Below are 57,671 nucleotides of genomic sequence, written 5' to 3'. Positions count from 1 at the left end.
TCATCCGCGAGGGTGAGGGCGTTGCCGCGCAGGTCCTCGTCAAGCTCGGGGCCGACCTCAACCGGGTGCGCCAGCAGGTCATCCAGCTGATCTCGGGCTACCAGGGCAAGGAGGGCCAGGCCACCGGCGTCGGTGGCGGCGTCCAGCAGGAGGGCACCCCCGCAGGGTCGCTCGTGCTCGACCAGTTCGGCCGCAACCTGACGATGGCTGCCCGGGAGGGCAAGCTCGACCCGGTCATCGGGCGCGAGAAGGAGATCGAGCGGGTCATGCAGGTGCTGTCCCGCCGCACCAAGAACAACCCGGTGCTCATCGGTGAGCCCGGCGTCGGCAAGACCGCCGTCGTCGAGGGCCTCGCCCAGGACATCGTCAAGGGCGAGGTGCCCGAGACCCTCAAGGACAAGCAGCTCTACACCCTCGACCTCGGCGCGCTCGTGGCCGGCAGCCGCTACCGCGGTGACTTCGAGGAGCGGCTGAAGAAGGTCCTCAAGGAGATCCGCACCCGCGGCGACATCATCCTGTTCATCGACGAGATCCACACCTTGGTGGGTGCGGGTGCCGCCGAGGGCGCGATCGACGCCGCCAGCATCCTCAAGCCGATGCTGGCCCGTGGCGAGCTCCAGACCATCGGGGCCACGACGCTCGACGAGTACCGCAAGCACATCGAGAAGGACTCGGCGCTCGAGCGTCGTTTCCAGCCGATCCAGGTCGCCGAGCCCACGCTCAGCCACGCGATCGAGATCCTCAAGGGCCTGCGCGACCGCTACGAGGCGCACCACCGCGTGTCCATCACGGACGCTGCGCTGGTCTCCGCGGCCAACCTCGCCGACCGCTACATCAACGACCGGTTCCTCCCGGACAAGGCGATCGACCTCATCGACGAGGCGGGCGCGCGGTTGCGCATCCGCCGGATGACCGCACCGCCGGACCTGCGCGAGTTCGACGACAAGATCGCCGCCGTGCGCCTGGAGAAGGAGTCGGCCATCGACGGCCAGGACTTCGAGAAGGCCGCCAGCCTGCGCGACGACGAGAAGAAGCTGCTCGCCCAGAAGGCCGAGCGCGAGTCGCAGTGGAAGTCCGGCGACATGGACGTCGTGGCCGAGGTCGACGAGGAGCTCATCGCCGAGGTCCTGGCTGCCAGCACCGGCATCCCGGTCTTCAAGCTCACCGAGGAGGAGTCCTCGCGACTGCTCCACATGGAGGACGAGCTGCACAAGCGCGTGGTCGGCATGGACGACGCCATCAAGGCGATGTCCCAGGCGATCCGGCGCACCCGCGCCGGTCTGAAGGACCCGCGTCGTCCCGGTGGCTCGTTCATCTTCGCCGGTCCGACCGGTGTCGGTAAGACCGAGCTGGCCAAGACGCTCGCCGAGTTCCTCTTCGGCGACGAGGACAGCCTGATCCAGCTCGACATGTCGGAGTTCTCCGAGAAGCACACCGTGTCGCGGCTGTTCGGTTCGCCTCCCGGCTACGTCGGCTACGAAGAGGGTGGGCAGCTCACCGAGAAGGTGCGCCGCAAGCCGTTCTCCGTGGTGCTGTTCGACGAGGTCGAGAAGGCCCACCCGGACATCTTCAACTCGCTGCTGCAGGTGCTCGAGGACGGCCGCCTCACCGACTCCCAGGGTCGGATGGTCGACTTCAAGAACACCGTCATCATCATGACGACCAACCTCGGCACGCGGGACATCTCGAAGGGTTCGCTGGGCTTCTCGGCGGGCGCGGAGACCCGCAGCGACTACGACCGGATGAAGAACAAGGTCACGGACGAGCTCAAGCAGCACTTCCGCCCCGAGTTCCTCAACCGCGTCGACGACATCATCGTCTTCCCCCAGCTCACGCAGGACGAGATCGTGCAGATCGTCGACCTCGAGATCGCCAAGCTGGACAAGCGCCTCAAGGACAAGGACATGGGCATCGAGCTCACGACCGAGGCCAAGAACGCGCTGGCGAAGAAGGGCTACGACCCCGTGCTCGGTGCGCGACCGCTGCGTCGCACCATCCAGCGCGAGATCGAGGACGTGCTGTCCGAGAAGATCCTCTACGGCGAGCTCAAGGCCGGCGAGCTGGTGCTCGTCAACGCCGAGGGCGAGGGCAAGGCGGCGACGTTCACCTTCGTCGGCACCCCGCACCCCAGCGGCATCGAGCTCCCGATCGTCGAGACCGTGGGCGACTCCTCGGAGTGACCACCGGTATGGCGCGCGGGTGACCTCGCGCCATACCCACCGCCAGAGGGCGGCACCCCCACGGGTGCCGCCCTCTCGTGCTGCCGGGTCCGGTCGGGTCAGGTGAGGCGGTCGAGCATCTCGCGCATGTAGCCGATCTGGACGGACTGGGTCACGTGGATCTCGTCGCCCAGCTGGGTGACCACGTCGTCGGTGCCGTCGCGGTGCTGCTGGACCACCATGGCGAGGGCGCCCTCGTGGTGCGCGGTCATGAGCCGCAGCCAGAGCGTGTCCGCCTCCGGGCCGCTCGCGTCGGCGAGCTGCGCGAGCTGGGCAGGGGTGGCCATGCCGGGCATGCCGCGGTGGTGCGAGGAGGCCGCGCCGGCCTCGGGATTGGCCGCCTGCGGGGGAACGGTCTGGTCCCTGTCCTCCAGCCACTTGGCCATCGCGTCGATCTCCGGGCGCTGCTCGTCGGCGATGCGCGCCGCGAGGGACTTCACCTGCATGTCGGCGAGGCGGTCCCTGACGAGGGAGACCATGACGATCGCCTGGGCGTGGTGGACGATCATGTCCTGCATGAAGCGGACGTCCGCCTCGAGGGGCTCGCCCCTGGTCGTGGGGAGGGCTGCCGACCCCGTGAGGGAGGCGTTGGGCTCGCCGGGGGATCCCGGCTGGAGCACCGGGGCGGTGGGGGACGTCGCGGTCGTGGTCGGCGGGGCCGGGTCCGGGGAGCACCCGGACACGAGCAGCGCCAACCCGACGGACAGCCCTGCGACGACACGGATGCCGGGCGTCCGGGCACGGCGAAGAGCCTCGTGGTGCTCGTTCCTCATCGCCTCACCCTAACCGGAATTTTTTACCGGAAGCAGGGCAAAGCACCCTTGAGATGCGCACCCGAACCCGGGCAGGGTGGACGGATCGTCATGATTCCGACGCTGAAGGGGCGCCGGAACGGACGCCTCTACGGCAGGAGCCTGCGAGATGAGAATGCGTCACACGGTGCTGGCCACCGCTGCCGCGCTCGCCCTCACGATCCCAGCGACTGCGGCCTACGCCGCGGACGGGGTCGGCAAGTCCGGCACCCAGCTGGGACCGGACGAGATCGGGCGCAGCGCCAACGTCGAACACCTGATCAACCTCCCGAGCAGCGGCCCCCTCGCGGGCGCGACCGGGACCGACATCGCCTTCCAGGACGACATGGCGTTCGTCGGCAACTACAACGGGTTCGTCATCTACGACGTGAAGAAGCCCGAGAAGCCCCGCATGGTCGCCCAGGTGAGCTGCCCGGGTTCCCAGAACGACGTCACGGTCTCGGGCAACCTGCTCTACCTGTCCACCGACTCCTCACGATCGGACGACTCGTGCACCTCGGTGCCGCAGTCCGCGACGATCAAGGAGTCGTGGGAGGGCATGAAGATCTTCGACATCTCGGACGTGCGCAACCCGAGGTACATCAAGTCGGTCGAGACGGCGTGCGGTTCGCACACGCACTCGCTCATCCCCGGCAAGAAGACCGACTACCTCTACGTCTCGAGCTACTCGCCCAGCGAGACCTTCCCGGACTGCAAGCCGCCGCACGACTCGATCTCGATCATCGCGGTGCCGAAGAAGGCGCCGACGAAGGCCGCGGTCGTGGCCGAGCCCAACCTGTTCCCCGACGGCGGCTACACCAACACCTCCGGTTGCCACGACATCACCGTCAACCCGGCCCGGGGCATCGCGGCCGGTGCCTGCATGGGTGACGGCATCATCATGGACATCACGAACCCGGTGGCGCCCAAGGTCATCGACCGCGTCAGGGACACGACGAACTTCGCCTTCTGGCACTCGGCGACGTTCAACAACGACGCCACCAAGGTCGTCTTCACCGACGAGCTCGGCGGCGGCGGTGCGGCCACCTGCAACGCGGCCATCGGCCCGAACCGTGGCGCGAACGGCATCTACGACCTGGGCAAGGACCGCACGCTGACGTTCCGCTCGTACTACAAGATCCCGCGGCACCAGTTCGACTCCGAGAACTGCGTGGCCCACAACGGCTCGCTCATCCCGGTCAAGGGCCGCGACGTCATGGTGCAGTCCTGGTACATGGGCGGCACGAGCTTCTGGGACTTCACCGACAGCTCGAACCCCAGGGAGATCGGGTACTTCGAGCGGGGCCCGGCCGGCCCGGCCGGTGGTGGGGGCGGCACGTGGTCCTCCTACTACTACAACGGCCACGTCTACTCCTCCGACCTCGGCAAGGGGTTCGACGTCCTGCGCATCACGGACAAGTCCCTGGGCAAGGCGGCCAAGGTCAAGATGGACCAGCTCAACGTCCAGACCCAGCCGATCTACAAGGTCAAGTAGCCCGGCCGCACGACCCCGCCGGCGCGCGCCCGGCGGACCGGGTGGCCCGGACCCCGACGGGTCCGGGCCACCTCACTGTGCGCTCGCACCCGTCATACCGGTGCGCGGCGGTGGGGGACGCGCGGGGGGTGAGTGGTGCACACCGGGTATGGCGCCGCGACGTACCCTGTTGCGCGTGGTTCCTCCCCTCGTGCGTGACTCCCTGCCCGGTCTCTCCCTCTTCCGTCGTCCCGTGCCCCGTCGCTCCCTGCTGCTCGGCCTGCTCGGCGCACCGTTGACGCTCGCGGCGTGCACGAAGGACGAGAAGAAGGCGGCAGCCCCCTCGTCGTCCTCGACCGCCGCAGCTCCACCGGCGCCCGCCAAGCCCGCCGCGACCGGCAAGGGTCTGCCGGCGGACCTGCTCGCCGTGATGACCAAGGTCTACCTCGGCGGAACGGTGCCTGCGTCCGGGGCGGTGGCCACGGCGCTGTCCAAGCGCAAGCCGGGCACCAAGGGCGTGATCGTGATCGGGTCGACCGGGAACTGGAAGGGCGTAGCGGTCGCGTCGGTCGTGCGGGGCAAGGACGTCACCCTGCTCGTGAAGGACAAGACCTGGAAGGTCGTCGGCGGCTGGTGGCCGTCGCTGGGAGTGGCGCGCCCGCCGTTCGCGACGATGCGGGTGCTGGCCATCGGGTCGGACGCCCGGACGCCGCAGCCGGTCGAGAAGTGCCGTGGCGACGCCCTGCACATCATCGGTGTCGATGCCAAGGGCGTCGGCGGCATCGTCGGCATCCCCCGCGACTCGTGGGTGCCGCTCGCCGGCGGGGGCAACGCCAAGATCAACGCGGCCCTGGTGTTCGGCGGGGTCAAGGGCCAGGTCGCCGCGGTGTCCAAGGCCTCCGGGGTGCAGATCGACGGTTACGTCATCGCCGGCTTCAAGGGCTTCAAGGACATGGTCCGGGCGATCGGCGGCATCTACTACGTGGCCGACAAGGCGCTCAAGAGCGTCGACAACATGCAGATCACCAAGAAGGGCGCGAACCTGCTGGACGCCCAGCGGGCCCTCGCCTTTGCCCGCGAGCGCAAGCACCTGCCCAACGGCGACTTCGGACGCTCGGCCCACCAGGGCGAGCTGATCAAGGCCGGTGCGGTGATGGCCCGGAAGATGGGCCCTGCGCGGCTCGCCTCGCTGCTCGGCCGGATCGCACCGCACCTGGCCACCGACCTCTCGCCGGCCGAGGTGCTGAACCTCTCGGCCAGCGTGTTCGTGTCCGACCCGGCCTCGATCCGCAACACCGTCGTCCCGGGTGCGATCGGCACCCGTGAGCGCCAGTCGGTGGTCCTGCTGGGCTCGGCCGCCCAGAGCACGTTCAAGGACATGCGGAACGGTCGCCTTGGCGCCTGAGCCCGGCCCGCGCACGACGGGCGCCGGCCCGACCGGTGGGTTGGTCGTACGCAGGGCCCGGACCAACGACATCCGTGCCATCCGCGACCTCGTGCGCCCGCACGCCGAGTCGCGGGTGCTGGTCTCCAAGGACGCCGTCACCTACTACGAGGCCGTCCAGCAGTTCCGGGTCGCCGAGGTCGGGGACGGGTCCCCGCTGCTGGGCTGCGGTGCCCTGCACGTGATGTGGGAGGACCTGGCCGAGATCCGCACCCTGGCCGTGAGCCCGGCCGCCAAGGGCCGGGGCGTCGGGTCGCAGCTGCTGGAGGCGCTGATGGCCGATGCCCGCGAGCTCGGGGTGCAGCGGCTGTTCTGCCTCACCTTCGAGGTCGACTTCTTCACCCGGCACGGGTTCGAGACGATCGAGGGGCAGGCCGTCGAGCCCGAGGTGTACGCCGAGCTGGTGCGCTCCTACGACGAGGGTGTCGCGGAGTTCCTCGACCTCGAACGGGTCAAGCCCAACACCCTGGGCAACACCCGCATGCTCCTCACCCTCTGACCGCCCGGGGGCCGAGCGGGGTCAGACTGCCGGGGCGGGGTGGGCCAGGTGCCGTCGGGTCATCCTGATGCGGATCGAGGCGGCGAGCACCAGCACGAGCAGGCCGGCGATCACGCCGAAGCCGAGCTGGGGGATCAAGGGCAGCCCGATGCCGATGCCGCCGCCGACGACCCAGGCGATCTGGAGCACCGTCTCCGACCAGGCGAAGACCCGCGTGCGCACGCTCTCGTCGATGTCGCGCTGGACGACGGCGTCGCTGCTCAGCTTGATGAGCTGGGCGGCGAGTCCGGCGACGAGGCCCAGCACGAGCAGCGTGACCAGCGAGTAGAAGACGGCCGCCACGAGGGCGGCGAGCACGTCGGCGATCAGGGCCACGGCGATGATCACGTCCGGGCGCAACCTGCGCAGGGCGTTGCCGATGACGGTGCCGAGGGCGTTGCCGGCGCCGGCCGCCCCCACCACCAGACCCAGCACGAGGGTGCCGCTGTGCCCCGGGATCGGGTGCTCGCGCATGAGGAACGCCATGAACAGCGTGAGGAATCCGGTCAACAGCCGGGCCCCGACGGCGCTGGTGAGGGCCACGAGGACGGTGGTGGGCAGTGCGGCCACCCGCGCACGCAGCCGCCGGAGCACGCCGGTGCGGCCCGCGTCACGACGAGGTATGGCGACCGGCTCGGTGTCCTCGATGTCCAGCTCGCCGGTGCTCGAGTCGACCCGCGCCGGGAGCCTGATGGCGAGCACCGTGCCCACGACGTAGATGAGGAACGCCAGCCGCAGCGACCACTCGGGGCCGACCTTGGCAGCCGCGCCGGCGAGACCGCCGCCGACGGCCATGCCGGCGACCCCGGCCAGGGCGTTGCGGGAGTTGGCGTTGACGAGGCTGAACCCCGCAGGGAGCAGGCGGGGTACCGCGGAGGCGCGGGTGACGCCGTACGCCTTGGACGCGACGAGGCATCCCAGGGCCGCAGGGAAGAGCCACGGCGAGTCGTTGGCGACCGCCCCCGCGAGCACCCAGCAGAGGAAGGCGCGCAGGGCCAGGGTGGTCCCGATCGCCCAGCGCCGGCCGTGCCGGAACCGGTCCAGCAACGGGCCGATGAACGGTGCGAGCAGGGCGAACGGCGCCATCGTCAGCGCGAGGAACTGCGCGACCTGCCCCCGGGCCTCGTCGGTCGGGATCGCGAAGATCGTGCCCGCGAGGCTGACGGTGAGGGCGGCGTCGCCCGCGAGGTTGACGAAGTGCAGCTCGATGATCCGGGCCAGGCCGGTCTCCCCGGCACCGGAGGAGCTCGTGTAGGCCCTGGCCCTGCGGGCTCCCGCCCGACCGCCCCGGCCGGCCAGACGCGCCCCCGCCACGGTCCCTCGTCCGATGGCCCGTCCGGTGGCAGAGGCGCCGTGCCGCAGCGCCTTCGCCGCCCTCCGGTTGCGCGGCCGGTCCCCGGTGCCGGGCGCGGCCCGTCCCTGGTCGGAACCCACCGGAGGCGTGGTCATCTCAGCTCCCGAGCGCGCCGGGCAGCCGGAAGAAGTCTCGGGCGAGGGGCTCGACCAACCCGTCGGCGACGAGCGAGTCGAGGCACCGCTCACGCTGGACGACGTTGTCGGACACGCCCTCGAGGACCGACCTCGGCACCGGTCCGGGGCTCTCCCGCAGGCGCCGCAGCAGGGCTCCCCGCATCTGGCGGTCGGTGCCGGCCCAGGCCTGGCCCCGTCGTGGTGGCCCCTCGTGGGCGGGACGGCCCAGCGACTGCCACCGGCACAGGTCGAGGACCGGGCACTCGCCGCAGCGGGGTGCCCTGGCCGTGCAGACCAGCGCTCCCAGCTCCATCACCGCGACGCTCCAGGTCCGGGCGCGGTCGGAGTCCTCGGGGACCAGGCTCGTGGCCAGGGTGTGCTCGGCCCGCGTCGGTGAGGCCGCGGCATACTCGTCGCCGGTGACCGCGCGGGCGATCACCCGGCGCACGTTGGTGTCGACCACGACGGTGCGCTCGCCGAACGCGAAGGTGGCCACGGCTGCGGCCGTGTAGGCGCCGACCCCGGGCAGGGTGGACAGCTCGGACTCGCTCATCGGCACCTTGCCGCCGTGCCGTTCGGTCATGGCGACCGCTGCAGAGTGCAGGCGCAGCGCGCGACGCGGGTACCCGAGGCGGCCCCACGCGCGGACCGCCTCCCCGGGGGCCTCGGCCGCCAGGTCGGCCGGCTCCGGCCAGCGCTGCATCCACTCGGTCCAGACGGGAAGGACGCGCGCCACCGGGGTCTGCTGCAGCATGACCTCGGAGACGAAGATGCCCCACGCCGACGCGTCGCCGTGCCGCCACGGCAGGTCGCGCTGGGCACCGGCGTACCACTCGAGGACGCGCTCGTGGAGTCGCTCGGGGGCGACGGCCTGCGCGAGCGCCCCGCGGGTAGCCGCCGCGGTCGGCCGCGGGTGGGACCCGGTCACACGTAGCGTTCGAGGATGCTGGACTCGGCGAGGCGCGACAGGCCCTCACGGACGGCGCGGGCGCGGCCCTCGCCGACCCCCTCGACGTCCATGAGCTCCTCGAGGTTGGCGGCCAGCAGCTTCTGCAGGCTCCCGAAGTGGTCGACGAGGCGGTCGACGATCGCCCCGGGCAGGCGCGGGACCTTGCTCAGCAGGCGGTACCCGCACGGGCTCACCGCGGAGTCGAGCGCATCGCCGCCGATCGCGAACCCGACGGCCTTGGCCCCGGCCGACAGGTCGAGCAGCTCGGTCGAGGTGAGCTCCTCGAGCGCCGCCATGGCCTGATCGAGGGTGAGGCCGCCGCGGCTGACGGGGAGGTAGTCGCGGATGACGAGCTCGCGGTCGTTGCCGAGGCCGCCGGTGAGCTCCTCGAGCTGGAGGGTGAGGAGCCGGCCGTCCACACCGAGCTCGACGACGTACCCCGAGATCTCGTCGCGGATCCGTCGCACCATCTCGAGGCGCTGCAGGACGCTGGCGACGTCGCGGACGGTGACGAGGTCCTCGATCTCGAGCGCGGACAGCGTGCCGGTGACCTCGTCGAGGCGGGACTTGTAGCGCTCGAGGGTCTGCAGGGCCTGGTTGGCCCGCGACAGGATCGCGAGGGAGTCCTCGAGCACGTGGCGGCGGCCGTCGACGTACAGCGCGACGATGCGCATCGACTGGCTCACCGAGACCACGGGGTACCCGGTCTGCTTGGCCACGCGCTCGGCGGTGCGGTGCCGGGTGCCGGACTCGCTGGTCTCGATCGAGGGATCGGGCACGAGCTGGGTCGCGGCCCGCAGGATGCGGGACACCTCGCGGTCGACGACGATGGCGCCGTCCATCTTGGCCAGCTCGCGCAGGCGGGTCGCCGAGAACTCGACGTCGAGCGGGAACCCGCCCGTCGCGAGGCTCTCGACGGTGCGGTCGTAGCCGAGGACGATCAGGGCGCCGGTGCGGCCGCGCAGGATGCGCTCGAGGCCGTCACGGAGTTCGGTGCCCGGCGCCACTGCGGCGAGGGTCGCGCGGAGCGCGTCGTCCTCGCGAAGATCCACTTCTCAAGCCCCTTGGTATGCCGCCGGTCAGGTGTGCCGCGAGTCTAACCGTGCGAGGCCTGCAGAGCGGCGTGCACCGCGCTGCGGATGTCGGCGCACTCCACGACGTCCATCCCCGACGGCATGGGCCCGTTGCCCAGGACACCGGCCGGGACGTACGCCGTCCGGAAACCCAACCGGGCCGCCTCGGCCAGTCGGCGCGGGATGCCGGCGACCGCCCGGAGCTCGCCGGCGAGCCCCAGCTCGCCGAACGCGATGGAGTTCTCCTTGAGCGGGCGCTCCATCACCGAGCTCGCCACGGCGAGGGCGATGGCGAGGTCGGAGGCCGGCTCGGTCAGCCGGACCCCGCCCACGGTCGACAGGTAGACGTCGGAGCTGCCGATCGGCGCTCCGGCACGCTTGGCGAGCACGGCGATGATCATGGCCACCCGGGCCGAGTCGAGGCCGCTCGTGGCCCGGCGCGGCGTCGGGATCTCGCTCTTGGCGACGAGCGCCTGGACCTCGGTCATCAGCGGCCGGCGGCCCTCGAGGGTCACGGTGACGCAGGTGCCGGGCACCGTGAGGGTGCCCCGCGAGAGGAACAGCGCGCTGGGGTCGGGGAGCCCGACGATGCCGACGTCGGAGAGCTCGAAGCAGCCGACCTCGTCGGTGGGGCCGTAGCGGTTCTTCACGGCCCGCACGAGCCGCAGCTGGGAGTGGCGGTCGCCCTCGAACTGCACGACCACGTCGACGAGGTGCTCGAGCACCCGCGGTCCGGCGATCGAGCCGTCCTTGGTGACGTGGCCGACGAGCAGCGTGGCGATGCCGCGGGACTTGGCGACCTGGATGACGGACGCGGCGACCTCACGGACCTGGCTGACGTTGCCCGCCGAACCCTCGACCTCGCCGCTGGAGATGGTCTGCACCGAGTCGATGACGACGAGGTCGGGCTTGATGGCCTCGATCTGGCCCAGCACCGTCGCGAGATCGGTCTCCGAGGCGAGGTAGAGCGTCTTGGCCATCGCCTCGATGCGCTCCGCGCGCATGCGGACCTGGGCTGCGGACTCCTCCCCGCTGACGTAGAGGACGGTGCGGCCCTCGCCGGAGCGAGCGGCCCGGGCGGCGACGTCGAGCAGCAGGGTCGACTTGCCGATGCCGGGCTCCCCGGCCACCAGCACCACGGCCCCGGGGACGAGCCCGCCACCGAGCACCCGGTCGAACTCACCGACCCCGGTCGGATGGGCCTCGGCGCGGCGGACGTCGACCTCGCCGATCGGCAGGGCGGGACGCTCGACCCGGGCCGCGGCCGTCGTCCGGACGGTGACGGCACCGACCTCGCCGACGGTGCCCCAGGACTGGCACTCGCCGCAGCGACCGACCCACTTGGGCGCGGTCCAGCCGCACTCCGAGCAGCGGTAGCCGCTCGACTTCGTCGATGCCTTGGTTGCCATGGGCGACAACCTACGTGGCCGCCCCGACAGCGCTCAGAAGCGGCGCCACCAGAGGTTCACGGCGTAGTCGACCCCGGTGCCCTCGTGCTCGGCGAGGATCCCCTCGGCCGCGGTCTCGGGGAACTCGATCCCGACCACCGCCTCGAGGTCGGCCCGGCTGTCGAAGTCCCAGCGGATGGTCAGGCGCTCGCGGGACCAGCCCTGCCGGCCCCAGAAACGCTCGACGGCCAGGGCGTCGTAGCCCGGGTAGGCCCGCGAGAACCAGTGGCCGAACGTCGAGCGGGTGGCGTCGTTGTCCACGACGAACGCCGTCCCTCCCGGTCGCAGCACGCGCTCGAGCTCGGCCAGCCCGGGCTCGCAGCCGGCGCCGAAGAAGTACGCCCAGCGCGCGTGCGCCACGTCCATGCTGTCGTCGGCCAGGGGCAGCGACTGGGCGACGCCCTCCTCGACCCGCACCCGCGGCATACCGGCGGTGCGGTCCCTCGCCACGTCGACCAGGGGAGGGTGGGGCTCGACGCCGACCACGCTCGCGCACCCCAGGCGCACGAAGCGGGGCAGGTGGAAACCGGTCCCGCAGCCCACGTCGACGAGGTCGGTCCCCTCGAACGGGTGCAGCGCCGCCATGGCGGCCTCGATGAGGCCGTCGCGGTCGACGCCGAGGTTCTCGACCTCGTAGACGTCGGGGGAGTCCCAGATGTTCGGGCTGCGGGTCGGCTCGTGCGGCGTCCCGCCCGTGGTCGGCTCGGTCACCGGCGCTTGCGGCCCTCCTGGGCAGCCAGCGTCGCCGGGTGCACGAGCAGGGGAAGCATCTTGCGGGAGTAGGCGTTCCGCGCAGCCTTGACGCTGGCCAAGTGGGCCTCGCAGCGGATCTCGAGCTCGGCGTAGGCCTCCTCGCCCATGAGCTCGACGAGCTCGCCCCTGTTGCTGCGGAACACCGGCTCGCGGCCGACATGGGCCTCGGGGTTGCTCGAGCAGTACCAGTCGAGGTCGTGGCCGCCGGGGCCCCAGCCGCGACGGTCGTACTCGGTGATGCTGACCTCCTGCCACGACGAGCCGTCCGGCATCTCGACCTTGCGGTAGGTGCGGCGGATCGGCAGCTGCCAGCACACGTCCGGCTTGACCGTGTGCGGCTCCTTGCCGTGGAGCACCGCGTGCTGGTGCAGGGCGCAGCCGGCGCCCGCCGGGAAGCCGGGGCGGTTGAGGAAGATGCAGGCGCCGTCGACCACCTTGGTCTTGGTGGCGTCGTCCTCGGGCTCGGTCCAGGCCGAGACCTTGGTCGAGCCGGGGTGCAGCTGCCACTCGTCCTCGCCGAGCTCCTTGACGACCTTCTTGACCCGCTGGAGGTCGTCGTCGTCGGTGAAGTGGGCGCCGAGCGTGCAGCACCCGTCGTCGGGGCGGTCGGCGTAGATGCCCTGGCAGCCGCTGCCGAAGATGCAGGTCCAGCTCGACGTGAGCCAGGTCAGGTCGCAGCGGAACCGCTGACCGGAGTCGGTGGGGTCCGCGAACTCCACCCAGATGCGCGCCGTGTCCAGCGGGGTCTCAACCACGGGGGCAACCCTACGTGGCGTGGTGGCCTCCGGCGGGGACGGTCCGGCGCTGGACCACCCGTCGAGCGCGCCGGGAGCGTGCCGCCGAGACGGCGAGGAGGACCAGCAGCACCGCTGCGAGCACCCATCCCGGTCGTAGCAGCTCGCTGCCGAGGTCGGCCCAGGCGAGTGGTCGGTCGGGCCAGGGCTCCCGGCCGATCCCGCTGCGGCTGGCCCACTCCAGGCCGAGGGGGACCAGGAGACAGGTCGGCGCGGCGAGCAGGAGGATCCCCCACCGGCTGCCCCAGCGCACGGCCAGCACGCACAGGAGGGCGAGTGGCACCGCGGCCGTCGCCAGGGCCAGGCCCGACTGGATCTGTTCGTCGCGGGTGGGCTGCTCACCGAAGAAGGGGGCCGAGTTGATCGCCGCGACGAGCAGGACCCAGGCGATGAAGCACCACCCGAGCAGGACGGCGGCCGCGGTGACGGGCCAGGTGCGGCGGGAGGGGTGGGGAGGGTCGGGCTGGGAGGGGTGGGGGAGATCGGGCTGGGAGGGGGCCGGCGGCATACCGGGCAGTGTGTCCCGGCCACGGACGGCGACGCATGGGTGCGGGTACTCACCACTAGCGTGGGCGCATGCGCCTCGGAGTGGTCGACGTCGGATCCAACACGGTGCACCTCCTCGTCGTCGACGCGCACCGCGGGGCGCAGCCGCTGCCCGCGACGTCGCACAAGATCGAGCTGAGGCTCTCGGAGCACGTCACCGACGACGGCCACATCGACGAGTCCGGTGAGCGCGCGCTGTCGGGCTTCATCGGGGAGTGCCTCACCGTCGCGGAGGACCAGGGCGTCGAGGAGGTCCTGGCGTTCGTCACGAGCGCCGTCCGTGAGGCGCCCAACGGGGAGGACGTGCTGGCCCGGGTGCGCACGGAGCGTGGGGTCGACCTGCAGGTGCTCTCCGGGGAGGAAGAGGCGCGGCTGACCTTCCTCGCGGCGCGACGCTGGTTCGGCTGGTCGAGCGGCACCCTGCTCGTCGTCGACATCGGCGGTGGCTCGCTCGAGCTCGCTGCGGGCATGGACGAGGACCCCGACGTTGCCGTGAGCCTGCCGCTCGGTGCGGGCCGGCTGACCCGCGACCTCCTGCCCGGGGACCCGCCCGACGCCGACGTCATCCGTGAGGCGAGGCGCGCCATCCGTGTCCGCCTCGCGGGCGACATCCGCCCGCTCACCAAGGCCGGGGTGCCGGACCGCGCCGTGGGCACGTCCAAGACCCTGCGCTCGCTCGCCCGGATCACCGGTGCCGCGCCGAGCAGCGAGGGCCCGTATGCCGCCCGCCACCTCGAGCGCGCCGCTCTCGCCGACCTCGTCCGGACCCTGGCGGGGAAGACCGCCGCGCAGCGGGCCGGGCTCCCCGGCGTCTCGGCGGGGAGGGCCCGCCAGCTGCTCGCCGGCGCGCTGGTCGCCGAGGCCGCGATGGACCTGCTCGACCTCGAGCGCCTGGACATCTGTCCGTGGGCGCTGCGCGAGGGCATCATCCTCAACCGGCTCGACAGCATGCGCTGACGCGGGTGACCCGTGGCCGGGGCGTCTCGCGGCTGCGTCGGTAGGCTCGGTGACATGTCCTCGGCGGTCAGGGTTCCCGGTGCCACGGTGGCGCTCTCGACCGCCTCGGTCTACCCCGAGAACTGCGCAGCCGCCTTCGCGCTGGCCGCCCGACTCGGGTACGACGCCGTCGAGGTGATGGTGTGGACCGACCCGGTGACGCAGGAGGCGGGGGCGCTGCGGGCGCTCAGCGAGCTCCACGGCCTCCCGGTGGTGTCCGTGCACGCCCCGACGCTGCTGCTGACGCAGCGGGTGTGGGGTCCGGAGCCGTGGACCAAGGTCGACAAGTCGATCGAGCTCGCCCAGGAGCTCGGTGCCTCGACGGTGGTGCTGCACCCGCCGTTCCGGTGGCAGAAGGAGTACGCCCGCGACTTCGTCGAGGGGGTCGCGTTGCGCGAGCACGAGACAGGCATCCGGCTCGCCGTCGAGAACATGTTCCCGTGGCGGGCCCGGCAGCGGGAGTTCGAGGCGTACCTGCCGCACTGGGACCCGGTCTCCCAGGCGTACGACAACGTCACGCTCGACCTGTCGCACACGGCGACCGCGGGCTCCGACGCGATGGAGATGGCCCGGGTGCTCGGCCCGCGCCTGACCCACGTGCACCTCGCCGACGGGCTGGGCTCGCTCAAGGACGAGCACCTCGTGCCGGGGCGTGGCCTGCAGCCGTGCGCCGAGTTCCTCGAGATGCTCGCCGCCCGTTCCTACTCCGGCTCGGTCGTCGTCGAGGTCGGCACGAGGAAGCTGCTGCCGGAGGAGCGCGAGCTCGACCTCGCCGAGGCGCTCGCGTTCGCGCGGCTCCACCTCGCGACGGCCTCGGTCGCAGGGGCGTCGTGAGCCCTCGCGGCCGGCGTCCGGGCGCCTCCGACACCAAGGCGTCCATCCTCGCCGCCGCGCGGGCGGACTTCGCCGAGCAGGGGTATGACGCCACCTCCGTCCGCGGTGTCGCCCGCCGGGCCGAGGTCGACCCCGCCCTGGTGCACCACTACTTCGGCGGCAAGGCGGCGTTGTTCGCCGCCGTCATGGACATCCCCGCCGACCCGGCCGTCCTCATCGCCGCCATCGTGCACGGCCCGCGCGAGCGGGTCGGGGAGAACCTGGTCCGCACCTTCCTCCGCGTCTGGGACGGCGAGGAGGGCAAGGAGCGCTTCCAGGCCCTGATCAGGTCGGCGCTGACGCACCACGAGGCGACCGTGATGCTGCGGGAGTTCCTGACCCGCGAGGTGTTCGGCCGGGTGCTGCGCGAGCTGGCCCCGCAGGGGGAGCCGCCGCACGAGCTGGAGCTGCGGGCCGGGCTGGCGGCCTCGCAGATGGTCGGGCTCGCCGTGATGCGCTACATCGTGGAGTTCCCCGCCGTCGCCGACGCGTCGCACGACGAGCTCGCTGCCCAGCTCGGCCCCACCATCCAGCGGTACCTCGCCCCACTGGACTGAAGTGTCGGCGCTACGTCACTGATCGCACTGCGCGATCAGTGACGTAGCCCCGGGGCACCTGCCGCCGAACCTGTCGCCGCAGCTGTTGCCGCACCGTCGTGGCACCCGTCCGCGCACCCATCCGGCGCACCCATCCGTCGCACCCACCGGGCGCGCCTGCCGGCGCACCTTCGGGGCGCGCGCCCCCTTGTCGGGCGCCCGAACCGGGAGTACATTTCATCGCATGATGAATAACGCCGTGGAGATCGACGGGCTCCGGGTCGTCCGAGGAGGGCGCACGGTGATCCCGGGGCTGTCGGTGCGTGTCCCCGTCGGTCAGGTGGTGGGCCTGCTCGGCCCGAGCGGGAGCGGGAAGTCCACCCTCATCCGCGCGGTCGTCGGGGTCCAGGTCGTGGCAGCCGGGTCGGTCCGTGTCCTCGGCGAGCCCGCCGGGTCGCCGACCCTGCGCCACCGGATCGGCTACGTCACCCAGAGCCCCAGCGTCTACGACGACCTCACGGTCCGGGCGAACGTCCGCTACTTCGCCTCGATCCTGGGGGCCCCGCGCACGTCGGTCGACGAGGCCATCGCCGCCGTCGACCTCGGCAGCCACGCCGACTCGCCCGTGGGTCGGCTGTCCGGCGGCCAGCGGTCCCGGGCCTCCCTGGCCTGTGCCCTCGTCGGCGACCCGGAGCTGCTCGTCCTCGACGAGCCGACCGTCGGTCTCGACCCGGTCCTGCGACGCGACCTGTGGGACCTGTTCGGCCGCCTTGCGGCACAAGGCCGTTCGCTGCTCGTCTCGAGCCACGTGATGGACGAGGCCGCGCGGTGCGACCGGCTCCTGCTGCTGCGTGAGGGCGAGGTCCTCGCCGACGCGACGCTGCCCGACCTGCTCCAACGCACCGGTGCCACCGATGCGGAGGGCGCCTTCCTGGCCCTCATCGACCGAGCCGAGGAGGCTGCCCGATGAACGTGCACCGCACCGTCGTCACCGCCGGCCGGGTGCTGGCCCAGCTGCGGGCCGACCACCGCACCATCGCCCTGATGCTCGTCGTGCCCTGCGTGCTCATCGGGCTGCTGGCGTGGATCTTCCAGGACACCCCCGTGTTCGACGCCCTGGGCGCGCCACTGCTCGGGGTGTTCCCCTTCGTCGTGATGTTCATCGTGACGAGCGTGGCCACCCTGCGCGAACGCACCTCGGGCACCCTCGAGCGACTGCTCACCACCCCGATGGGCAAGGGTGACTTCATGCTGGGGTACGCCCTCGCCTTCGGGGTGATGGCGGTCCTGCAGGCCCTGGTGGCAACGGGTTTCGCGGTCTGGGTGTGCGGCCTCGACGTCGCCGGCCCGGTGTGGCAGCTCGTCGTGGTGGCCGTCCTCGACGCCCTGCTCGGCTCGGCCCTCGGCCTGCTCGCCAGCGGGTTCGCCCGCACCGAGTTCCAGGCCGTGCAGTTCATGCCGGCGTTCGTGCTGCCACAGTTCCTGCTGTGCGGGCTGCTCGTGGCCCGCGACCGCCTGCCCGACGTCCTGCACGTGGTGTCCGACGTGCTGCCCCTCTCGTATGCCGTGGACGCCATGAAGGTCGTCACCACCAGTGCCAGCCCCGGCCAGGACGTGACGGCCGACGCGACGGTGATCGTCGGCTGGGTGGTCGCGTCCCTGGTGCTCGGCAGCCTCACCCTGCGGCGACGCACGGCCTAGGACCTTCCCGACGCCCTACGACGATCGCAGGAGTTGCGACCCGTGGGGCGTGGCTAGCGTGATCGACGTGCAGTGGGTTCCGGCGGCCCCGCCGTCCCGACCTTCGCCGTCAGCGTCGCAGCAGGGGGCCACGATGGGATCCACCCGATCGCCCCGCGCGCGGCCCACCCTGGTCCTCACCACGGTCGTGACCACCATCCTGGCTGCGGTCCTTGCTGCGGTCGCCCTCTGCCTCGCGCCCCTGCCGGCCGTCGCAGCGCCGGCGCCGGTGGTCCCGACCCCCGCTGACACCGTGACGGCCGACGCCCTGCCCACGGTGCAGGTCGACGGCGTCGTCTGGTCGCAGGTCATCGTCGGCAACACGGTGTACGTCGGGGGGTCCTTCCTCAATGCCCGACCGGCGGGGGCCCCACCCGGCACGAACCTCACCCGCCGGACCCACCTGCTCGCCTACGACCTCACCACCGGTCGGCTGGTCCCGGGTTTCGTCACGACCCTCAACGCCCAGGTGCTCTCGCTGGCGGCGTCGACCGACGGCCGTCGCATCTACCTCGTGGGGGACTTCACCACGGTGAACGGACAGGCTCGCCGCAGGGTGGCTGCCGTCGATGCGGTCACCGGGGCCCTGGTGACGGCGTTCAAGCCCGTGGGGGTCAACTCGCAGGCCCGCGCGGTGGCCGTGACGGCCGACACCGTCTACGTGGGTGGTGGCTTCGCCGGCCTCGGCAACGGGTTGCTCCGCAGCAACCTGGCGGCCTTCCGCGCCTCGGACGGCGCGACCAGGGCCTGGAACCCGGGTGCCGACTACACGGTCTGGGCCCTCGCGGTCTCGCAGGACCAGCAGTGGGTCATCGCGGGTGGCTCGTTCCAGAACGTCGGTGGGCAGGCGGCATACGGGCTGGCCAAGATCGGCGCGGGCAACGGGACGCTCGACCTCACCTGGCGCCCCGCGGTGCGCAACGCGGGCGTGGACGCGGGCATCAGCAGCCTCCGGGTGCAGGGGGCCTTCGTCTACGGCACCACGTGGCACTTCGGTCCCGGTGGCAACCTCGAGGGCACGTTCAAGGTCCCGGTGACCACGTCCACCCTCGAGTGGGTGACCGACTGCCACGGCGACAACTACTCCGCCTACATGGCCCACGGGATCGTCTACACCACGAGCCACACGCACTACTGCGGCACGCAGGGCGGCGGGATGCCGCAGGACAGCCCGACGCGTTTCCAGCGTGCGATGGCCTGGACCGACACGGCGCAGGGCGACATCCTCACCGACGCCCTCGGCTATGCGGACTGGCGCGGCAAGGCACGGACGCCGTCGATCGTCAGCTGGACGCCGAGCATGACCAGCGGGACCGTCACCGGCCAGTTCCAGGCGGGCTGGAGCGTCGTCGGGAACGACGACTACATCCTGTACGGCGGTGAGTTCCCGAAGGTCAACGGCGTCGGCCAGCAGGGGCTGGTGCGCTTCGCCCGCAAGCCGATCGCGCCCGCGAAGCAGGGACCGCTGTTCGCCACCGGGGTGTTCACGCCGCGGCTGGTTCCCACTTCGTCGTCCGCCGTGCGGGTCAGCTGGGCGGCCGGGTACGACCGTGACGACCTCTTCCTCACCTACCGCGTGGTCAGGGGCGGCGCCTACGGCAGCCCGCGGTACACCACCACGGCACCGTCGAACTGGTGGAACCTCCCGGCGCTCGGGTTCGTGGACACCGGGCTGACCCCGGGAGCGACGTACACGTACCAGCTGGTCGCGAACGACGACGACGGCAACACCGTCTACGGCGCCACCACCACGGTGACGATCCCCCTGGCCGTGCCACCGAGCACTCCGTACGCCCAGGCCGTCCGCGCGGCCGGTGCGCGGCTGTACTGGCCGATGGACGAGCCGGCCGGACTGCAGGTCACCGACCGCGCAGCCGGCACCACGACCTCGACGGGGGTGGGCGTCACCGACGGGCTGGCGGACACCGACAGCACCGGCGCCAGCGGGATCGGGTGGGGGCGTCCCGGGGCTATCGACGGGAGCGCGGCCGTCCAGCTCACGGACAGTGCCTACAGCCGCATCCACGCGCTGGGGACGGAGACGGCCCCGGACACGTTCAGCGTCCAGGCCTGGGTGCTCACCTCGACCACCCGGGGCGGCCGGATCCTCGGCTTCGGGGACCTGCAGTACGCCAACTCCCACCACGCGGACCGCCAGCTGTGGATGGACAACGCGGGACGCATCAACTTCGGCGTCCGCGCCCAGGACGGCACGACCAGGGTGGTCACGAGCACCGGTCCCTACAACGACACCCGGTGGCACCAGCTGACCGCGACGATGAGCCCCGCCGGGATGCGGCTGTACGCCGACGGGGTGCTCGTGGGCCAGCGTGCCGACACCACGTCGGGCGAGGCCTACCTCGGCTACTGGCGGGTGGGCAGCGACCTGCTCACCGCGGCACGCGGGAGCATCGCCTGGCCGAACCTGCCGACGTCGCGGAACTTCGTCGGGGGCGTCGACGAGTTCGCGGTCTACCCGAGCGCCCTCACCCAGGCGCAGGTGCAGGCGCAGTACGCCCTGCGCGGCACCGGCACCCGGTAGCTGCCGCGGGGGACTGCTACCACTGGCGGTCGGGGTCCTACGACGATCGCTCGATCCGGTGCCCGGCGTCCGTGGCTAGCGTGGTCGTGTCCGACAGCGCACGACGCGTCTCGCAGGGGAGGCCCGACGCGACCTGGCGTCCGCACACCGGATCCGAGGTTCCCTCATGGTGCCGACCCGCAGGCTCACCGCCTCCCTGGCCGCCCTCGGGCTGGCGCTCGGGCTCCTCGTCGCGGCAGGGACACCCGCCGGCGCGGCCCCCGCCCCGGTCGTCCCCGCGCCGGCGAGCTCGGTCACGGCCGACGCACTGCCGACCGTGCAGGTCGACGGTGTCGTCTGGTCCCAGGTCATCATCGGCAACACCGTCTACGCCGGCGGCTCGTTCGCCAACGCCAGACCACCCGGCGCGGCGCCCGGCACCAACCTCGTCCCCCGCAGCAACCTCCTGGCCTACGACCTCACCACCGGCCAGCTGGTGACGGGTTTCGCCCCGGCCCTCAACGCCCAGGTGCTGTCCGTCGCCGCGGCCCCCGACGGCAGCCGCCTCTACGTCGTCGGCGACTTCACCGCCGTCAACGGGCAGGCCCGTCGACGGGTCGCAGCGCTCGACCCCGCCACCGGTGCGCTCGTGACGGCGTTCAACCCCACCGGCGTGAACTCCCAGGCGCGGTCCGTGGCGGTGACCGCCGACACCGTCTACGTCGGCGGCGGTTTCGCGGGGCTCGGCAACGGTCAGCTGCGCAACAACCTGGCCGCCTTCCGCGTCTCCGACGGCGCGGTGCTGCCCTGGGACCCCGGTGCCGACTACACGGTCTGGGCGGTCACGGTCTCCGAGGACGGGCAGTGGGTCTTCGCGGGTGGCTCGTTCCAGAACGTCGGTGGGCAGGCGGCATACGGGCTGGCCAAGATCGGGGCCGTCAACGGCGTCCTCGACCCGACCTGGCACCCGGCCGTCCGGAACGCCGGGGTGGACGCCGGGGTGAGCAGCCTCCGGGTGCAGGGGTCGTTCGTCTACGGCACGACGTGGGCCTTCGGTCCGGGCGGCAACCTCGAGGGCACGTTCAAGGTCCCGGTGACCACGTCCACCCTGGAATGGGTGACCGACTGCCACGGCGACAACTACTCGGTGTTCACGGCCAACGGCATCGTCTACACCGCCGAGCACTCGCACTACTGCGGCACCCAGGGCGGCGGGATGCCGCAGTACGAGCAGTGGCGCTTCCTGCACGCCATGGCGTGGACGGACACGGCACAGGGCGACATCCTCACCGACGCCCTGGGGTACCCCGAGTGGCGGGGCAAGGCGCGGACTCCGTCCATCGTGACCTGGCTCCCGGACATGACCATGGGGACCTACACGGGCCAGTTCCAGGCGGGGTGGAACGTCACGGGCAACGCGGACTACGTCCTGTACGGCGGCGAGTTCCCGACCGTCAACGGCGTCGGCCAGCAGGGGCTGGTGCGCTTCGCCCGCAAGCCGATCGCCCCCGCGAAGCAGGGCCCGCTCTTCGCCACCGGGGTATTCACGCCGCGGCTGGTTCCCACGTCGTCATCCACCCTGCGGGTCAGCTGGACGGCCGGCTACGACCGTGACGACCTGGCCCTCGCCTACCGGGTCATCCGCAACGGTGCGTTCGGCGCCCCGCGGTACACGACGTCGAGCAGCTCGAACTGGTGGAACACCCCCGCGCTCGGGTTCGTGGACACCGGGCTGACGCCGGGAGCGACCTACACGTACCAGCTGGTCGCGAACGACGACGACGGCAACACCGTCTACGGCGCCAGCGTGGGCGTGACCATGCCGACGACCTCGCCGACGAGCACGGCCTACGCGCAGGCGGTCCGGGCCGCGGGTGCGCGCCTCTACTGGCCGATGAACGAGACCTCCGGACTCCAGGTCAGCGACCGGGCAGCGGGCACCACGGCCAGCCCCGGCGTCGGCGTCACCGACGGCCGGGGCAACACCGGGATCAACTGGAACCAGCCGGGAGCCATCGTCGGTGACACCGCCGCCCAGCTCACCGACAACGACTGGAGCCGGGTCTACGCACTCGGCACAGAGACGGCCCCGGACACCTTCACGATCCAGGCCTGGGTGCGCACCACGAGCACCCGCGGCGGACGCATCTTCGGTTTCGGCGACCAGCAGTTCGGCGACTCCGACCACCGCGACCGCCAGCTCTGGATGGACAACGCCGGACGGGTCAACTTCGGCGTCCGCGCCCAGGACAACTCGACACGGGTCGTCACGAGCGCGGCCGCCTACAACAACAACCAGTGGCACATGCTCTCCGCGACGATGGGGGCGGCCGGCATGCGGCTCTACGTCGACGGTGCCCTCGTCGGCCAGCGTGCCGACACCACCGCGGGGGAGGCCTACCTCGGCTACTGGCGGGTGGGCGGCGACTGGTTCACCATGGCCGGCGCCACGCCCCCGTGGCCGAACGTCCCCACCTCGCGCAACTTCGTCGGCAACGTCGACGAGTTCGCGGTGTACCCGACGGCCCTGACCCAGGCGCAGGTGCAGGCGCAGTACGCCCTGCGCAACGGCGGTGGCGGCGGCAACCAGCCCCCCACCGCGTCCTTCACCTCCGGTGCGACCGGCCTGACCGCCACCTTCGACGGCTCCGGCTCGAGCGACCCCGACGGCTCGGTCACGAGCTGGGTGTGGACCTTCGGCGACGGTGCCACCGCCACCGGCGTGACTCCCAGCCGGACGTATGCCGCGCCCGGCACCTACACGGTCACCCTCACCGTCACCGACGACGCCGGGGCGACGGGGACGACCAGCAGCCAGGTCGTCGTGGCCGACCCCGCCGTCATCGCCGCTGACGACTTCGAGCGCACCGTGACCGGCGGCTGGGGCTCGGCGGCCACGGGCGGTGCCTGGACGCTGACGACGGCCGCGACCAACTTCTCGGTCTCGGGTGGCAGCGCCACGATGCAGCTCGCCGCGGGCAGCGGGCCCTCGGCCTACCTGGGTTCCACCTCGGCGGTCGGCGCCGACGTGCGGACGGCGATGCGGTTCGACAAGGCGACCACCGGCGGTGGCGTCTTCACCTCCGTCGTGGCGCGGCGGGCAGGCACCTCCGACTACCGGCTCAAGGTGCGGGTCACCGCGACCGACACCACGGCATACCTCGCGCGCACGGTGGGGGGAGTGGAGACGGTCCTCGCGACGGCGCCGCTGACGGGGCTCGTCGTGGCGGCCGGCGACAGCCTCGACCTGCGGCTGGTCGCCTCCGGCACGAACCCGACGACCCTGACCGGGAAGGTGTGGCGGTCCGGGACCGCCGAGCCGGCGGCCTGGACGGTCTCCTCCACGGACGCCACGGCCTCCCTCCAGTCGCCCGGCGCGGTCGGCGTCTACGCCTACCTGTCCGGTTCCGCCACGAACGGTCCCATCACCCTCGGGCTGCCCTCGTTCGTCGCCACCGCGCCCTGACGTTAGCCTTGTGGGCGGCCTCCGGGCCCCCACATCGTCGTCGGAAGGACCCCTGTGGACGCCAGTGACCTGCTGCGCAACTCCCTGCTCCAGCTCTCCAAGAGCGGAACGGTCCGCCAGACCATCGAGAAGGCGCCGGTCAGCCGCAGCGTCGTCCGGCGGTTCGTCCCCGGTGACGCCACTGCGGACGCCGTGGCCGCCGTCGCGGAGCTGCGGGCCACCAACCGGCTCGCGACGATCGACTACCTGGGCGAGGACACGACCGACCTCACGCAGGCGATCCGCACGCGTGACCACTACCTCGAGCTGCTCAAGGCGCTCGCCGACGCGGACCTCTCCCAGCACGGGATGGGCGAGGTGAGCCTCAAGCTCTCCGCGCTCGGCCAGTACCTTCCGGGCGACGGCCACAAGATCGCCCTCGACCACGCGCGCGAGATCTGCCAGGCGGCCGCGAACGCCGGCACCACCGTGACCCTCGACATGGAGGACCACACGACCACCGACGCCACGCTGGAGTCCCTGCGCGAGCTGCGCCAGGACTTCCCGTGGGTGGGCGCCGTCATCCAGTCGTACCTCAAGCGCAGCGAGGGTGACTGCCGCGACCTCGCGCACGAGGGGAGCCGGGTCCGGCTCTGCAAGGGCGCCTACAAGGAGCCCGAGTCGGTCGCGCACCAGTCGTCGGCCGACGTGGACCAGAACTACGTGCGCTGCCTGAAGATCCTCATGGCGGGCGACGGCTACCCCATGGTGGCCAGCCACGACCCACGGCTCATCGAGATCGCGGGCGCGCTCGCGGCCCACCACCACCGCGACGCCGACTCCTTCGAGTACCAGATGCTCTACGGGATCCGCCCCGAGGAGCAGAAGCGCATCGCCGACCGCGGCAACCAGATGCGCGTCTACATCCCCTACGGCGAGGAGTGGTACGGCTACCTCATGCGCCGCATGGCCGAGCGTCCCGCCAACACCATGTTCTTCCTGCGCGGTCTCGCCTCGAAGAACTGACGCGCCCGAGCGCCTGCGCGGCTGACAGACTGCCCCCATGGGAACTGTCGCGATCCTCGGTGCCGGCACGATGGGGGAGACGCTGCTCTCCGGGTTGATCAGGTCCGGCCGACCGGCCGGGGACCTCGTGGTCACCGCGCGACGCCCCGGGCGGGCCGAGGAGCTCGCCGCGCAGTACGGCGTGCGCGCGCTGTCCAACACCGAGGCCGCGGAGGCCGCCGACACCATCGTCCTCGTGGTGAAGCCGCAGGACATGGGCCAGCTCGTCGAGGAGATCAGCGACCACGTCTCGGCGGGCAACCTCGTCGTGAGCCTCGCCGCCGGCATCCCCACGGCCTGGCTGGAGAGCCGGCTCCCCGCGGGGGTGGCCGTGGTCCGCGTCATGCCCAACACCCCGGCGCTGGTCGACCAGGGCATGGCCGCGGTGAGCCCGGGGCGCAGCGCCGACGCCGTCCACCTCGAGGAGGCGGCCGAGCTGCTGCGCTCCTGCGGGCGGGTGGTCCAGGTCGCCGAGAAGCACCAGGACGCGGTCACCGCCATCAGCGGCTCCGGCCCCGCCTACATCTTCTACGTGGTCGAGGCGATGATCGAGGCCGGCGTGGTGCTGGGCCTGCCGCGGCCGACGGCCACGGAGCTGGTCGTCCAGACGTTGTTCGGCGCCGCGACGATGATGCGCGAGACCGGCCAGCACCCGACGGTGCTGCGCGAGCAGGTCACCTCCCCGGGCGGCACGACGGCGGCAGCCCTGCGCCAGCTGGACGACCACAAGGTGCGCGCCGCGTTCATCACGGCGATGGAGGCGGCCGCGAACCGTTCGCACGAGCTCGCCTCCGGGCATGAGTGACCTGACCATCCGCAAGGTGCTCCCTGAGCACTGGCAGGTGCACCGCGCGGTGCGCTTCGCCATGCTCCTGGACCAACCTCGTGCCTACGGGAGCACCTTCGCCCGCGAGATCGCCTTCGACGACCAGGTCTGGCACGACCGGGTCAGAGAAGGCGCTGCCTGGCTGGCTCTCCACGGCGACCTGCCGGTGGGGACCGTGACGCTGTGGTCGGTGCCGGACCGTCCTGCCGACGAGGCCTGCCTCGTGGCGATGTGGGTCGCGGCGCACGCCCGAGGGACGGGGGTCGCGGACGGCCTCGTCGAGGCGCTAGTCGCGCACGCGACCGGGCTGGGGCTGCGCCGGGTCACCCTCGACGTCGCCGACGAGAACCCCCGGGCCGCTGCCTTCTACGCGCGGGTCGGGTTCGTCCGCACGGGACGGACCGGCGAGCTGCCGCACTACCCGGGGGTGGGCGAGTTCGAGATGGAGCACCTTCTCAGGGGGCGCACAGACGCCTCACGGTGAACTCTGGGTGACCTCGCCCCACCAACCGCTCCCGTCGTGCGAGAGTGTCCGCATGAGCGAGATCTCCGTGCGCCGGCTGGGCGAGGACGAGTGGGAGCAGTACAAGACTGCTCGCCTCAGTGCTCTCGAGGAGTCCCCGGAGGCCTTCGCGGCCTCCCTGGACGAGGAACGCGGCTACGACGAGGACTTCTGGCGCACCCGGTTGCGCCGCTCGCAGCGGCTGCTGGCCGAGGTCGAGGGCCAGACGGTCGGGGTCGTCAGCGTGGGGCAGGCCCAGGAGGGCAACGACCGCGTGGCCGAGCTCTTCGGGCTGTGGGTCACCCCCGCGGCCCGGGGGACCGGGGTCGCCACCCAGCTGGTCCAGGCCGGCGCCGACGAGGCGCGCGCGCAGGGACGCAGCCACCTCGCCTACTGGGTCGGTTCGGACAACGGCCGCGCGGTCGCCTTCGCCAGCGGCGCCGGGTTCCGCCCGACGGACAGCCGCCGTCCCATGCGGGTCCAGCAGGGTGAGGACGAGGAGGACGAGGTCGCCATGGTGCTGCCGCTCGGCGAGGACCGCGGGACCCCCTCGCTCTGACGCAGGTGGCGCACCGTGGTGCGTCGGCGCCTTCCCTGACCGTCAGGGGCGGGAGGCCAGCCGGTCCAGCAGGTCCGTCGGACCACTGACGATGAGCGTGTCGTGCGCGGTGACCTTGGTCTCCGGCACGGCATACGTGAAGTCCTGCTCGGGTGCCTTGACGCCCACGACCGTGACGCCGTACTTGCTGCGGATCTGGCTCTGCGCCAACGTGAAGCCGATGGCCTCCTGCGGCGGCTTCATCTTGACGATGGCGAAGCCGTCGTCGAACTCGATGTAGTCCATCAGCTTGCCGTTGAGCAGGTGCGCGACGCGGCGGCCGCTCTCGGCCTCGGGCGAGATGACGTGGTGCACACCGATCCGCTCGAGGATCCGCGCGTGCTCGGGGCTCAGCGACTTGGCCCAGATGGTGGGGATCCCCGCGTCCACGAGGTTCATCGCGCAGAGCACCGAGGCCTCGACCGAGGAACCGATGCCCACCACCGCGAGCTTGAAGCTGCGCGCCTTGAGGTGCGCCATGGACTGCGGCTGGCTGGCGTCGGCCTGGACGATCTTGGTCACCTTGCCGAGGAACGTCTCGGCCAGCTCGTGGTCCCGCTCGACGGCGACGACGTGGTGCCCGAGCCGCTGCAGCTCGACGGCGACCGAGCCGCCGAAGCGCCCGAGCCCGATGACGAGGACGTCGTCCTCGTACAGCTTCTTACCCACCTGAGCAGCCCTCCGTGGCGTCGTCGACGTGAGCAGGCCACGCTACCGCGTCCCTGCTGGTGGGACCGTGCTGTCCACCGGAGGCTACGCACGGGTAGCGTTCCCGCATGCCCTCACAGGTGCGGGTGGTCTGGGACCCCGGCTTCACCGCCTACGACTTCGGGCCGGGTCATCCGATGAGCCCGGTCCGTCTCGACCTGACCGCGCGGCTCTGCGACGCGCTGGGGGTCTTCGACGGGGACGGGGTCGAGGTCTTCAGCCCCGAGGTCCCGGGCGACGAGGTCCTCGAGACCGTCCACGACGTCGACTACATTGCCGCGGTGCGGGCCGCCTCGCTCGACCCCGCGGTCGCCGACCCGGCCTTCGGCCTGGGCACGGAGGACGACCCCGCCTTCGCCGGCATGCACGAGGCAAGCGCGCGGGTCGCCGAGGGCACCAGGGCCGTGTGCGCCGACGTGTGGGAGGGCCGCGCCGAGCACGGGGTCAACTTCTGCGGCGGCATGCACCACGCCATGCCGGGGAGCGCCGCCGGCTTCTGCATCTACAACGACATCGCCGTCGGCATCCAGTGGCTGCTCGACCACGGCGCCGAGCGCGTCGCCTACGTGGACGTCGACGTCCACCACGGTGACGGCGTGGAGCGGGCCTTCTGGGACGACCCGCGCGTCCTCACCATCTCCCTGCACGAGTCCGGGCGGGCGCTGTTCCCCGGCACCGGCTTCGCCGGCGACATCGGTGGGCCAGCGGCGCAGGGCGATGCCGTCAACATCGCCCTCCCTCCCGGCACCGGCGACTCCGCTTGGCTGCGTGCCCTGCACTCGACGGCGCTGCCGCTGGTGCGGGCCTTCAAGCCCGACGTCCTCGTGACCCAGCACGGGTGCGACACCCACGCGCAGGACCCGCTGGCCCACCTCTCCCTGTCGGTCGACGCCCAGCGGGCGGCCGCCGACGCCCTGCACCGGTTGTCGCACGAGGTCTGCCGGGGGCGCTGGGTCGCCCTCGGCGGTGGCGGCTACGAGATCGTCGACGTCGTCCCGCGGTCGTGGACCCACCTCACGGCGATCGCGGCGCACCGGCCTGTGCCGCTCACCGAAGCCGTCCCGGAGGGCTGGCTCGACCACGTGCGCACCCTGCTCGGGCGTGAGGGCCCACGCCGGATGGGCGACCTCGACCCCGCCGAGGGGCCGATCTGGCACCAGCCCTGGGACATGGGCTACAACCCGCACAGCGAGGTGGACCGGGCGGTGATGGCCACCCGCCAGGCCGTCTTCCCCCTCCACGGCCTCGATGTCTGGTTCGACTGAGGGCGGTCCGTTCGGGCGATCTGTTCCATCCGTACGGCGTGTCGACTGGACAGTGGGGATTTAGTTTTCACATTGACTTCCCCATGAGTCACATCAGCCCCTACAGTTCCCCTTGCACGAGCGTAGAGGTCCGCCGGAGGGGAAGCCGGCGATGCGCGCGTGTAGAAGATCGAGGTTCACATGTCCAACGAGCGACAGCTCGCCGAGGTGCGGTTCCTGACCGTCGCCGAGGTGGCCTCGATCATGCGCGTGTCGAAGATGACGGTGTACCGCATGGTGCACGCAGGTGAGCTTCCCGCCATCCGCGTCGGTCGGTCCTTCCGGGTCCCGGAGGATGCCGTGCACAAGTACCTGCGCACTTCGTACGTCGACACCGCCTGATCGGTCGGCTGCAGCAGACAGCGAGGGCGGACCGGGACGAGGAGTCCCGGTCCGCCCTCGCTGTGCGTCGCGGCCGCCTGGTCGCCGCCCCGCAGGGACGCCCGGTCAGCGGTTGTCGACCGCGGTGACCGCCACCTTGACGTTCGCGCCGGTGTAGAGCTGCGTCACCAGGTAGACCGAGCCGGGTGGGATGACCGCCGACTCGTCGCCGGCCGCGGTCGCGACCGACCCGGTGGGCTGGCAGGAGCTGTCGAGGAAGTACAGGTCGAGGTCGTGCCCGACCGTGGCGTCCGCGTCGCTCGTGCCCTTGACCGACACCGAGTGCAGCCCGTCGGAGAACCCGGCCGGGAACTTGCTCACCCAGCCGTCCACCCCCTGGCTGGCCGGCGGGAACGTGCAGGCGGTGTTCATCTCCGTGCCCGTGACCCCGAAGACGTTCTGCAGCCCGGTGGCGTCACCCGCGGCGGGGTTCGGCGCGGTGATGGTGCCGGAGTCCGTGAAGGGCTTGTCAGGGGTGACCGAGCCGTTCTGGACGACCGCCCCGGACCCGAACACCTCGATGTCGGCGACCTGCGCCTGGGTGGCGGTGTTGCCCTGCACCGAGTCGACGAAGAACCGCACGTACCCCGCCTTCACCGGCGTCGACAACGCGAACGTCGTGAAGTTGAGGTCGGGCGCCGTGGGCCGCGGCGCGGCATACGCGAAGGCACCGGTGCGGGCCGTCGTCCAGGTGACCCCGTCGGTCGAGGTCTGCACGGTGAAGCCCTTGAGGGCGCTGAACCGCGAGGCGTTGGTGGCCTTGAACGCGCTGACGCGCACGCTGCTCACCGTGGCGGGAGCCGCGAGCTTCACGGTCACCCGCTGGTCCGGTCCCTGGTTGTACGGCGTCGTGCCCGCCTTGGTCGCCCAGACCGACGCCGCGGTGTCGTCGAAGGCGAACTTCGCCGGTGCACCGTCGTCCTGGCTGGACGCGCTCACCACCGTGGCACCCGCCGAGGTGGAGGCGAGGTTGGGGGCCAGCTTGATGGTGCGGGCCGCGTTCCTGCCCGCAGCGACGGCGAACCCGTCGATCGTCTGCACGCCGAACCCGGGGGCCTGGAGGGTCAGCGGGTAGGTGCCGGCGACGGCCTTGACGGAGAAGCCGCCGGTGGAGCCGGTCCGGCCGAGCGGGCTCACCCGCGCCTCGAAGCGACCGAGGATGACCTTGGCGTTCGGGACGGCCTTGCCGGTCGTGGCGTTGAGGACGGTCAGGGCGACCGTGCCGTTGGGCGCCGCGGCCGGGTGGTCGAAGCCGGGGGTCGGGTCGGTGTCGTCGCCCGTGATGCTCCTGGCCGAGGCGCCGGCGCCACGCTTGGCGAAGACCGACCAGATGAGGTCGGTGTTGGCGCCGTGGAAGCGGTCGAGGTCGGCGGACAGGATGCCGTCGCGGGCGTCGAGGAAGGACGGGTCCGGTGCGGTCAGCGGCATGCCGTCGGTCACGAGCCGGGCCGCCACGTCCGCGCCCTTGGCCGCGCCGTAGCGGGCCACGAGGGCCTTGCGCAGGTCCCACAGCGTGGCCGTCCAGATCTCACCGTCGGCGTGCACCTCGGGCCCGGTGAGGTCGTAGCCGATGTCGCCGAACGTGGTGGGGTTCTGGTCGTAGTTCCAGTTGCGGATGCCGCGGGTCGCGTTGCCGGTCACGTAGTCGCCCACGATCGGCTTGCTGAGCAGGCCGGCGTTGAACCCGTGGTTGAGCGCGTACCAGTCGGACCAGCCCTCACCCATCGACCCGGCCTGCTGCGAACCGAGCGCACTGCCACCCGCGACGTACCGCGTCGACAGGCCGTGGGTGTACTCGTGCTGGATGACGCTCATGTCGAACGAGCCGTCGCGGTAGGGCCCCTCGAACGCGTCGTCGATCGGCTCCCAGAGGAACATCCCGCTCCACGGCGGGATGCCGTCGTCGAGCGTGAGCATGTAGGCGTTGTCCCGACCGGTGTAGGTGGGGCTGCCACCGGAGGCGGCGCCGGCCTGGACGAGGCCGCGGATCGCGTCGCCGCCCATGCCCCCGTTGCTGCCGTTGTCGAGCTGGAAGTTGCCCGCGGACTCGGTGAAGCCGAGCGCGTAATACTCGTCGTGGATCCGGTTGTGCTGGAAGAACAAGTTGGTCGCGGCGGGGTTGAGGTCCTGGGCGTACGACGGGGGGGTCGTCTGGCCCTTGGTCGCCGCCCACTGGTTCGTGTAGGTGTAGCTGAAGTTGCCCGTCGGAGCGACCGGCCGGGGCGCATTGTCAACAGGCGCAAGGAAGTTCGACCAGTTGGCGTAGGTGTCGGCGTTGTTGCCGTACGTCGTCACACCGGTGCCGACGAGTCCTGTCGGGTCCACCCAGCCCTTGGGGGACTGGGCCGTCGGCCCGAACGACTGCTGTCGGGGCGTGCCGCCCTTCGCGGCCCCCGGGTGGTTGTCGTACACCGTGCCCTGGGGGTCCTCCGCGTGCTGGACGACGCTGGTGCGGTAGAGGATCCGACCCGTGGTGCCGTCGACGACGACCTCCCAGGCCTGCGTCGTGCTCTTGAGGAAGTACACCTTGTATGCCGCGACGGGGCCGGCCTTGGTGCCGAACGTGACCTTCTTGACGTACGACGGGCCGCCGAACGGTCCCCGGGCGAAAGTGGTGTACCCGGCCTGCCTGCCGTCCGCCTTCGGCGTGAAGGCGGTCCCGGGTGCGAGGACGCCGGCGGTCCGCAGCAGGGCGCCGGTCTCACCCAGCACCCAGCCGCCCGTGAGGGTCGCGCCGGGGGTGGGGTCACCGGCATACGAGAGGACCCGACCGTCCTGGGTGACCGCGATGTTGAGCCGACCGCCCCGGGCGGCGGCCACCCCGGCGGTGGTCTGCACGAGGTCCACGACGTGCGTCCCCGTGCCGGGGAGCGTGTGGTCGCGCACGACCGCGAGGCCGTCGACCTGGCCGGCGGTGAGCCCGAACGCCGCAGCGTTGGACCGCACCCAGCCGCGGGCCACGGCGACGGCGGACCCGGTGGCGGGCGCCGTCAGCGGCTGCGACCCGCGCAGGGACCGCAGGGTCCCGAAGCGTTCGTCCCAGGTCGCACGCGCACCGGCGCCGCTGCGGGCGAGCAGCGCGCTCAACGCGTTCTTCGCGGCGGTGGTCGGGACGACGGGACGGGCCACGGCCCGGGTGTCGAGCGTCCTGGCGAGCGCGTCGACGGTGTCGCCGAGTGCCGGCAGCGCCGGCGAGCCGACGGCGTCGGGGACGGCGGCGGGGGCGCCCGCCGCGGAGGAGAGGGGGAGGGCGGTGGCGGCCGCGGTCAGCAGGCACACCCCCATGGCGATCGAGTGCGTGCGGGACGTCTTCACGGGATCTCCTGCGGACGGGCGGGTCCTCTGTGACCCGGTCGCCCTGTCAACGAGGCCCCTGACGTGGGGTTACTCGGCCTGCGTGGCGGACTGCCGTCGTGGTCGCGTCGGATCCCCGCCACGGGTCGCGCAGAGGGCGAGTTTGGGTGGGACGTGTCGGGCCGCTAGAGTGGCCACCACTGTTCGGCGTGGTGCGTTGGTTCGTTGCCCCGTCCGGCAACACACCACGACCGCAAGGACACTCATGGGCTCTGTCATCAAGAAGCGCCGCAAGCGGATGGCGAAGAAGAAGCACCGCAAGCTGCTTCGCAAGACCCGCCACCAGCGTCGCAACAAGAAGTGATCAAAGGCCTCCGCAGCGCGGGGGCCTTTGCTCTGCCCGGACGCGCAGTCTGGTCCGCGGCCGGGGGGCCGGGTGGTCCGCGGGCCCACGCCCCCCGCGGCGCCCCGAGTGTGATGAGCGCCGCGTCCACGACGAGGACGCACCCCTCGACGGACGGGCCCGGCTGGATAGGGTGGCATCGGCTGCGAGGAGTGGGACGGCTCGTGACCGCACCAGTTCGTGACTGCGAGATCCAGGGGAGGTGGCCATGGCTGATGTCGTCCTCGTGACCGGCGTCTCCCGCTACCTCGGCGGCCAGTTCGCCCGGCAGCTCACCCAGGACCCGTCGGTCTCCCGGGTCATCGGCGTCGACGTCATCCCGCCCCCGCACGACATCGGTCGGGCGGAGTTCGTGCGGGCCGACATCCGCAACCCGATGATCGGCAAGATCATCGCGCAGTCCGAGGTCGACACCGTCGTCCACATGAACGTCATCGCGACGCCCACGCACGCCGGCGGACGGACCTCCCAGAAGGAGATCAACGTCATCGGCACCATGCAGCTGCTCGCTGCGTGCCAGAAGGCGCCGAGCATCCGCCGGCTCGTCGTGAAGTCGTCCGCAGCCGTCTACGGTTCGAGCCCCCGTGACCCCGCGATGTTCACCGAGGACATGGGCCCGAAGGCGTTGCCCCGGGCCGGTTTCGGCAAGGACTCGGTCGAGGTCGAGGGGTACGTGCGCGGGTTCTCGCGGCGCCGGCCCGACGTCGAGATCTCCATGCTGCGGTTCGCCAACATCATCGGCCCTGGCATCCGCACCTCCCTGACCGACTACTTCGCCCTGCCCGTCGTGCCGGTGCCGTTCGGGTATGACGCGCGCCTGCAGTTCGTCCACGAGCGTGACGCCGTCGGCGCCCTGCTGCTGGCCACGACCGGCCCGGCCGCCGGCATCACGAACATCTCGGGCGACGGCATCATCACCGTCACGCAGGCGGCAGGCATGGCGGGGCGGCCCGTGCTCCCCGTGCCGATGCCGGCTGCCGGGGTGTTCGGCCTCCTGGTCAAGCGCTCGGGCCTGGCCGACTTCAGCAGCGACCAGATCCAGTTCCTCGCCTACGGTCGAGGTCTGGACACCCGCCGGATGCGCGAGGTGTTGGGGTTCGAACCCGCGTTCACCACCCGTGAGGCCTTTGCCGACTACGTCCGCGGCATCGGCTCGGCCCTGCCCGGCGGGGCGGCCCTGGGGGCGGCCGTGTCCGGTGTGGCCGGTTCTGCCGCGACGGCGATCGGTCACGTGTGGGCGGCAGGGAGGAACGACTGATGGCGACCAGCGAGCCCACGAAGAAGGCCACCGCGGCGACGCGGACCACGGCCGCGAAGCGGTCGGCGGCGACCACGAGGTCCGCCGCGAAGACGGCGGCCGGGAAGTCCGCGGCCAGGAAGTCCACGACCACGAAGTCCGCGGCCGCCAAGAGGTCGTCGGCGTCCACGAGGTCCGCCGCGAAGACGGCGGCGCCCCGCCGGGGTGCCCTGGCCGCCGGGGCGGCTCGTGCCTCGGGCGAGCGCGCGCGCCGCCGCAGCACCCCCCTGATCCAGGCGCCCGCTGCAACGACCCGCACCACCGCCCCCGAGACGGCGGTGACACCCGCACCCGCACCCGCGACCGCGAGCGAGCCGACGGCTCCCGCCAGGGCCACCGCGACCGCGTCGAGCGCGGGCAAGCACCGGCCGCGTCCGGTCGCCAAGGCCGTCCCGAGCCGCAAGGCGGTGGCGCGGTCCGGGGCCCGCACCGGACGACCGGTCAGGGCGCGGACCGCCAAGAAGTCGGCAGCGTCCAGCGCGACCCGCCCGACCCGGGTGCTCAAGGCCGTGCCCGACGAGGTCGTGCTGCCCCCGGAGCTCGTCGTGCCGACCCCCGACCGCACCTCCCGCAGCATCGCGCCCGGGGTGGAGGAGCTGCTCACGGCCGGCATCGCCGCGATCCGGGTCGCGGCGGAGGCCGCCGGGGTCTCGCCCGATGACGTCGAGCGGCACCTCGCCGCGATGCTGTCCTACCTGCGCCGGCGGATCACCGGCGACTACGCGGTGGACGAGTTCGGTTTCGACGAGGACTTCACCCGCCACTTCTACCTGCCCGTGCTGCGCCCGCTCTACCGGTCGTGGTTCCGGGTCGAGGTGCGCGGCATCGAGAACATCCCGGCGACCGGTGGCGGCCTCGTGGTCGCGAACCACTCGGGCACCATCGCGATGGACTCACTGATGACGCAGGTCGCCGTCCACGACGAGCACCCGGCCCACCGCCACCTGCGCATGCTCGGCGCCGACCTGGTGTTCCAGACGCCCGTCGTCGGGCAGGTCGCCAGGAAGTCGGGGTCGACCCTCGCGGCGAACCCCGACGCGGAGCGGCTGCTGTCCAACGGCGAGCTGTGCGGCGTCTGGCCCGAAGGCTTCAAGGGGGTCGGCAAGCCGTTCAGCGAGCGCTACAAGCTGCAGCGCTTCGGCCGTGGCGGGTTCGTCTCGGCGGCGCTGCGCACCGGTGCGCCGATCATCCCGTGCTCCATCGTCGGGGCCGAGGAGATCTACCCGATCATCGGCAACATGAAGGCCGTGGCCCGGCTCTTCGGCGCCCCCTACGCGCCGATCACGCCGACGTGGCCGCTGCTGGGTCCGCTGGGGCTGATCCCGCTGCCGAGCAAGTGGATCATCGAGTTCGGGCGCCCGGTGGAGACCGCCGACCTCGGACCGGGTGCGGCCGACGACCCCATGCTCGTCTTCGACCTCACCGACCAGGTGCGCGAGACGATCCAGCAGACGCTGTACTCGCTGCTCATGCAGCGCCGCTCGGTCTTCTTCTGACCGAGCGCCCTCGGGAGGGCGCCTGCACTGCGTGCGGGAGAAGCAGCGTGGCGGTGGCCCGCAGCGCTCGCTGCGCAGCCGCGCCCAGGGGGTCAGGGGAGCTTGATCGTCGACCCGGGGAGCGTCACCGGGCCGAGCGTCGACCCGGGGAGCGTCGCGGTCACGCCGCCGGTCCCGACCGTGGCCGAGGGGAGCGGGACCGTCACCGTCGCGGACGGCAGGGGGAGGGTCGCGCTGATCGTGGGCAGGGTCGCGGTCGCGCCACGGGTCGACAGGGTGGCCCCGACGCCGCCGCCACCGATGGTTGCCCCGCCCGTGCCCGCGGTCGCGCTGGGAGCCGGCCCGTTGCCGCCGACGCCACCTGCGCCACCTGCGCCGCCGGTGACCGGGGCGTCGGGGACGGTGATGCCGCCGCCACCGGCGGTCGCCGGGGAGCTCGACGAACCCGAGCGGACCGGGCCGGACGTGGAGCTCGCGGTGCTGGTGACGTTCGGCAGGGACGACGGCTGGAGGCTGGTCCGCAGCACCTCACCACAGTGCCCGCCGCAGGCGGCGATGCGCCTGGCGGTGGCCACCTGGGAGTCCCGCAGCAGCGCCTCGAGCCGGTCGAGCGACGCGCGGGAGCCGAGCGGGACCTCGTCGCGGAGCGCGTCGACCTGCGGCAGCGCCCGGTCGGTGAAGTCGCGCTGGGCGAGCAGCGCCTGCGGGTTGCCGGTGGCGGCGTAGTCGCGGTCGAGGGCCCGCTGGCCGGCCTGCACCGCGTCGGCGGCGGCGGACAGGGCGGTGTTGATGTCGCCGACGTCGGGGTCGGTGCGAGCAGCCAGGTCCCGGCTGTCGGAGATGTGCTCCTGGGCCTGTCCGAGGTACGTCGTCCCGCGCTGGAAGTCGCTGGTCGCCAGTCGGACGGCCACCCCGTCGAGCCAGCCCTTCACCGGGTACAGGGACTCGCCGGGCACGGCCGAGCGCGATGCGACGCCGACGATGCCACCGACCAGGAGGGCGGAGGCCGCGGCGCCGACCAGAGCCCGCGGCAGCCCGCGACCGACGACGACCACGACGGGGGCGGTGCGGGCGGCGGCCCTTCGCGCCGTCGCGGCGCGGGCCGCGGCCGGCGTGGGGGCGGGCAGGGACCGCGCCTCGACCATGAGGCGCTCGCGCAGGGCGGCGACGAACTCGGCGTCGGGCCCGGGAGCGACGGCGCCGACCGACAGCAGCTGGTGGCTGGTCTCGAGGAGGGCGCGAACGCGCGGGTCGTCGGGGTGCTCTCCCTCGAGCGCACGCTGGAAACGATCTGCCGAACGGTTCAGGACTGCCATGCCGACACCTCCCTCCCCAGCTCGGTCGCGGTCTTACGTGCTGAGAACGACGCGGAGGGGCGGAAGTTACGCAGGAAACCCGTGCGAACCGGGCGGACCGCACGGGGCCGGCCCCGGGCGTCATCGACCGCTCAGAGCGCGACATCGGCGAGCTCCCGGTGCAGCGAACGGACGGCCCGCAGCTGGAGCTGCTTGACCGCCCCCTCGGACTTCCCGAGGACCTTGGCGGTCTCTGCGAGGGTGAGCCCCTGGAGGAAGCGCAGCACGACGCACTCGGCCTGCTCCGGCTTGAGGTTCTTGACGGCGGTGAGCAGGCGCTCGTCACGGAGCCGGTCGAGCACCTCCTGGTCGGGGGCGTCCACGCGCCGGTCGGCGTCGAGCATGTCGGCCGTGGTCACCTCCATGCGGAAGCGGGCCGACTTGGCGTTGTCGGTGATGAGGTTGCGGGCGATGGTGATGAACCAGGCCGCGATGTCACGGCCCTGCCAGGAGAAGGAGTCCATCCTGCGCAGGGCCCGCAGGAACGTCTCCGAGGTGATGTCCTCGGCGAGCTGCTGGCCCCCGACGCGGACGTAGACGTAGCGGTAGACCACGTCCACGTAGCGCTCGTAGAGCATCCCGAACGCCTCGGCATCGCCGCGCTGGGCCAGCTCGACGAGGGCGCTGATCCGCTCGAAGTCCTGGGGCGCCTCGCCCGGACCGAACCCGGCGCGCGCCGCCGGACCGGAGTCCTCCCCGCGGCCACCACCCGAGCCGTCGAGGGTCTCGCCACCGGCGACGCTGAGGGCGACCCGGAGCTGGTCGAGGAACCGCTGCGTCGCCGGTCCCATGCCGTGTCCGTCCAGTCCGACCCCTGCCGCGGCCGGGACGAGGCCGCCGAACGGGTCCGTGCCCAGGGCAGCGCGCAGCCCCGCGAACGGGTCCGCGGCACGGCGACGTGGGCGCATCCAGATAGGGGGAACCTCCTGACCGGACAGTTTTGCCGAAATCACGGCGTTTGTCAGGAGACCTCCACCACACCCGGACGCACCCGGAGCCCGTCGCAGGGCAACTCACGTACCGACGGGTAACCCTCGCGTCGATCGGAACCCCGGCACGCGGCATACGCTGGTCACATGCCCGACCACGCAGAGACCGATGGGGCCGTCGCGCCGCGGATCCGACTCCTCGGCAAGCCCGGCTGCCACCTGTGCGACGACGCCCGGGCCGTGGTCGCCAGGGTCGCCGCAGACCTGGGGGTGGGGTGGCGCGAGGACTCGGTGCTGGACGACCCGGCCCTGATGGAGCAGTACGGCGAGCAGATCCCGGTGACGTTCGTCGACGGGCGTCAGCACGACTACTGGCGGGTCGACGAGACCCGGCTCCGCGCCGCCCTGCAGTCCTGAGCGAGGGTGCCGTGAGGGGCCGTGGTGACGTGGCTCACGCGGCGCGTGAGACGGCTGCTTGTGACTTTGTGCATCGGTTCACAAAGGCGTAATCTCGGTTCGCAGCCCGCGTCAGCCAGGTGCGGACCTTGCATGAACTGAAGGAGCCGGAGAAGACGTTGTCTGCCGACCCGAGCGCTCGTCGGGGCATACCCGACGCCACGGTGGCACGGTTGCCGGAGTACCTGCGCGCCCTGACGGGGTTCGCCGAACGCGGCATCACGTCCGTGTCCTCCGAGGAGCTCGCGGCTGCCGCGGGGGTCCGCAGCGCCAAGCTGCGCAAGGACCTGTCGCACCTGGGTTCCTATGGCGTCCGCGGGGTCGGCTACGAGGTGGACCACCTCGCCTACCAGATCTCCCGCGAGCTCGGACTCACCCAGGACTGGCCCGTGGCCATCGTGGGGATGGGCAACCTTGGGCACGCGCTCGCGGCCTACAGCGGGTTCGCCACGCGGGGGTTCCGCGTCGTCGCCCTGCTCGACCAGGACACCGTCCTGCACGAGCAGGAGATCGCCGGCCTGCCGGTGCAGCCGATGGAGGCCCTCCCGTCACTGGTCACCGACCAGGGCCTGGCCATCGGGGTCATCGCGACCCCGGCCGCGTCGGCCCAGTCCGTGTGTGACCAGCTCGTCGCCGCCGGGGTCCGCTCGATCCTCAACTTCGCACCGTGCGTGCTCGTCGTGCCCGAGGGCGTCGACGTCCGCAAGGTCGACCTCTCGACCGAGCTGCAGATCCTCGCCTTCCACGAGCAGCGCAAGTCGCTGGCCGCCCAGGGGGCCCTCGACGCCGTGGCCGAGGCGGTGTCGCGATGAGCCTGGTCATCCTGGGCCTGTCCCACCACACCGCGCCGCTGAGCCTCCTCGAGTCGATGTCCCTCGACGCCGACGGGCGCTCCGCCCTCGCGGCCAACCTCTTCGCCCGCGACAACCTCTCCGAGGTCACCGTGGTGTCCACGTGCAACCGCACCGAGGTGTATGCCGAGTCGCTCACCTTCCACGGCGCCGTCACGGACCTCACCGACGCCCTCACCGAGGTGACCGGGGTGTCGCGCGACGAGCTGCGCGAACACCTCTACGTCCACTACGAGGACCGGGCCATCGCCCACGCCTTCACGGTCGCCTGCGGCCTGGACTCGATGGCGGTCGGCGAGGCGCAGATCCTCGGCCAGATGCGCACGTCGCTGCGCGAGGCCCAGCGCGCCGGGCACGCCGGGCCGTCCCTGAACACCCTCTTCCAGCAGGCGCTGCGGGTGGGCAAGCGGGCACACACCGAGACCGGGATCGACTCGGTCAGCGTCTCGCTCGTCGAGGCCGGGCTGGCCCGCGCCGAGCGCGAGCTGGGTTCGCTCGGGGGCCTCGACGTGCTCGTCGTCGGCGCGGGCGGCATGAGCTCGCTCGCGGCGACCACGGTGGCCCGGCGCGGCGTGCGTTCCCTCACCATCGTCAACCGCACGCTGTCCAAGGCCACGCGGCTGGCCGAGCGCACCGGGGCGAAGGCGCGTCCCCTGGACGAGCTCCACCGCGCCCTCGCCGGCGCCGACGTGGTCATCTCCTGCACCGGCTCCACCGGGGTCGTCGTCGACCTCGCCGGTGCCGCCGACGCCCAGGTGCTGCGTGCCGGTCGTCCCCAGGCGTACGTCGACCTGGCCCTGCCGCACGACGTCGCCCCCGAGGTCGACTCCCTCAACGGTGTGACCCTGGCCGGGCTCGCCTCCCTCGGTGCCGACCTGTCCGGCGGCGAGACCTCGAGCGAGGTGCAACAGGTGGCCGACCTCGTGATCGGCGAGGTCGCGGCGTACCTCACCTCCCGTGCGGCGGAGACCGTGGCCCCGACGGTGGCCGCCCTGCGCTCGCACGCCGCCGACGTCGTCGCCGGTGAGCTCTCGCGCCTCGACCAGCGACTGCCCGACCTCGACGACACCGAGCGGGCCGAGGTCCAGCTCGCGGTGCACCGCATCGTCGAGAAGCTGCTGCACACCCCCACCGTCCGCGTGAAGGAGCTCGCCGTGGGCGGTCACGGCGACGGGTACGCCCAGGCCCTGCGCGAGCTGTTCGACCTGCGCCCCGGCGAGGCCGCCACGATGTCCGTGCCGCCCGAGCGGGGAGGTATGCCGTGAGCTCCACGACCGCATACGCGACCGGCTCCCAGCCGGCCACCCGCCCGCTCACCCTGCGTCTCGGCACCCGGCGCAGCGCGCTCGCGACGACGCAGTCGTCGTGGGTCGCCGACCGGTTGCGCGCCCTGGGCCACACGGTCGACCTCGTCACCATCGTCACCGAGGGCGACACCTCGACCGCGTCGCTCTCGACGCTGGGCGGGACGGGCGTCTTCGCCGCGGCGCTGCGCCGCGCCCTGCTGGCCGGCGAGGTCGACTTCGCCGTCCACTCGCTCAAGGACCTGCCCACCGCCCCCGAGCCGGGCCTGACCATCGCCGCCGTCCCGGTCCGCGAGGACCCGCGCGACGTCCTCGTCGCCTCGGAGGGCCGCACCCTCGGCGAGCTGGGGGAAGGTGCCGTCGTCGGCACCGGCTCCCCGCGCCGGGTCGCGCAGCTGGCCGCCCTCGGGATGGGCCTGTCCTTCAAGGACATCCGCGGCAACGTCGACACCCGCATCGCGATGGTGCACGACGGTGCCCTCGACGCCGTGGTGCTCGCGCGCGCCGGCCTGGCCCGGCTGGGCCGGTTGGACGAGGTGACCGAGTCGATCGACCCGCTGCAGATGCTGCCCGCGCCCGGTCAGGGCGCGCTGGCGGTCGAGTGCCGCGAGGACGACGGCGCCACGCGCTCGGCCCTGGCCGTCCTGGACCACGCCGACACCCGCGCCTGCGTGACCGCCGAGCGGGCCGTGCTGGCCCGGCTCGAGGCGGGGTGCTCCGCCCCGATCGGCGCGCTCGCCGAGGTCGTCGAGGGTGAGGACGGCCTCGAGCTGTCGCTGCGCGCGTTCGTCGGCGCGGTCGACGGCTCGGTCGACCTCCGTCGCTCCGTCGTCGGCCCCGTCGACGAGGCCGCCGCGCTCGGACACCGCCTCGCCGAGGTCCTCCTCGAGGACGGTGCCGACGTGCTGCGCGGGCCCGAGGAACGACCACCGGCTGACACCGGGGGCCCGGACCCGACGGGCGACCGCCCGTCCGGCCCCGGCCAGCCCCCCGACCCACCCGGGGCGAACGGAGCTACTCCGCTCGCCGCCCCCGACCGCCGCCCAGAAAACGACAGCACGGAGCGTGCCACGTGAGCCCCACGCGCACCCAGCCCACCACCAAGCCCACCCGCCAGCCGGGTCGTGTCGCCTTCGTCGGCGCCGGCCCGGGTGACGCCGGTCTGATGACCGTCCGCTCGATCGAGTTCCTCGCCAAGGCCGACGTCGTCGTCATCGACCAGGTCGCCCGCGAGGACGTCGTCGCCCGTCACTGCCGTGCGGACGTCGAGGTCGTCGACGCCGGTCACGGCGACCACGGCCAGCCGCTGACGCACGCGATGCGTGCCAAGCTCGTCGTCAAGGCGGCCAAGGCCGCCCACGGCGGGCTCGTCGTCCGCCTCATGGACGGCGACCCGGCCACCTTCAACGGCCTCGCCGAGGAGGCGCTGGCCTGCCAGAAGGCCGGCATCGGCTTCGACGTCGTCCCCGGTGTCAGCGCCGTCTCCGCGGTCCCGGCCTACGCCGGCATCCCGCTCACCTCGAGCAGCTCGCCGGCCGTGCACGTGATCGCGGCGAACGACCGGAGCGTCGACTGGTCCGCCTCGGCGACCGAGTCGGTCACCGTGGTGCTGCTCGGCGCGCCCGACGACCTCACCGGCGCACTGGCCAAGCTGCTGGCCGCCGGCCGGTCCGAGTCGTGCCCCGTCGCCCTGACCGAGCGCGGCACGACGATCCGCCAGTCGACCCGGGTCACCACGCTCGGTGAGGTCGCCAAGGTCATGAAGACCGTGGAGTTCCCGGCCCTGGCCGTCGTCGGCTCAACCGTCGCGCTGCGCGAGCAGCTGTCGTGGTTCGAGACCAAGCCGCTGTTCGGCTGGAACGTCCTGGTCCCGCGGACCAAGGAGCAGTCCGGCTCGACCATCTCCCGCCTCGAGTCCTACGGCGCCACCGCCGAGGTCGTCCCGACGATCAGCGTCGAGCCGCCCCGCACGCCCCAGCAGATGGAGCGCGCGGTCAAGGGCCTGGTCACCGGTCGCTACGAGTGGATCGGCTTCACCTCGGTCAACGCCGTCAAGGCCGTCCGCGAGAAGTTCGAGGAGTTCGGGCTCGACGCCCGCGCCTTCGCCGGGCTCAAGGTCGCGGCCGTCGGCGGGGTCACCGCCGAGGCGCTGCGCGAGTGGGGCATCGTCGCCGACATGGTGCCGTCGGGGGAGAAGTCCGCCAACGGCCTGCTCGCCGACTGGCCCCCCTTCGACGAGGTGCTCGACCCGATCAACCGGGTCTTCCTGCCCCGCGCCGACATCGCCACCGACACCCTCGTCGCCGGACTGGTCGAGATGGGTTGGGAGGTCGACGACGTCACGGCCTACCGCACCGTCCGTGCCGCTCCGCCCGCCGCGGAGATCCGTGAGGCCATCAAGGGCGGCCAGTTCGACGCCGCCGTCTTCACGTCGTCCTCGACGGTGCGCAACCTCGTCGGCATCGCCGGCAAGCCGCACCCGTCAACCGTCATCGCCTGCATCGGGCCGGCGACCGCCAAGGCGGCGGAGGAGCACGGCCTGCGGGTCGACGTCCTCGCCCCCGAGGCGTCCTCCGACTCCCTCGTCGACGCGCTGGCCGACTACGGGCTGGGCCTGGCTGCTGCTGCGGCCGAGGCCGGTGAGGACGTGGTGCGACCGAGCGCCAAGAAGGCCTCGTCGCGTCGTCGGGCGAAGTGACCGACGTGACTGACGCGCGTCTGCCTGCGGGACCGGTCCTCCGGCCCCGCAGGCTGCGGCAGTCCCCGGCCGTGCGCCGGCTGGTCGCCGAGACCCGCCTGCACCCGGCCGAGCTGGTGCTGCCGGTGTTCGTCCGCGAGGGGATCACCGAGCCGGTCGCGATCTCGGCCATGCCCGGGGTCGTCCAGCACACCGTCGAGTCCCTGGTCGCCGAGGCGCACCGCGCCGTCGAGGCGGGTCTCGGTGGCCTGATGCTGTTCGGGGTGCCGGAGCACAAGGACGCCACCGGCTCCGGTGCGGACGACCCGGAGGGCATCCTCAACATCGCCCTGCGTGCCGTCGCCGACGCGGTCGGTGACCGGCTCGTCGTCATGGCCGACCTGTGCCTCGACGAGTTCACCGACCACGGCCACTGCGGTGTCCTCACCGCGGACGGGCGCGTGGACAACGATGCGACCCTCGAGCGGTATGCCGCGATGGGCCTCGCGCAGGCCCGCGCCGGCGCAGCCGTGCTCGGCCTCTCCGGGATGATGGACGGCCAGGTGGCGTTCGTCCGCGACGCGCTCGATGCGGAGGGCTTCACCGACACGGTCATCCTGGCCTACTCGGCGAAGTACACCTCCGGGTTGTACGGGCCGTTCCGCGAGGCCGTGCAGTCCTCGCTCCAGGGCGACCGCGCGACCTACCAGCAGGACCCCGCGAACGCCACGGAGTCGTTGCGCGAGCTCGAGCTCGACATCGCCGAGGGCGCCGACATCGTCATGGTCAAGCCGGCCGGGCCGCACCTCGACATCGTCGCCGCGGCGGCTGCCATGTCACCGGTTCCCGTTGCGGCATACCAGATCTCGGGCGAGTACAGCCAGATCGTGGCTGCCGCCGAGAACGGCTGGATCGACCGTGAGCGGGTGATGATGGAGTCGCTCATCGGCATCCGTCGCGCCGGCGCGCAGATCATCCTGACCTACTTCGCGTTCGACGCCGCCGCCCTGCTCCGAGACTGACCCGCAGCGGCCNGAAGCGGTGGCGACGTCAGGGCGTCGCCACCGCTTCAAACTCGCGGGGTGGGGGAGGCGGGGCGGAGGCCGGGGGAGGTCGCGCGTGGGTGAGCGGTCAGCGGGTGAAGACCGCGTCGACGGCGGGGATCCGCGCGCGGTAGCCGCGCAGGAGCTCGCGGGCGACGGTCACCGAGTCGACCAGCGGGTGCAGGGCGAACGCCTCCACGGCCTGGCGCTCGTCGCCGGTGGCCGACGCGGAGATGGTGAGGCGCTCCACCCCCTTGACCTGCAGCACCAGCCCGAGCTGGTGCGGTGTCAGGGGGCTGACCGGCAGCGGCCGCGGCCCGTCGGAGTCGACCGTGCACGGCACCTCGACCACCGCGTCCTCGGGCACCCCGGGGACGGCTCCGCGGTTGCGGACGTTGAGGATCAGCGAGGCGGGCTCACCGCGGGAGATCGCCGCCATGATCGCGAGGGCGACGCCTTCGTAGCCACCCCCCTGGACGTCGTGCTCGTCCCGCTCCTCGCCCTCGTCCCTGGCCTCCTTCATGTAGGTGGCGTTGCGCTCCATGCGGACGCGGTCCCACTCGCCGAGGGCGTCGGGGGGTGAGGCGGCCATCGACGCGTAGAAGCCACGCTGCTGGTCCAGGAGGTACTCGCCGCGGGTCTGGTCCGCGGCCCGGATCGAGGCCACCGCGTCACGGTTGAAGTAGTAGTAGTAGAGGTACTCGTTCGGTATGGCGCCCAGGGTGCGGATCCAGTCGAGGCCGAAGAGCTGACCCTCCTCCATCGAGCCGAGCAGCCGGTCGTCGGCGAGGAGCCGGGGCAGGACGTCCTCGCCACCGGAGTGCACGCCGCGCAGCCAGCCGAGGTGGTTGAGCCCTACGTAGTCGACGCTCGTCGTGAGCGGGTCGAGCCCGAGGGTCGCGGCCGCCCGCCGGCCGAGGCCGATGGGGGAGTCGCAGATGCCGACGACCCGGTCCCCGAGGACCTGCTGCATCGCCTCGGTGATCATGCCGGCGGGGTTGGTGAAGTTGATGACCCAGGCGTCCGGGGCGACCGCGCGAACGCGTTCGGCGACGTGCCGCGCGACCGGGAGGGTGCGCAGCCCGAACGACAGCCCGCCGGGCCCGGTCGTCTCCTGCCCGAGCAGGCCGAGCTCGAGGGCGACGCGCTCGTCCTGGGTGCGCCCCTCGAGCCCGCCGACGCGGATGGCCGAGAAGACGAAGTCGGCGCCCTCCAGGGCCTCGTCGAGATCGGTCGTCGTAAGCACCGACGGCGGGTCCTCGTGTGCGGCGCCCATCTGGGTCAGGACGCGGCCGATCGCCTCGAGCCGTGACTCGTCGACGTCGTGCAGGCGGACCTCGTCGACCCGCTGCTCGTGGTGGTCGGTGAGCAGGGCCCCGTAGACCAACGGCGTCCGGAACCCCCCGCCACCCAGGATCGCGAGCCTCATACGACGTGGACCTCCGTGCCTGCCGCGCGAGCGGCGTCGAGGGTGGGGCCGTGGGCCCCGGTGGTGGTGATGACGGCATCGAACTCGTCGAGTCCGCAGACCCGCAGCGCTCCGGTGCCGGGGAACTTGTGGCGGTCGACGAGCAGCACCGACCGCTGCGAGGTCGCGAGCAGGGTCCGCTTGACCGGCACCTCGACGAGGGTGGTGTCGAGCACCGTGCCGTCGGTGGCGACCCCGCTCGCACCGAGGAAGGCGCAGGTGGCCCGCACCTGGCGCAGGGCATCCTCGGTGAGGGTGCCGACGAGCGAGTGGTAGGTCCGGCGGACGATCCCGCCGAGCAGGACCAGCTCGACCGCAGGGTCGTCGCGCAGCACGTCGAGCACCGCGAGGCTGGCGGTCACGACGGTGACGGGGCGGCCGCGCAGCTCGCGGGCCAGCATCATCGTCGTCGTGCCGATGTCCAGGATCACGCAGTCGCCGTCGGCGACCATCGCCGCGGCCCGGACCGCCACGGCCCGCTTGTCGTCGGCGTCGCTCGCGGCCACCTCGGCGAACCCGCGCACCGCGTCGGCGTCGGTCTCCGGCGAGTCGCCGGTCCCGACCCCGGCGCCCCGGCCGTCCGTCGTGTCGAGCACCGCCCCGCCGTGGACCCGGCGCAGCGCACCCGCCGTCTCGAGCTCGATGAGGTCGCGGCGGACCGTGGCCAGGCTGACGTCGCAGAGCGCGGCCAGCTCCTCGGTGGAGGCAAGGCCGTGGGAGTGCAGCCGCTCGACGATCGAGCGTTGCCGGGTGACCCGCATGGAGGCAACATAACAATCACTTCCGCGCAGCGATATGCACAACGCTGAAGAATTGTGATCGTTCTTGCTTGTCTAGGCCGGACCAACAGGGCATTCTGGCCAGCAGGCCCACCGACGAACAGGAGCCCGCAGGTGCCCGACCAGGTGCCCCACCCGCCGTCCGACGCGCCCCCCGTGTCCGACGACACGGCGGCCGCGCACGAGGAGCAGGTCTACGACCCCCTCGCTGCCCTGCGCACCCCCGGGACCCCCGAGCTCGACGTCCTCATCTGGGGCACGGTCTTCCTCGACATCATCTTCACCGGGCTCGACGCCCTCCCCGAGGACGGCCAGGAGGTGTGGGCCGACGGTATGGGGTCGTGCCCCGGCGGGATCGCCAACCTCGCCGTCGCCGCGCGTCGCCTCGGCCTGCGCACCTCCCTGGCCGCCGCCTTCGGCGACGACGCCTACGGGGACTTCTGCTGGGAGACCCTGGCCGACAACGAGCACGTCGACCTGAGCCGGTCGCAGCGCTTCGAGGGCTGGCACTCGCCGGTCACCGTCTCCATGGCGGTCAACCGCGACCGCGGGATGGTCAGCCACGGGCACGCCCCGCCCCTCGGCCCCGCCGAGCTCATCGGGACACCGCCGCCCACCCGGGCCGTCATGGTCGAGCTGTCCGAGCAGCGTCCGCTCATCGCCGCGTCCGAGCCCACCTGGGTGCAGCAGGCGCAGTCGGCCGGCTCGCTCGTCTTCGCCGACGTGGGCTGGGACCCCACCGGGCGCTGGTCGGGCGAGGTCCTCGACCAGCTCGCGGTCTGCCACGGCTTCCTGCCCAACGCCGGCGAGGCGATGGCCTACACCCGGACCAGCACCCCGCACGAGGCGCTCTACGCCCTCGCCGACCACGTGCCGCTTGCTGTCGTCACGAACGGCGAGTCCGGCGCGCTCGCGATCGACTCGGCCACCGGCGAGGAGGCCGTCGTCCCGGCCCTGCGCGTCCCGGCGATGGACCCGACCGGGGCAGGCGACGTGTTCGGCGCCTCGATCGTCCTGGGCACCCTCGCGGGCTGGCCGCTGCAGCAACGCTTGGCGTTCGCCGCTCTCTGCTCCTCGTTGTCGGTGCAGCAGTTCGGCGGCAGCCTGGCCGCCCCCGGCTGGGGTGACATCGCGGACTGGTGGACCCAGCGACGGGCGTCGGGCGACGCCAGCTCCTACCACCAGTCGCTGCTGCGCCGGTACGGCTTCCTCGACGACCTCGTCCCCACCATCCCGCTCGGCGCAGGTCGCCGCGCCACCGCCACGATCGCCCGCCACGTCGACGTCGAGGGCTACCCGTGAGCCGCCCGACCCCCGCACCGCACACCTCCAGCACCGCCGGCCCTGCGCCATACCCATCAAGGAGAACGCCCATGAGGAACCGCCCTACGATCCTGCTGGCCACCGCCGGCCTCGTCGGTGCCGCCGCGCTCGCCGCCTGCACGCCGGGCTCCAACGCCGACACCTCGGGCACCACCCCCACGGGCCAGGTCTCGACCGACGCCTCGAAGCTCGGTGACGTGACCCTGACCGTCTGGGACCAGGAGGTCCGCGGCGGCCAGGCGGCGCAGATCGAAGAGCTCAACAAGGAGTTCCAGGCGAAGTACCCGAACATCAAGCTCAAGCGGGTCACGCGCTCCTTCGACGACCTCAAGACCACGCTCAAGCTGGCGCTGTCGGGCAACACCCCGCCCGACGTCTTCGAGGCCAACAACGGTCGCCCGGACATGGGGTCGTTCGTCCAGGCCGGCCAGCTGCTGGCGCTCGACAAGTACTCCACCGCCTACGGGTGGGACAAGCGCTACCCGGAGTCGGTGCGCAAGTACTCGTCGTACACCCAGGACGGCAAGACCTTCGGCTCGGGCAACCTGTACGGACTCCCGCAGGTCGGCGAGGTCGTCGGCATCTACGCCAACACCGACATCCTCAAGAAGGCCGGCGTCAACGAGGTCCCCACGACGTGGTCCGACTTCGAGTCGAGCCTCGGCGCCATCAAGTCGGCCGGCGAGCAGCCGCTCGTCCTCGGCAACCTCGACAAGTGGCCGGCCATCCACGTCTTCGGCACGGTCCAGGCCCAGAACGCCGAGCCGGACGCGATCCGCACCCTCGGCTTCGGCCAGAAGGGTGGCACGTGGAAGACCCCGGAGAACGCGAAGGCGGCGCAGACGCTCGTCGACTGGGTCGACAAGGGCTACTTCGCCAAGGACGTCAACGGCCTGGGCTACGACCCGGCGTGGCAGGCGTTCTCCAAGGGCAAGGGCGCCTACCTCATCGCGGGCACCTGGCTGCAGGCCGACCTCGGCAAGGCCATGGGCGACAAGGTGACCTTCACCCTCCCGCCGGCTGCCTCGGGCACCCCGGTCGCGACCGGTGGCACGGGCCTGCCCTGGGCGGTCTCCAGCAAGTCCAAGCACCCTGACGCCGCAGCGGCCTACATCGACTTCATCACGAGCAAGGACGCCATGGGCGTGCTCGCGAAGAACGACAACCTGCCCATCGCCGACACCGCCGACCAGACCGCCGGCGACGCGCTCGGCAAGGACGTGTTCGCGGCCTTCGGCACCGCGGTGAAGGACGACTCGCTCGTGCCCTACCTCGACTACGCGACGCCGACGATGGCCGACACCCTCGGCGCCTCGTTGCAGGACCTGCTCGCGAAGAAGGCGACGCCGGACAAGTTCCTCGACACCGTCGAGAAGGACTACAGCGGGTTCGTCTCCTCGAACGGCTGAGGGTGGCCACCCCCTCCGGTCCGCCGGGTGAGCCGCGCAGGATCGCGTGGCTCTACCTGCTGCCCGCCTTCCTCGTCTACGCCGCGTTCCTGCTCTACCCCCTCGGGCGCGCGGTCCAGATCTCGTTCTACGACTGGAACGGCAACACCCTGGCCACGTGGGCGGGGCTGTCCAACTACGCGGCCGTCGTCACCGACCCGGCCCTGCGGGCGTCGTTCGGGCACGCGCTGGTCCTCATGCTGTTCTACGCGGTGCTGCCCACCGTCATCGGCCTCGGTCTCGCGGCGATCCTCAACCGCGCCAAGGTCCGTGGGCTCGCCTTCTTCCGCACGGTGGTCTTCCTGCCGCAGGTCGTGGCGATGGTCGTCATCGCCGTGGCCTGGCGCCGGATGTACGCCCCCGACGGCACGGTCAACGACCTGCTGGGTGCCATCGGCCTGGACTCCCTGACCCGCGGCTGGCTCGGCGACTACACCGCGGCCCTGCCCGCGGTCGGGTTCATCGGCACGTGGTTCGAGATCGGCCTCGTGACGGTCCTGCTCCTCGCCGGTATGGGGCGCATCCCCGGCGAGCTGTACGAGGCCGCGCGCCTCGACGGCGCCGGCCCGTTCCGCGAGTTCTTCGCCGTGACGCTGCCGTCGGTGCGTGGTGAGATCTCGGTCGCGTTGACGCTGACCGTGATCGCGGCCCTGCGGACGTTCGACCTCGTCTACGTCACCACCCGCGGTGGGCCGGGGACGAGCACGTCTGTGCCGTCCTTCGAGGTCTACAACCGGGCGTTCCAGCAGGGTCGGGTCGGCTCCGCCGCCGCCATCGCCGTCGTGCTGACGCTGATCATCTTCGCGATCTCGTTCGGCATCACCCGCATCGCCGAGAGGGACGACCGGTGAGGGTCTCGCGCGCCGAACGCACCGGCAACTACGTCATCCTCATCGCCTTCGCGGTCTTCGCGCTGACGCCGATCCTGACGGTCCTGGGTGCCGCCCTCGGCCCCGACGACGCCGCCGGGGGCGTGACGTCCGGGGGAGTGCTCGGACTGCACCCGGGCAACTTCGGGCAGGCCTGGGACATCGGCCACTTCGGCAGCTACCTGCGCACCAGCCTGCTCGTCTCCACGACCGTCGTGGTCGTCAGCCTCGTGCTGTCGATCCTGGCCGGGTATGCGTTGGGCACCATGCGTTTTCGCGGCGCGACGGTGGTGTTCTACCTCTTCCTGCTGGGCATCATGATGCCCAGCGAGGCCGTCCTCGTCCCCCTGTACTACGACCTGCGGGCACTCGGTCTGACCGACACCGTCTGGGCCGTCGTGCTGCCACAGGTGGCGCAGTCGGTGGCCTTCGGGACGTTCTGGATGCGGGCCTACTTCCGCAGCTCGAGCCGGGCCCTGGTCGAGGCCGCGCGCCTCGACGGCGCCTCCACGTGGCGGATCCTGTGGCAGGTGCTCGTCCCGCTGGCGCGGCCCGCCGTCGTCACCCTCACGGTGCTGGTCTTCATGTGGACCTGGAACGAGTTCCTCATCCCGCTGGTCATGGTCACCTCGGAGAACCTGCGCACCGCCCCGCTCGGGCTCGCGTTCTTCCAGGGCCAGTACACGCAGGGCTTCACGCTCCTCGCGGCGGGCGCGTGCATCGTCGCGACCCCGGTCGTCCTGCTCTACGTCTTCCTCCAGCGCCACTTCATCGCCGGGATGCTCGAGGGGGCAGTCCGGGAGTAACAGACCGCAACCCGACCCAGGAGGTCAACGATGATCGCAGGGAATCGCCCACTGGCCAGAGCGGCAGCGGCGTCAGCCGCAGCCCTCGCCGCCGCAGCAGCACTCGGACTCGCAGGATCCGGTCCGGCGCAGGCGTCGCCGCACGACCGCGGCGGACCCAGGCCACCGGACCGCACCACCTCGGCCGGGTCACCGGTCGACCTGGGGGCGCTGTTCATCGGGGCCCACCCCGACGACGAGGCGGGACAGCTCTCGGCGTACGGCGAGTGGAAGGAGAAGTACGGCCTGCGGACGGGCGTCATCACCGTCACCCGCGGCGAGGGCGGCGGCAACGCGGTCGGCCCGGAGGAGGGCCCGGCCCTCGGTCTCCTGCGCGAGAAGGAGGAGCGCGCGGCGGTCGGCAAGGCCGGCATCACCGACGTCTTCAACCTCGACAAGGTCGACTTCTACTACACGGTCTCGGCCCCGCTGACCCAGCAGATCTGGGACCACGAGCAGACGCTGGGCAAGGTCGTGCGCATCATCCGCCAGACCCGTCCCGAGATCCTGTCGACGATGAACCCGGCCCCGTCGCCGGGCAACCACGGCAACCACCAGGAGGCGGGGCGCCTGGCCATCGAGGCCTTCACCGCAGCGGCCGACCCCACGCGCTTCCCGGAGCAGCTCAGCAAGGAGGGGCTGAAGACCTGGGCGCCCTTGCGCCTGCTGGTCCGTGGCTCTGCCGCGACCGCCCCGAACGGTGCCGCCTGCGCCACCGGGTTCACCCTCAAGGACACGACGCAGAACGTGTACGGCGTGTGGTCCGGTGAGCGCGCGAAGTCGGGGAAGACGTGGGCCGCCATCGAACGTGACGCCCAACGGCTCTACGCCTCGCAGGGCTGGGCGACCTTCCCCGACGTGTCGAGCGACCCGAACGCCCTGGGCTGCGACTACTTCCAGCAGGTCGACTCCCGCGTGCCGTTCCCCGCGCCCGGCTCCGCAGCCGCGGGTCGGCCGTCCGCGTCCCTCGACGGGGCGGTGACGCACGCCGCGGGCACGGTGCCGCTGGGAACGCGGATGCGGGTGGCCACGACGAGGTTCGGCGTCCTCGCCGGAGCGCCGTTCACGGCGACGGTCGAGGTGACCGCTCCGGCCAAGGGCCTGCACGACGCCCGGCTGGTGCCGTCCGTGCCGTCCGGCTGGACGGTCGCCGGGAGCGGGGCGATCGGCACGCTCAAGGCCGGTCGCACGGTGACGAAGACCTTCACGGTGACCCCGGCAGCCGGTGCCGCCGTGGGAGACCGCGCCCGCGTTGCCGCGACGCTGCGCTCCGACGAGGGCAGCGGCTACTCCGACCGCCCGGTGCAGGTGGTTGCTCCGGTCGCAGGCACCCAGCAGCTGCTCCCGCAGGTCGCCGACTTCGAGAGGTGGACCGGTGCTGCTGCCGGACAGCCGCAGCTGAGCGGCACGGTGAGCCCGGTGCTCACCCTCGCCTCCGGTGGTTCGCGCCAGGTGCGCGTCGACCTGCGAAACAACTCCGCGTCGGCCCAGTCCGGCACGGTGGCGCTCGCCCTCCCGGCCGGGTTCACGGCGTCGCCGGGCACGGCGGCATACGGGCCGGTCGCGGCGGGAGGGACAGGTTCGGTGACGTTCACGGTCACCAACTCCGATCCCTCGCTGAAGACCTCGAACCAGGGCGGCACCCCGGCTGCGCCTGCGGGTGACTACGCCTACACGATCCGGACGACGTCGTCGGCCGGGTCGAGCACGGCGTCCGCCGCGCTCGAGCTGGTGCCACGGACGACGATCGCGCAGGCGCCGACCGCGCCGTCGGTCGACGGCGTCGACACGGCAGGGGAGTACCCCGGTGCCGCGATCGACATCTCCCGGCTCTGGGAGGGGACGGCCTGCGACTCGGCGGCCGACTGCTCGGCGACGGCGAAGCTGGCGTGGCGCGACGACACCCTCTACGTGCTGGTCGACGTCACCGACGACACCCTCGGCACGAAGCTCGACGCCGCCGACTGCAAGCGGCACTGGCGCACCGACTCCGTCGAGCTGGCCATCGACCCGAGGGGCACGTCGGAGAACACCTCGACGACGTTCAAGGCGGCGATCCTCCCGGTGACCGCGGAGGGTGGTCCCTGCTACGAGCGGGACGCCGACAACCACCAGGGTCCTGGTGCCCAGACGGCACCGGGCATGAAGGTGGCCTCGAAGGTCCGGTCCGGCGGGTACACCGTCGAGACCTCGATCCCGATGTCGCTGCTGCCGGGAGCGGTCGACCCGGAGCACCTGGGGCTCAACCTGTTCGTCTACGACTCGGACACGCAGGACCTGACGGGCCAGACGCGGATCGGCTGGTCGACGTGGGGCGGGGTGCAGGGTGACCCCTACCGCTGGGGCCAGGCGACGGTTGCGGGCTACACGCCGCCGGCCGGTCGTCCGACCACGGCACCCGAGCCGGTCATCCCGCTCAGTGCGCTGTCCTCGCTCGACTCCCCGCAGAGCCTGCGTCAGGCGGTGGCCATCGACGTCCCACTGGCCGGGGGAGCGGCGAGCACGCGGGCGGCCAGTGGCTGGGTCGACAAGGCACGGCTGCGGGGCGACACCGCCCTGGTGCGGATGAGGGCGAACTCCGCCGGGTCGGCGCACGTCCACGTGGTCGACTCGTCCGGGACCGTCGGCAGCCGCACGGTGCAGGTGGCGGCAGGCAGGCACGAGTACGGCGTCGTGCTGGACCGGGCGCCCGAGGGCTCGGTGACGGTGTACGTCGGGTGGCAGGACGCCGCCGGCGGCACCCTGGCCTCCAAGGCGGCCGTCCGTTGAGGTGAGGCCGGCCGGCGGTCAGGACCGCCGGTGGGTGCGCGGAAGGGGCCGGTTCCTCGCGGAACCGGCCCCTTCTCGTGCGTCAGGTGTGCGTGTCGGGCTCAGGCAGCCTTGACGAGCTGGATGTCCAGGTTGATCTTGATCTTCTCGGAGACGAGGACGCCGCCACCCTCGAGGGCGACGTTCCACTCGAGGCCGAAGTCCTTGCGGTTGATCTCGGTGGTGGCCTCGAAGCCGGCCTTCTGGTTGCCCCACGGGTCGGTGGCCAGGCCGTTGAACTCGAGGTCGAACTCGACGGGCTTGGTGACGCCCTTGATGGTCAGGTCGCCCTTGAGGGTGTCGTCGCTGACCTCGGTGGAGGTGAAGGTCATGGTCGGGTTGTTCTCGACGTCGAAGAAGTCGCCGGACTTGATGTGGGCGTCGCGGTCGGCGGAGCCGGTGTCGACGGAGGCGAGCTGGACGGTCGCGTTGATCGTGGAGGCGGTGACGTCCTCGGGGACCGTCGCGGTCGCCTCGAACTCGTTGAACTTGCCGCGGACCTTGGTGACCATGAGGTGGCGGGCGGTGAAGCCGAGCTCGCTGTGCGAGGCGTCGACGTTCCAGGTTCCGGCGGAAAGGTCCTTGATGCTGGCCATGGGGTGTATCTCCTGTGTTGAGGGGGTCTCCGCGGGACTTTCCCGCGGGGTCACTGTGTTGAACATAGCAGAACTGATTTATATTTCAACGATACCGAAGAGATGGAATACTTGACCACCATGAGCACCGCAGTGACCGCGCCACCGCGCTGGCTGACCCCTGAGCAGCAGGAGGCCTGGCGCGCCTACCTGCGTGGCAGCCGCCTCCTCGAGGCCGCCCTCGACCGTGACCTGCAGTCCCACGGCGTCCAGCTGTCCGAGTACGAGATCATCTCGATGCTGTCCGAGTCGCCGGGGCGCCGCCTGCGGATGTCCGGCCTGGCCGACCTCGTCGTGCAGTCCCGCAGCCGCCTCACGCACACCGCTGCTCGGCTCGAGAAGCGTGGCTGGGTGCGCCGTGAGTCCTGTCTGGAGGACCGCCGCGGTGTCGAGCTCGTGCTCACCGAGCGTGGGCTCGCGGCCGTCGAGGAGATGGCGCAGGTCCACATCGAGAGCGTGCGCCGCAACATCGTCGACACCATGACGCCCGAGCAGTTCGCCACGCTCGGGGTGGCCATGGCTGCGATGCGCGACGCGATCCTGGCCGGCGGGCTGCCGTCCTGCAGCGAGGTCTGACCCACCCACCCTCCTCCCCGGGTGTGACCCTGCGCACGCCCCCAGCCACACCCGTCCGTCCGTCCTCAGGAACGGCTGTGACAATGGGTGGCATGACGGCACACCCCTTCGACGCCCCGGCTTCGCAGGCCCTCCTCGAACGCGCGCTCGCGGTCACCCCCGGTGGCGTGAACTCCCCGGTCCGGGCCTTCCGCGCCGTCGGCGGAACGCCCCGGTTCATGGCCTCCGGCTCCGGCCCGTACCTCACCGACGTGGACGGTCGCGAGTACGTCGACCTGGTCTGCTCGTGGGGTCCGATGATCCTCGGCCACGGTCACCCGGCCGTCGTCGACGCCGTCAGCACCGCTGTCTCGCAAGGGTTCTCGTTCGGCACCCCCAGCGAGAACGAGGTCGCGCTGGGCGAGGAGATCGTCGCCCGGGTCGAGCCCGTCGAGCAGGTCCGCCTGGTCTCCAGCGGCACCGAGGCGACGATGAGCGCCATCCGTCTCGCCCGGGGCTACACGGGCCGCTCCCTCGTCGTGAAGTTCGCCGGCTGCTACCACGGCCACGTCGACTCCCTCCTCGCCCAAGCGGGCTCGGGTGTCGCGACGTTCGCCCTCCCGGACTCCGCGGGGGTGCCCAAGGAGATGGCGGCCGAGACGATCGTCCTGCCGTTCAACGACCTGGCGGCGGTCGAGGAGGCGTTCGCCGCCCGTGGCTCCGAGATCGCCGCGGTCATCACCGAGGCCTCCCCCGGCAACATGGGAGTCGTCCCGCCCGCACCCGGCTTCACCGACGGGCTGCGCCGGATCACCGCCGCGCACGGCGCCCTGCTCATCTCCGACGAGGTGATGACGGGCTTCCGCTGCTCGGCTGCCGGCTGGTACGGGCTCGAGGGCCCGTATGCCGCCGGGGCGCCGGACCTGTTCACGTTCGGCAAGGTCATGGGAGGCGGCTTCCCCGCGGCAGCCTTCGGCGGCCGGGCCGACGTGATGGCCCTCCTCGCACCGGTCGGCCCGGTCTACCAGGCCGGGACGCTGTCGGGGAACCCCGTCGCCACCGCGGCCGGACGCGCGACGCTGCAGCAGTGCACCCCCGAGCTCTACACCCGGCTCGACGAGGTCGCCGACGCGATCACCGGCGCCCTCGACACCGAGCTCGGCAGGGCCGGCGTGCCGCACACGATCCAGCGCGCCGGGAGCATGTTCAGCGTCTTCTTCCGGGACGGCGCCGTGACGAACTACGACCAGGCCCGGGCCCAGCACGTGCCGGCGTTCGCGGCGTTCTTCCACTCGATGCTCAGCCAGGGCGTGTACCTGCCGCCGAGCGCGTTCGAGTCGTGGTTCGTCAGCGGCGCGCACGACGACGCCGCGGTGGATCGCATCGTCTCGGCGCTGCCCGCTGCGGCGTCGGCGGCCGCCGAGTCGTTTGCGACAATCGACTCATGAGCCCTGCCCCCCGCACCGTGGTGCACCTGCTGCGCCACGGCGAGGTGCACAACCCCGACGGCGTGCTCTACGGGCGGCTCGACGGCTACCACCTGTCCGAGCTCGGCCGGGAGATGGCACAGGCCGCCGCCCGCCACCTCGAGGACCACGACATCACCCACGTCGTCGCCTCGTCGCTGACCCGGGCCCAGGAGACGGCCACGCCGATCGCGACGTCGCACGACCTGCCCATCACCACGGACGACCGCGTCATCGAGGCGGGCAACTCCTTCGAGGGGGAGCACGTCGCCGGGATGCGGGCCTCGGCCTTCGCCCACCCGCGCTACTGGGGGCGGTTGACCAACCCCTTCAAGCCGTCGTGGGGCGAGCCCTACGCCGAGATCGCGACCCGCATGGTCGAGGCGATCGCGGACGCCCGCGAGCAGGCCCGCGGTCACGAGGCGGTGCTGGTGTCCCACCAGCTGCCGATCTGGACCGCCCGCAACCAGCTCGCGGGGCGCCACCTCTGGCACGACCCCCGCAAGCGGGAGTGCCGCCTCGCCTCCCTGACCACGCTCACCTACGTCGGCGACGAGCTCGAGGCCATCGCGTACTGCGAGCCCGCTGCCGCCCTGCTCGTCCGCTCCCACGGGGGAACCGGATGAGCCACCGCACCTCCCGTATGGCGCGCGCCTCGGCGACGCTCGCCATACCGGTCCTCGCACTGTCGCTCGCGGCGTGCTCGCAGGACCCGAACTCCATCGCGGCCCAGGCCAAGTCGGGCAACCGTCAGGGCTACATCTCCGGCGACGGCACGGTCGAGGCCATCCCCGTCGCCCAGCGCAACAAGCCCGTCGTGCTGTCCGGGAAGACGCTGGACGACCAGTCGTGGTCGGTGGCCGCCCAGGCAGGCAAGGTCGTCGTGCTCAACGTCTGGGCCTCCTGGTGCCCGCCGTGCGAGAAGGAGGCGCCCGAGCTCAAGGACGCCGCCGAGAAGGTCGCGGCTGCGAGCAAGCCGGTGGTGTTCATGGGGATCAACACCCGGGACAACCCCGACTCGGGCAGGGCGACCGCCAAGCGCCAGGGCATCCCGTACCCGTCCCTGGACGACCAGGACGGCCGGATGATCCTCGCGCTGCAGGGGAAGGCCCCGACGCCGCCGGTCACGCTCGTCCTCGACCCCACCGGCCGCATTGCGGCCCGGGTCGTCGGTGAGGTGACGTCCTCGACGCTCACCGGGCTCGTCGACGACGTGCTGGCCGAGAAGTAGGTCGACCACCCTTGACTGCTGATGTCGCGGACACGGTGACCTCCGGCGCCCTCCCGGTCGCCGTCGTCGTCGCCCTGCTCGCCGGGATGGTGTCGTTCGCCTCACCCTGCGTGCTGCCGCTCGTGCCCGGATTCCTGGGGTACGT

Annotated in this window: 50 protein-coding genes and 1 pseudogene (1 of these 51 running past the window's edge); 36 read left to right on the top strand and 15 right to left on the bottom strand. The window is 72.1% G+C overall.

Translation table 11 applies throughout. The features are described from left to right. On the top strand, positions 1-2,180 hold the 3' portion of the coding sequence (locus ASD62_RS08805) for an ATP-dependent Clp protease ATP-binding subunit (RefSeq protein WP_056915635.1). The gene continues 334 nt to the left of window position 1, outside the view; 2,180 of the gene's 2,514 nt are visible here — the last part of the coding sequence; its start codon lies beyond the left edge, outside the window; it ends in the stop codon at positions 2,178-2,180. A 98-nt stretch (positions 2,181-2,278) separates the two neighbouring features. Here the strand turns inward: ASD62_RS08805 and ASD62_RS08800 are convergent, their stop codons facing one another. Then, entirely contained in the window at positions 2,279-2,992 is a 714-nt protein-coding gene (locus ASD62_RS08800) for a DUF305 domain-containing protein (RefSeq protein ID WP_056915634.1), read from the bottom strand. Positions 2,993-3,140: 148 nt separating this feature from the next. On the opposite strand from ASD62_RS08800, the gene ASD62_RS08795 reads away from it, so the two are divergent. The 3 genes from ASD62_RS08795 (at position 3,141) to ASD62_RS08785 (ending at position 6,427) form a co-directional block, all read left to right on the top strand. Next, on the top strand, positions 3,141-4,505 hold the full coding sequence (locus ASD62_RS08795; protein WP_056915633.1) for an LVIVD repeat-containing protein: 1,365 nt from the start codon (positions 3,141-3,143) through the stop codon (positions 4,503-4,505). A gap of 175 nt (positions 4,506-4,680) precedes the next feature. Continuing rightward, a complete protein-coding gene (locus ASD62_RS08790; protein WP_157581410.1) occupies positions 4,681-5,889 on the top strand; it encodes an LCP family protein in 1,209 nt (402 codons plus the stop codon). Further along, positions 5,879-6,427, top strand: a complete 549-nt coding sequence (locus tag ASD62_RS08785; protein WP_082580646.1) for an amino-acid N-acetyltransferase — start codon at positions 5,879-5,881, stop codon at positions 6,425-6,427. The genes ASD62_RS08790 and ASD62_RS08785 overlap by 11 nt, the downstream gene beginning before the upstream one ends. 21 nt (positions 6,428-6,448) lie before the next feature. On the opposite strand, the gene ASD62_RS08780 is transcribed toward ASD62_RS08785, so the two are convergent. The 7 genes from ASD62_RS08780 to ASD62_RS08750 are packed head-to-tail and all read right to left on the bottom strand — an operon-like array spanning position 6,449 to position 13,461. Further along, entirely contained in the window at positions 6,449-7,915 is a 1,467-nt protein-coding gene (locus ASD62_RS08780) for an MFS transporter (RefSeq protein WP_082580644.1), read from the bottom strand. A 1-nt stretch (position 7,916) separates the two neighbouring features. Continuing rightward, entirely contained in the window at positions 7,917-8,864 is a 948-nt protein-coding gene (locus ASD62_RS08775) for an adenine glycosylase (protein ID WP_056915631.1), read from the bottom strand. Then, entirely contained in the window at positions 8,861-9,937 is a 1,077-nt protein-coding gene (gene disA, locus ASD62_RS08770) for a DNA integrity scanning diadenylate cyclase DisA (protein ID WP_056915630.1), read from the bottom strand. Before disA ends, ASD62_RS08775 begins: the two co-directional genes overlap by 4 nt. A gap of 44 nt (positions 9,938-9,981) precedes the next feature. Then, positions 9,982-11,367, bottom strand: a complete 1,386-nt coding sequence (radA, locus tag ASD62_RS08765) for a DNA repair protein RadA (protein WP_056915629.1) — start codon at positions 11,365-11,367, stop codon at positions 9,982-9,984. A 33-nt stretch (positions 11,368-11,400) separates the two neighbouring features. Further along, positions 11,401-12,117 (bottom strand): class I SAM-dependent methyltransferase, encoded by a 717-nt coding sequence (locus tag ASD62_RS08760; RefSeq protein ID WP_056915628.1) that lies wholly within the window; start codon positions 12,115-12,117, stop codon positions 11,401-11,403. Continuing rightward, a complete protein-coding gene (locus ASD62_RS08755) occupies positions 12,114-12,914 on the bottom strand; it encodes a hypothetical protein (protein ID WP_056915627.1) in 801 nt (266 codons plus the stop codon). The genes ASD62_RS08760 and ASD62_RS08755 overlap by 4 nt, the downstream gene beginning before the upstream one ends. A gap of 10 nt (positions 12,915-12,924) precedes the next feature. Continuing rightward, a complete protein-coding gene (locus tag ASD62_RS08750) occupies positions 12,925-13,461 on the bottom strand; it encodes a hypothetical protein (protein WP_056915626.1) in 537 nt (178 codons plus the stop codon). Between the two features lie 68 nt (positions 13,462-13,529). Between ASD62_RS08750 and ASD62_RS08745 the strand changes: the two genes are divergently transcribed. The 11 genes from ASD62_RS08745 (at position 13,530) to ASD62_RS08695 (ending at position 26,562) form a co-directional block, all read left to right on the top strand. Then, complete coding sequence (locus ASD62_RS08745) at positions 13,530-14,456, top strand: Ppx/GppA phosphatase family protein (protein WP_056915625.1); 927 nt, start codon at positions 13,530-13,532, stop codon at positions 14,454-14,456. Positions 14,457-14,510: 54 nt separating this feature from the next. After that, entirely contained in the window at positions 14,511-15,329 is an 819-nt protein-coding gene (locus ASD62_RS08740; protein ID WP_056915624.1) for a sugar phosphate isomerase/epimerase, read from the top strand. Next, entirely contained in the window at positions 15,326-15,925 is a 600-nt protein-coding gene (locus ASD62_RS08735) for a TetR family transcriptional regulator (RefSeq protein WP_056915623.1), read from the top strand. Before ASD62_RS08740 ends, ASD62_RS08735 begins: the two co-directional genes overlap by 4 nt. A 223-nt stretch (positions 15,926-16,148) precedes the next feature. Continuing rightward, a complete protein-coding gene (locus tag ASD62_RS08730) occupies positions 16,149-16,874 on the top strand; it encodes an ABC transporter ATP-binding protein (protein ID WP_056915622.1) in 726 nt (241 codons plus the stop codon). Next, positions 16,871-17,605 (top strand): ABC transporter permease, encoded by a 735-nt coding sequence (locus ASD62_RS08725; protein ID WP_056915621.1) that lies wholly within the window; start codon positions 16,871-16,873, stop codon positions 17,603-17,605. The genes ASD62_RS08730 and ASD62_RS08725 overlap by 4 nt, the downstream gene beginning before the upstream one ends. A 133-nt stretch (positions 17,606-17,738) precedes the next feature. Beyond that, on the top strand, positions 17,739-20,186 hold the full coding sequence (locus ASD62_RS08720; RefSeq protein WP_157581408.1) for a LamG-like jellyroll fold domain-containing protein: 2,448 nt from the start codon (positions 17,739-17,741) through the stop codon (positions 20,184-20,186). Between the two features lie 166 nt (positions 20,187-20,352). Further along, the gene (locus tag ASD62_RS08715) at positions 20,353-23,631 is read left to right on the top strand and encodes a PKD domain-containing protein (RefSeq protein ID WP_056915619.1); all 3,279 of its coding nucleotides are present in this window, start codon (positions 20,353-20,355) and stop codon (positions 23,629-23,631) included. A 54-nt stretch (positions 23,632-23,685) separates the two neighbouring features. Continuing rightward, positions 23,686-24,636, top strand: coding sequence for a proline dehydrogenase family protein (locus tag ASD62_RS08710; protein WP_200956868.1), 951 nt, complete (start codon positions 23,686-23,688; stop codon positions 24,634-24,636). Positions 24,637-24,673: 37 nt separating this feature from the next. Next, the gene (gene proC / locus ASD62_RS08705) at positions 24,674-25,480 is read left to right on the top strand and encodes a pyrroline-5-carboxylate reductase (protein ID WP_056915618.1); all 807 of its coding nucleotides are present in this window, start codon (positions 24,674-24,676) and stop codon (positions 25,478-25,480) included. After that, positions 25,473-25,985, top strand: a complete 513-nt coding sequence (locus tag ASD62_RS08700; RefSeq protein WP_056915617.1) for a GNAT family N-acetyltransferase — start codon at positions 25,473-25,475, stop codon at positions 25,983-25,985. Before proC ends, ASD62_RS08700 begins: the two co-directional genes overlap by 8 nt. 52 nt (positions 25,986-26,037) lie before the next feature. Next, entirely contained in the window at positions 26,038-26,562 is a 525-nt protein-coding gene (locus ASD62_RS08695) for a GNAT family N-acetyltransferase (protein ID WP_056915616.1), read from the top strand. 42 nt (positions 26,563-26,604) lie between these two features. Here the strand turns inward: ASD62_RS08695 and ASD62_RS08690 are convergent, their stop codons facing one another. Then, on the bottom strand, positions 26,605-27,270 hold the full coding sequence (locus tag ASD62_RS08690; protein WP_056915615.1) for a TrkA family potassium uptake protein: 666 nt from the start codon (positions 27,268-27,270) through the stop codon (positions 26,605-26,607). Positions 27,271-27,377: 107 nt separating this feature from the next. Between ASD62_RS08690 and ASD62_RS08685 the strand changes: the two genes are divergently transcribed. Continuing rightward, a complete protein-coding gene (locus ASD62_RS08685; RefSeq protein ID WP_056915614.1) occupies positions 27,378-28,574 on the top strand; it encodes an acetoin utilization protein AcuC in 1,197 nt (398 codons plus the stop codon). 180 nt (positions 28,575-28,754) lie between these two features. Further along, positions 28,755-28,955 (top strand): helix-turn-helix domain-containing protein, encoded by a 201-nt coding sequence (locus ASD62_RS08680; RefSeq protein ID WP_056915613.1) that lies wholly within the window; start codon positions 28,755-28,757, stop codon positions 28,953-28,955. A gap of 105 nt (positions 28,956-29,060) precedes the next feature. On the opposite strand, the gene ASD62_RS08675 is transcribed toward ASD62_RS08680, so the two are convergent. Then, positions 29,061-32,309: a M36 family metallopeptidase gene (locus ASD62_RS08675; RefSeq protein WP_235530669.1), complete on the bottom strand. Its 3,249-nt coding sequence runs from the start codon at positions 32,307-32,309 to the stop codon at positions 29,061-29,063. A 244-nt stretch (positions 32,310-32,553) separates the two neighbouring features. Between ASD62_RS08675 and ASD62_RS19725 the strand changes: the two genes are divergently transcribed. The 3 genes from ASD62_RS19725 (at position 32,554) to ASD62_RS19720 (ending at position 35,484) form a co-directional block, all read left to right on the top strand. Then, positions 32,554-32,652, top strand: coding sequence for a 30S ribosomal protein bS22 (locus tag ASD62_RS19725; RefSeq protein WP_003792170.1), 99 nt, complete (start codon positions 32,554-32,556; stop codon positions 32,650-32,652). 247 nt (positions 32,653-32,899) lie between these two features. Then, positions 32,900-33,949: an NAD-dependent epimerase/dehydratase family protein gene (locus ASD62_RS08670; protein ID WP_056915612.1), complete on the top strand. Its 1,050-nt coding sequence runs from the start codon at positions 32,900-32,902 to the stop codon at positions 33,947-33,949. Then, entirely contained in the window at positions 33,949-35,484 is a 1,536-nt protein-coding gene (locus ASD62_RS19720) for a lysophospholipid acyltransferase family protein (protein WP_082580642.1), read from the top strand. The genes ASD62_RS08670 and ASD62_RS19720 overlap by 1 nt, the downstream gene beginning before the upstream one ends. Positions 35,485-35,576: 92 nt before the next feature. On the opposite strand, the gene ASD62_RS08660 is transcribed toward ASD62_RS19720, so the two are convergent. After that, positions 35,577-36,800: a DUF5667 domain-containing protein gene (locus tag ASD62_RS08660; protein ID WP_056915611.1), complete on the bottom strand. Its 1,224-nt coding sequence runs from the start codon at positions 36,798-36,800 to the stop codon at positions 35,577-35,579. 131 nt (positions 36,801-36,931) lie between these two features. Beyond that, a complete protein-coding gene (locus ASD62_RS08655) occupies positions 36,932-37,747 on the bottom strand; it encodes a sigma-70 family RNA polymerase sigma factor (RefSeq protein ID WP_235529328.1) in 816 nt (271 codons plus the stop codon). Positions 37,748-37,915: 168 nt separating this feature from the next. Here ASD62_RS08655 and ASD62_RS08650 point away from each other — a divergent pair, with 168 nt between their 5' ends. The 6 genes from ASD62_RS08650 to hemB all read left to right on the top strand — a co-directional run bounded on the left by ASD62_RS08650 (position 37,916) and on the right by hemB (position 44,078). After that, positions 37,916-38,185 (top strand): glutaredoxin family protein, encoded by a 270-nt coding sequence (locus ASD62_RS08650; protein ID WP_056915610.1) that lies wholly within the window; start codon positions 37,916-37,918, stop codon positions 38,183-38,185. A gap of 158 nt (positions 38,186-38,343) precedes the next feature. Continuing rightward, complete coding sequence (locus tag ASD62_RS08645) at positions 38,344-39,036, top strand: redox-sensing transcriptional repressor Rex (protein WP_056915609.1); 693 nt, start codon at positions 38,344-38,346, stop codon at positions 39,034-39,036. After that, on the top strand, positions 39,033-40,340 hold the full coding sequence (locus ASD62_RS08640; protein WP_056915608.1) for a glutamyl-tRNA reductase: 1,308 nt from the start codon (positions 39,033-39,035) through the stop codon (positions 40,338-40,340). Before ASD62_RS08645 ends, ASD62_RS08640 begins: the two co-directional genes overlap by 4 nt. After that, the gene (hemC, locus tag ASD62_RS08635) at positions 40,337-41,455 is read left to right on the top strand and encodes a hydroxymethylbilane synthase (protein ID WP_200956867.1); all 1,119 of its coding nucleotides are present in this window, start codon (positions 40,337-40,339) and stop codon (positions 41,453-41,455) included. The genes ASD62_RS08640 and hemC overlap by 4 nt, the downstream gene beginning before the upstream one ends. Further along, on the top strand, positions 41,452-43,077 hold the full coding sequence (locus ASD62_RS08630) for a uroporphyrinogen-III synthase (RefSeq protein ID WP_056915607.1): 1,626 nt from the start codon (positions 41,452-41,454) through the stop codon (positions 43,075-43,077). The genes hemC and ASD62_RS08630 overlap by 4 nt, the downstream gene beginning before the upstream one ends. Positions 43,078-43,082: 5 nt before the next feature. After that, complete coding sequence (gene hemB, locus ASD62_RS08625; RefSeq protein ID WP_082580983.1) at positions 43,083-44,078, top strand: porphobilinogen synthase; 996 nt, start codon at positions 43,083-43,085, stop codon at positions 44,076-44,078. A 109-nt stretch (positions 44,079-44,187) separates the two neighbouring features. Here hemB and ASD62_RS08620 read toward each other — a convergent pair whose 3' ends face one another. Both ASD62_RS08620 and ASD62_RS08615 read right to left on the bottom strand, forming a co-directional pair. Next, complete coding sequence (locus tag ASD62_RS08620; RefSeq protein WP_056915606.1) at positions 44,188-45,528, bottom strand: 6-phospho-beta-glucosidase; 1,341 nt, start codon at positions 45,526-45,528, stop codon at positions 44,188-44,190. Continuing rightward, a complete protein-coding gene (locus ASD62_RS08615) occupies positions 45,525-46,328 on the bottom strand; it encodes a DeoR/GlpR family DNA-binding transcription regulator (protein WP_056915605.1) in 804 nt (267 codons plus the stop codon). Before ASD62_RS08615 ends, ASD62_RS08620 begins: the two co-directional genes overlap by 4 nt. A 174-nt stretch (positions 46,329-46,502) precedes the next feature. Between ASD62_RS08615 and ASD62_RS08610 the strand changes: the two genes are divergently transcribed. The 5 genes from ASD62_RS08610 to ASD62_RS08590 all read left to right on the top strand — a co-directional run bounded on the left by ASD62_RS08610 (position 46,503) and on the right by ASD62_RS08590 (position 53,600). Further along, positions 46,503-47,648 (top strand): carbohydrate kinase family protein, encoded by a 1,146-nt coding sequence (locus ASD62_RS08610; RefSeq protein ID WP_056917261.1) that lies wholly within the window; start codon positions 46,503-46,505, stop codon positions 47,646-47,648. A gap of 71 nt (positions 47,649-47,719) precedes the next feature. Beyond that, complete coding sequence (locus tag ASD62_RS08605) at positions 47,720-49,078, top strand: extracellular solute-binding protein (RefSeq protein ID WP_056915604.1); 1,359 nt, start codon at positions 47,720-47,722, stop codon at positions 49,076-49,078. A 2-nt stretch (positions 49,079-49,080) separates the two neighbouring features. Continuing rightward, on the top strand, positions 49,081-49,968 hold the full coding sequence (locus tag ASD62_RS08600; RefSeq protein WP_235530668.1) for a carbohydrate ABC transporter permease: 888 nt from the start codon (positions 49,081-49,083) through the stop codon (positions 49,966-49,968). Continuing rightward, on the top strand, positions 49,965-50,792 hold the full coding sequence (locus tag ASD62_RS08595) for a carbohydrate ABC transporter permease (protein ID WP_056915602.1): 828 nt from the start codon (positions 49,965-49,967) through the stop codon (positions 50,790-50,792). The genes ASD62_RS08600 and ASD62_RS08595 overlap by 4 nt, the downstream gene beginning before the upstream one ends. A 30-nt stretch (positions 50,793-50,822) precedes the next feature. Next, entirely contained in the window at positions 50,823-53,600 is a 2,778-nt protein-coding gene (locus ASD62_RS08590; RefSeq protein WP_056915601.1) for a sugar-binding protein, read from the top strand. 101 nt (positions 53,601-53,701) lie between these two features. Here ASD62_RS08590 and ASD62_RS08585 read toward each other — a convergent pair whose 3' ends face one another. Then, positions 53,702-54,235, bottom strand: coding sequence for a YceI family protein (locus tag ASD62_RS08585; protein WP_056915600.1), 534 nt, complete (start codon positions 54,233-54,235; stop codon positions 53,702-53,704). A 120-nt stretch (positions 54,236-54,355) separates the two neighbouring features. Between ASD62_RS08585 and ASD62_RS08580 the strand changes: the two genes are divergently transcribed. The 5 genes and pseudogenes from ASD62_RS08580 to ASD62_RS20655 form a co-directional block, all read left to right on the top strand. Next, positions 54,356-54,850 carry a MarR family winged helix-turn-helix transcriptional regulator gene (locus ASD62_RS08580; RefSeq protein WP_056917260.1) on the top strand — a complete coding sequence of 165 codons (495 nt, stop codon included), beginning with the start codon at positions 54,356-54,358 and terminating at the stop codon, positions 54,848-54,850. A 92-nt stretch (positions 54,851-54,942) separates the two neighbouring features. Then, positions 54,943-56,277, top strand: coding sequence for a glutamate-1-semialdehyde 2,1-aminomutase (hemL, locus tag ASD62_RS08575; protein ID WP_056917259.1), 1,335 nt, complete (start codon positions 54,943-54,945; stop codon positions 56,275-56,277). Continuing rightward, positions 56,274-56,921, top strand: a complete 648-nt coding sequence (locus ASD62_RS08570; RefSeq protein WP_056915599.1) for a histidine phosphatase family protein — start codon at positions 56,274-56,276, stop codon at positions 56,919-56,921. Before hemL ends, ASD62_RS08570 begins: the two co-directional genes overlap by 4 nt. After that, complete coding sequence (locus ASD62_RS08565; protein WP_056915598.1) at positions 56,918-57,526, top strand: TlpA disulfide reductase family protein; 609 nt, start codon at positions 56,918-56,920, stop codon at positions 57,524-57,526. Before ASD62_RS08570 ends, ASD62_RS08565 begins: the two co-directional genes overlap by 4 nt. 11 nt (positions 57,527-57,537) lie before the next feature. Beyond that, positions 57,538-57,671 (top strand): annotated as a pseudogene (locus ASD62_RS20655) (cytochrome c biogenesis protein CcdA); the annotation flags it as partial.

The sequence above is a fragment of the Phycicoccus sp. Root563 genome (assembly GCF_001427915.1).
GTDB lineage: Bacteria > Actinomycetota > Actinomycetes > Actinomycetales > Dermatophilaceae > Pedococcus.
The sequence above is the reverse complement of the archived record's forward strand: the minus strand, read 5'-3'. Positions and strand labels throughout refer to the sequence as shown.

Excerpts from the sequence above, each read along its gene's own strand:
- ASD62_RS08745 (WP_056915625.1), top strand. The coding sequence starts at position 13,530 with ATGCGCCTCGGAGTGGTCGACGTCGGATCCAACACGGTGCACCTCCTC.
- ASD62_RS08620 (WP_056915606.1), bottom strand. The coding sequence starts at position 45,528 with ATGAGGCTCGCGATCCTGGGTGGCGGGGGGTTCCGGACGCCGTTGGTC.
- ASD62_RS08670 (WP_056915612.1), top strand. The coding sequence starts at position 32,900 with ATGGCTGATGTCGTCCTCGTGACCGGCGTCTCCCGCTACCTCGGCGGC.
- proC (WP_056915618.1), top strand. The coding sequence starts at position 24,674 with ATGGGAACTGTCGCGATCCTCGGTGCCGGCACGATGGGGGAGACGCTG.
- ASD62_RS08585 (WP_056915600.1), bottom strand. The coding sequence starts at position 54,235 with ATGGCCAGCATCAAGGACCTTTCCGCCGGAACCTGGAACGTCGACGCC.
- ASD62_RS08590 (WP_056915601.1), top strand. The coding sequence starts at position 50,823 with ATGATCGCAGGGAATCGCCCACTGGCCAGAGCGGCAGCGGCGTCAGCC.
- radA (WP_056915629.1), bottom strand. The coding sequence starts at position 11,367 with ATGGCAACCAAGGCATCGACGAAGTCGAGCGGCTACCGCTGCTCGGAG.
- ASD62_RS08615 (WP_056915605.1), bottom strand. The coding sequence starts at position 46,328 with ATGCGGGTCACCCGGCAACGCTCGATCGTCGAGCGGCTGCACTCCCAC.
- ASD62_RS08800 (WP_056915634.1), bottom strand. The coding sequence starts at position 2,992 with ATGAGGAACGAGCACCACGAGGCTCTTCGCCGTGCCCGGACGCCCGGC.
- ASD62_RS08740 (WP_056915624.1), top strand. The coding sequence starts at position 14,511 with ATGTCCTCGGCGGTCAGGGTTCCCGGTGCCACGGTGGCGCTCTCGACC.
- ASD62_RS08780 (WP_082580644.1), bottom strand. The coding sequence starts at position 7,915 with ATGACCACGCCTCCGGTGGGTTCCGACCAGGGACGGGCCGCGCCCGGC.
- ASD62_RS08605 (WP_056915604.1), top strand. The coding sequence starts at position 47,720 with ATGAGGAACCGCCCTACGATCCTGCTGGCCACCGCCGGCCTCGTCGGT.
- ASD62_RS08720 (WP_157581408.1), top strand. The coding sequence starts at position 17,739 with ATGGGATCCACCCGATCGCCCCGCGCGCGGCCCACCCTGGTCCTCACC.
- ASD62_RS08565 (WP_056915598.1), top strand. The coding sequence starts at position 56,918 with ATGAGCCACCGCACCTCCCGTATGGCGCGCGCCTCGGCGACGCTCGCC.
- ASD62_RS19725 (WP_003792170.1), top strand. The coding sequence starts at position 32,554 with ATGGGCTCTGTCATCAAGAAGCGCCGCAAGCGGATGGCGAAGAAGAAG.
- ASD62_RS08725 (WP_056915621.1), top strand. The coding sequence starts at position 16,871 with ATGAACGTGCACCGCACCGTCGTCACCGCCGGCCGGGTGCTGGCCCAG.
- ASD62_RS08685 (WP_056915614.1), top strand. The coding sequence starts at position 27,378 with ATGCCCTCACAGGTGCGGGTGGTCTGGGACCCCGGCTTCACCGCCTAC.
- ASD62_RS08640 (WP_056915608.1), top strand. The coding sequence starts at position 39,033 with ATGAGCCTGGTCATCCTGGGCCTGTCCCACCACACCGCGCCGCTGAGC.
- ASD62_RS08730 (WP_056915622.1), top strand. The coding sequence starts at position 16,149 with ATGATGAATAACGCCGTGGAGATCGACGGGCTCCGGGTCGTCCGAGGA.
- ASD62_RS08655 (WP_235529328.1), bottom strand. The coding sequence starts at position 37,747 with ATGCGCCCACGTCGCCGTGCCGCGGACCCGTTCGCGGGGCTGCGCGCT.
- ASD62_RS19720 (WP_082580642.1), top strand. The coding sequence starts at position 33,949 with ATGGCGACCAGCGAGCCCACGAAGAAGGCCACCGCGGCGACGCGGACC.
- ASD62_RS08650 (WP_056915610.1), top strand. The coding sequence starts at position 37,916 with ATGCCCGACCACGCAGAGACCGATGGGGCCGTCGCGCCGCGGATCCGA.
- ASD62_RS08700 (WP_056915617.1), top strand. The coding sequence starts at position 25,473 with ATGAGTGACCTGACCATCCGCAAGGTGCTCCCTGAGCACTGGCAGGTG.
- ASD62_RS08715 (WP_056915619.1), top strand. The coding sequence starts at position 20,353 with ATGGTGCCGACCCGCAGGCTCACCGCCTCCCTGGCCGCCCTCGGGCTG.
- ASD62_RS08580 (WP_056917260.1), top strand. The coding sequence starts at position 54,356 with ATGAGCACCGCAGTGACCGCGCCACCGCGCTGGCTGACCCCTGAGCAG.
- hemL (WP_056917259.1), top strand. The coding sequence starts at position 54,943 with ATGACGGCACACCCCTTCGACGCCCCGGCTTCGCAGGCCCTCCTCGAA.
- ASD62_RS08750 (WP_056915626.1), bottom strand. The coding sequence starts at position 13,461 with ATGCCGCCGGCCCCCTCCCAGCCCGATCTCCCCCACCCCTCCCAGCCC.
- ASD62_RS08795 (WP_056915633.1), top strand. The coding sequence starts at position 3,141 with ATGAGAATGCGTCACACGGTGCTGGCCACCGCTGCCGCGCTCGCCCTC.
- ASD62_RS08680 (WP_056915613.1), top strand. The coding sequence starts at position 28,755 with ATGTCCAACGAGCGACAGCTCGCCGAGGTGCGGTTCCTGACCGTCGCC.
- ASD62_RS08570 (WP_056915599.1), top strand. The coding sequence starts at position 56,274 with ATGAGCCCTGCCCCCCGCACCGTGGTGCACCTGCTGCGCCACGGCGAG.
- ASD62_RS08695 (WP_056915616.1), top strand. The coding sequence starts at position 26,038 with ATGAGCGAGATCTCCGTGCGCCGGCTGGGCGAGGACGAGTGGGAGCAG.
- ASD62_RS08660 (WP_056915611.1), bottom strand. The coding sequence starts at position 36,800 with ATGGCAGTCCTGAACCGTTCGGCAGATCGTTTCCAGCGTGCGCTCGAG.